We start from the raw sequence: 40,774 nt of genomic DNA, 5'->3' as shown, positions 1-40,774 counted from the left end.
TGCCCTGCTGGAAGCGCTGCGGGCGCTGGCGGCGCAGTATCCGGATGACGCGGCGGTGCGGGAACAACTGGCCAAGGGCCTCTTCAACACCCTCAACCACGCCAAGGCGGAGGACGACCTGCCGCGGCGCGATGCCCTGCTGGAAGCGCTGCGGGCGCTGGCGGCGCAATATCCGGATGACGCGGCGGTGCGGGAACCACTGGCCATGGGCCTCTTCAACACCCTCAGCGACGCCAAGGCGGAGGAAGACCTGCCGCGGCGCGATGCCCTGCTGGAAGCGCTGCGGGCGCTGGCGGCGCAGTATCCGGATGAGGCGGCGGTCCGGGAACAACTGGCTATGGGCCTCTTCAACACCCTCAGCGACGCCAAGGCGGAGGACGACCTGCCGCGGCGCGATGCCCTGCTGGAAGCGCTGCGGGCGCTGGCGGCGCAGTATCCGGATGACGCGGCGGTGCGGGAACAACTGGCCAAGGGCCTCTTCAACACCCTCAACCACGCCAAGGCGGAGGACGACCTGCCGCGGCGAGATGCTCTGCTGAGCGAATTGAATGAGCTTATCGCCCGCTTTCCCGATGAACCAATATCGAAGGAAATTATTCGCCGGCTTTTGTAGAAACTTGCCTGTGGGCCGATATTCTGGAACCAATAGGGTTGGAACCAATAGGGTCAGACTCGATTGGATCTTGAATCACCTTTCCGGGCTGTGCAGAACCAATAGGGTCAGACTCGATTGAATCTTGAATCAACTTTCCGGGCTGCGAGGACGATGTGCCTCAGCCGGCGAGTACAGCTATCCCTATCATGAGCCTGTTACCGTCGGGTTGTATAAGGAAAATGCTGCCGGCGCCCCGCCGACGAAATGGGAGACTTTGGGCGCACTGACGCCAATGTGGAAGCGTTCCACGTTCTCCTGAACGCGCTGATCTTCCCGCGTGACGCGAGTATGCTGGCGCAGGTGATCGAGCCATGAGTCATGCTGGAATAACTCGATATATCGGCCCGGTGCCGAGATGTCCTCGAAGATGCCCCAGGCAAATGCCCCATCTCGCCGGCGTACAGTACCGAGCAACCGTATCGCATTCAGAAATGCTTCGCGTTGATCCAGCGCAATCTCGTACTCTATTGTCACCAGCACGGGCCCCCGATCCTTTTCCAATTCTTCCACTGAGGAGGGATGGGGCCAGTGATTGGATGGGGAGAGATCGGGCGCTTCGTACTTCCCGAGGCTGAAGCCGCGAACAGCCAATGCGGCCAATATGGCCGCTACGGCTGAGATAGCCAGCGCGGCGGGAGTTCCGGCCTGGGCAGCAATCCACCCCCACAGCAGGCTGCCGAAAGTCATGCCGGCAGCGAATACCATGAGATAAAGGGACAACGCGCGCCCGCGAACCCAGGCGGGGACCGAGATCTGGGCAGCCAGCTGAAGCGTCGATAGAACGCTGATCCAGGCTGCACCGCAAATAGTCATCACCCCATATGCCATGATTTCGCTATTTAGCGCTGCAAGACATAAAGTCGTGGCCGCGTAGATGATGGTCGCCCCGAGTACCAGGCTATCCGGCGTGGTGTAAGCCCGTAACCGCGGCAAAAGAACCGCGGCGGCCACGGCGCCGATACCGACAAAAGTCAGCAGAAGCCCGTAAGTACCCGAATTGCCCGCAAGCTCATGTCGTGCGATCAAGGGGAGAAGCGCCCAGGTAGACATTGCGAACAGGATGAAAGCGGTCGCCCGAATCAGCACCGCGCGAAACTGCGATGCCAGCCGCGCGTAGCGCAGCCCGGCGCGCAATGCCTGCATGAAGCGCTCAGGCGGCAATACATTCTCGCTTGGTTGCCGCTGCCAGTACCATAGCATCAGGAACATGCCGAGAAACGAGACCGCATTCAGGGTATAGGCAACCCAGGCGCCAAATTGCGCCAGCAGCAGCCCGCCGAGCGCGGGACCGATCGAGCGTGCCAGGTTCATCGATAGCGAACCGAGCGAAACGGCCTGAGGCAACAACTTTCCGGGCACCAGCTCGGCAATCACCGCGCTTAGTGCCGGCATCGCCATTGCGGCACCTGAACCCAGCGCGAACGTGAGAATAAGGAGATTCCAGGCATCAAGCCTGTCGGTTGCCGCAAGGAAAGCCAACGCCGCAGCTGACAGCAGGAGCCATATTTGCGTAGCCATGAGGTAGCGGCGGCGATCAATAATATCCGCGAACGCGCCCGCCCCTAAAGCGAACAGAACAAGCGGCAACGATGCCGCTGCCTGTACCAGGGACACCATTACCGGCGAGGGGGACAGTTCGGTCATTACCCAGCCGGAGGCCGTCCCGTTGATCCAGGTACCGATGTTGGAACCAAGCGACGCAAGCCAGAAGAGCCGGAAAACCGGCAACCTGAGCGGCGCCCACGCGCCCGAGGCCGAGGCTGAGGTTTTCCCCGCGTCAGTGTCGGTAGGCGTGCTCACCGACGATCATTGGAGGCACAAGACGGACGAATGGGCGTCCCCTTCAGCATACCCGCTATCCTCCGTACCTCAGTGATATCAGAAGCATAATTCTTCCCCGACAGCCTTTGGACTATTGCCAAAACGGCTTTCCAAAGAGATGCTGCAACTGTCTCAAACCTATTCCTCAAGCCCATGCCAAGGATGACTTGACTTGCAGTGTAGTACATTTCGGTCATGTAAATATGTTTCCAATAGCACATTGAGTTTGCCGCCTACTCTATCAAATACTTGCTCACAACCAGGCAATGCGCCCCCGCGGTTTCGTTCGGATCTCCAGGAGACATCACGTCGGCAGCTTCATTCGCCGAATGGTGCAGTCCCGCTGCCCCAAGCATATCCCATGAGATCACTTTGAATGAAGCCTCTCCGGGGTCGGGCATATATAGCTACACCAACGAATTGGCTCAATGGGGTCAGACTCGATTGATATCCGATTGATATCAGATGATAGGGTGCTTTTTGAGAGCTTGAGATGGCAGAGATAGCCCAAACAACTCGCATCAATCGAGTCTGACCCCATTGATCCACTGTTTGACCCCATTGATCCACTGTTTTTGCGGTTTCCTCTGCAACCTCTATAGGCGCGGAATTGCAAGTTGAATTGAAGGCTAGTGCGCTAGTTTGAGCGTCACGACGCCCGCGATTATCAACGCGATACCCATGTATCTGGCAAAGGACGCCGGGTCGCCGTAATGCAGCACCCCAACCAGGAACGTTCCTGCAGCGCCAATACCTGTCCAGACCGCATAAGCGGTTCCAATGGGGATGTTACGCTGTGCAAGCCATAGCAAGAAACCGCTGATACACATGAACCCGATAGCTACCGCGAGTCCAGACCAGCGCGTCTCCGGCTCTTGGGCCATCTTCAGCCCCACCGGCCAGCCAATCTCGAACAGCCCGGCGAGAATGAGGTAAACCCAACTCATCTGCTTCTCCTACTGCAATAGAACCAAAACCAATAGGGTCAAACTCGATTGATCCTCGAATCAACCTTTTAACCTTGCAAAAGCGGCAGCCATCGCATTTTCTGGCTCAGCTTCCCGTTTTTGTTTTTGCTGCAGCTGGGTCCGAAGTGAAGGTTCCTTTCCCCTCGATTCGCCACGCTGCTCAGGCTTGTTCTCCCGCTGCCGCTGCTCTCGCTGTCCTGCCGCATCCGCCAACCGCATGGTGAGCGCAATACGCTTTCGCTTCTCATCAACCTCCACCACCTTGACCTTCACTACCTGCCCTACCTTGACTACGGTATGCGGGTCTTTCACGAACTTGTCGGCGAGCGCGGAGATATGCACCAGCCCATCCTGGTGAACGCCGATATCGACGAAGGCGCCGAATGCGGCGACGTTAGTCACTACCCCTTCGAGGATCATATCCGGGCGCAGGTCCTTCATCTCGTTCACGCCCTCCTTGAAGGTCGCGGTGGTGAATTCGGGGCGCGGGTCGCGCCCCGGCTTCTCCAGTTCGCCCAGGATATCGCTGATGGTGGGTATGCCGTATTTGTCGTCCGCGTACTTTGCCGGATCGAGCGACTTCAATAGCTGGCTGTTGCCGATAACCGACTTGATATCCTGCTTGAGGTCGGCGATGATTTTCTCCACGAGCGGATATGACTCGGGATGCACTGCGGAAGCATCCAGCGGATTGTCCCCGTTCATGATGCGCAGGAACCCCGCCGCCTGCTCGAATGTTTTGTCACCCAGGCGCGGCACCTGGCGCAAGGCAGCGCGGGAGGTGAATATGCCCTTCGCGTCGCGATAGGCGACGATGCTTTGCGCTACTGTGCTGTTGAGCCCGGAAACCCGCTCCAGCAAGAGCGGCGAGGCCATGTTGACATCCACGCCGACGGCGTTGACGCAATCCTCCACCACGGCATCGAGCGAGCGCGCGAGCTGGGTCTGCGCAACGTCGTGCTGGTATTGGCCGACGCCGATGGACTTGGGATCGACCTTCACCAATTCCGCCAGCGGGTCTTGCAATCGCCGTGCGATGGATACCGCACCGCGCAGCGACACGTCCATATCGGGCAATTCGCGCGAGGCGAACTCGGAGGCGGAATAGACCGAGGCACCCGCTTCCGACACCACGATCGACGTCAGCTTGAGGTCGGGGCGCGACTTGATCAAGTCTCTTGCCAGCTTGTCGGTTTCGCGCGAGGCGGTGCCGTTGCCGATGGAAATCAGCGACACACCGTGTTTCTCCGCCAGTTTTTCCAGAATACGAAGTGAACCGCTCCAATCGTTCCTGGGCTGGTGAGGATAAATAACGGCGGTTTCCATCACCTTGCCGGTCGCGTCCACCACCGCAACCTTCACACCCGTACGGAGGCCGGGATCAAGGCCCATCGTGACACGTGGACCGGCGGGAGCAGCCAGCAGCAGCGCTTTCAGGTTGCGCGCAAAAACCTTGATGGCCTCGGTTTCGGCGCGCTTGCGCAGTTCGGTCATCAATTCATTCTCCAGGTGCGGGAAACTTTTTACCCGCCAGGTCCAGCGCACAGTATCGCTGAGCCAGGCGTCAGCCGGCCTGCCCTGATCCTTGATCCGAAAGTGGGCGGCAATACGTGTCTCGCAGGGGTTGAGCGGCGCGTCCCATTTGGGTTTTTCCGCTTCGGAATCGAGCCGCAAGCCGACATGCAGGATTTCTTCGCGGCGGCCGCGCAGCATCGCCAGGGCGCGGTGCGAGGGAACAGTGCTAATCGTTTCGGCATAGTCGAAATAATCGGCAAACTTTGCCCCCGTCTCTTCCTTGCCCTTGATGATCCTTGACTCCACCGCGCCATGTGCCAGCAGGTATTCACGCAGCCACTGAAGCAGCGTCGCGTCTTCGGCAAAATGCTCCATCAGGATTTGCCGCGCGCCCTCAAGCGCGGCCTTGGCGTCTTCCACACCGGGGTTGTCGCCCTGATCGGTAGTGAAAGCAGGCCTGAGATACTTGACGGCCTCCTCCTCGGGTTGCAGCATCGGGTTGGCCAGCAGCGCATCCGCCAGGGGCTGCAACCCCGCTTCCAGCGCGACCTGCGCCTTGGTGCGGCGCTTTTTCCTGAAGGGCAGGTACAGGTCTTCCAGCCGCGTCTTGTCTTCCGCCTGCGTGATCGAAGCCAGCAGGGCTGGTGTCATTTTGCCCTGCTCTTCGATGGAGGCAATGATTGCCGCGCGCCTGTCCTCCAATTCGCGCAGATAGGTCAGCCGTTCTTCCAGTAAGCGCAGCTGAATGTCGTCCAGCCCGCCCGTCGCCTCCTTGCGGTAACGGGCGATAAACGGCACCGTCGCACCTTCATCGAGCAGGGCAATGGCGGCGGCGACCTGTGCAGGCTGGGCAGCGAGTTCAAGGGCAAGGCGTTGCGTAATGGATAGTAGTGCGTTTGATGGCAGCATAGCGGTCAGGGTATAAGGCCGGTAATATTTCGGTGGGCCGGGGTTGGAGGTGTTTAACCAGGTTAGCTCGGCATGACTTCACAACACATGCAAAGCTCAGGGACCGGATTCCTAGGCGTTTTCCTCCGGCCGGGGCATCGCTTTCTTGTCGCCATCCGCGCGCCTGCGGTATATTCCAGCCCGCATCAGCAGCATCGCTGTCACGGGAGACGTTGCCACCACAAACAGCGCGATCAGCAGCTCCTGAAACACAAGGCGGTCGGCCGCTACAGAAGCAATCACTATCGACGCCAGCAGCACGCAACCCAGGCCGAGCGTATTGCCCATCGTCGGCCCATGTAGTCGCGCAAACAAATCAGGCAGCCGCAGCAAGCCGGACGAACCGATCAGCGCCAATATGCTACCCAGCACCAGCAGCAATGACGCCAGCAGATCTGCCCAGAAGGGAATATCGACCAATGTCATGGCTCGATCACCTCTCCACGCAACAGGAATTTCGCCATTGCGGCCGAACCGACGAAACCGAACAATGCAATCAGCAGGGCAATGTCAAAATAGACTCTGGAGCCATACTGGATGCCCAGCGTCAGCGTCACTATCATGCAATTGACATATAGCGTGTCAAGTGCCAACACGCGATCTTCCGCTGCCGGTCCACGCAACAACCGGAGTGCCGCGCATAGCATGGCGATTGCGAGGGCGATCAGCGCAAAGGACACCGCCCAGGGTAACAGTGTAGTCATTCGAAAATCTCTATCAACGGATGTTCGTAGCGGTCCTTGATGGTGCGGACCCAGGTTTCCTCGTCCTGCAGATCCAGCACATGGATAGTCAGCGTGCTTCCATCAGGCGTAAGCCCGGCCCAGACCGTTCCCGGCGTCGAAGTGATTATACAGGCCAGCGCCGCGAGCCCGTACGGATCACGCAAATCAATGGGAATTTTCATGAAGCCCGAATTGAAGCGCCGTTTTGCAGGCCCCAGGATAACGTCCGCCACGGCGATATTGGAGCGGGCGATATCAAGCAGCACAACGAAAAACAGCCTGATCGCCACCGGCAGATGGTGGGGACGGGCGCGTAATGGCCGTATCGCGGCGGTGGCAAGTGCGGCCGCGACCGTCAGCACCAGGCCCAGCAGCAACTGCCCAGGCGCCAGCGTATTGTTGAGCAGGAGCCATAAGACAAACAAGGTAACGGTAAACAGCGTTACGGATGGCCAGCGCTTCATCGCTCAATTCCCCCAATTTCCCTCAATTCCGGTTGACGGAGGCGGCGAAAGCGCACTCCCCAATACCGCCTCGATGTATGTTTGTGGCGAAGACAGCGAATGCCCCGCGAGAACCAGATAATCCGCAGCCGGGCCAGCCCCTACCGCCAGCGCCACGCTCAGCAGCAGCAATACGGCGACCGGCGCCGCCTCGATAAGATGCAGCCGCGGTGTCACGATGTCCTCCGAGCTCCAGAATAATCGTCCTCCCATTTTACCCAGGGCGATGACGGCGGTCAGGCTTGATCCCAGTATCGCCGCCCACAGCATCCATACCGATATGGGCAGCGTCTCAAGCGGCGCGGTACCGAGCGATGCCGAAAGAATCATGAATTTGGCGACGAAGCCCGATAGCGGCGGCAAACCCGTCACCAGGAGGGCGCAAGCGATGAAACTCAGGCCCAGAAATGCCATGGCCGCGGGGATGACAGTTCCCACGACGTCGTCAGGAAGGCTGGGATCGAGCGGGTCTTCGAGACCAAATGATTCAAACGTGATCGCCAGCACGTTTTCGCCGAACCGCTCCGTACGCTCAATCATTTCGCTCAGCATGAAAAAAGCGCCGGTAGCCAGAACCGAGCTGACCAGGTAAAACAACGCCGCGCTCTTCATCCCGGCGCCGCCCAGCCCGAGCGCCGCCAGCAACGTACCGGATGATGCAATGACACAATACGCGGCCAGCCGTTGCGGTTGCTGCGCGCTCAGCATGCCGGCGGCACCCAGCGCAAGCGTGGCCAGGCCGATGCCGAACAGCCACCCGTCATTGAATGGAGCCGGCGCACCCGCTGCGGATGAGTCGGACAGCAGCGACCCCAGCCGCAACAGCGCATAAATTCCGACCTTGGTCATGATCGAGAATACGGCCGCCACAGGTGGAGCCGCGGCGCTATAAGCGGAGGACAACCAGAAGTTCAATGGCCACGCTCCCGCCTTGAGCAGAAACGCCACGCCCAGGATCGCGGCTCCCGTTTCGAACAGAATACGGTCGCCGTCATCCAGCGCTGGCACCCGAGCGGCGAGATCAGCCATGTTCAGCGTACCGCTCACGCCATAAATCAATGAAACTCCGATCAGGAAAACAAACGATCCCGCCAGATTGACGGCAATGTAGTGCAGCCCCGCCTTGACCCGGGGTTCGCCAAGCCCATGCAGCACGAGCCCATAGGATGCCGCGAGCAACACTTCGACAAATACGAACAGATTGAATAGATCGCCGGTCAGGAATGCGCCATTTATTCCCATGACCAGGAACTGGAATAGCGATTGAAAATGCGGCCCCATCCGTTTCCAGCGTGCCAGCGCATACACCAGCGATGTCAACGCCAGCACCGCGTTCAGCATCAGCATCACCGCCGCCAACCGGTCCACCACCAGCACGATGCCGAATGGCGCCTGCCAGCCACCCAGCAGGTAGACCGCAATCCCGCCCGGCCAGACCTCCGGCATCCCTTCGCTTGCCATATAGACCAGCGCAGCCGCTGCCGCCAGATTTGCCAGCGTGGCAAAAAGGGCAATAACGGTACGTTCCGTGCGCCGGGCGTCGGCGAACAGCAACATCGCCGCGCCCGCCACCAAAGGGATGACGACCGGGAATATGGGAAGATGTTGCAACCAGTTGCTCATGGTTCGGAATCTTCACCGTCGACATGATCGGTACCTGTCAAGCCGCGAGAAGCCAGCAGCACGACCAGAAACAGCGCGGTGGTGGCGAAGCCGATCACGATTGCCGTCAGCACCAGCGCCTGCGGTACAGGATCGTCGTAAAGAGATGGATCGGTTTGCTTGATAGCGTCGATAATGGGTGCGCTTCCAACCGTCAATCGTCCCATCCCGAAAATGAACAGATTGACCGCGTACGATAGCAGAGAGAGGCCCATGATGACCTGAAAGGTGCGTGGCCGCAGCAGCAGCCACACACCCGATCCGGTCAACACTCCAATAGCCAGTGCGTAGACAACTTCCATCAATCCCCCTTGTTGGGCTGAACCAGAGCGTAGGCCGTGGCCGGTGTGGATGGCATTTCGCCTGGCGCCACCTCGTATTTTGGTTCTACGTGGGTAGGAGCTGCCTTGCGATGTCCGCGTCGTGATTGGTGCGCCAGCGCCACCAGGATCAGCACCGCTGCGCCGACCACTAAAAGAAATACGCCCAGATCGAACAGCAGCACGGTGGAAAGGTGCAACTCGCCGATCACCGGCAGCGTCGTGTGCCACGTCAGGGCCGACAGAAACTGCCGTGGCGCCAGCCATGCCGACACGCCTGCCCCCGCCGCGCATAACAGCCCCAGGGCGATCCAGTACTGTGGATGAATGCGGGTGCGCGATTCCGCCCAGGCCGTACCGCCTACCAGGTATTGCAGGATAACCGCCGTCGTCACGATCAGCCCGGCGACAAATCCGCCTCCGGGTTCATTGTGCCCGCGCAGCAGAAAAAAGACCGCTACCATGCCCGCAACCGGCAGCAGCAGTTGCACGATCACCGCCGGCAGCATCATCGGTCCAACTGGCAGCAACGCGTGCGGGTCGGGCGGCGAGCGGCCGGTTTGCGCATCCTGCTCTTGCTGCTGGGGCGTCAATCCCATGCTCTCGGGCGCGGGGCGGAACCGTCGCAAAAGCGCGAACACGGTCAGCGCCACGATGCCCAGCACAGTAATCTCGCCCAGCGTATCGAAACCGCGAAAATCGACCAGGATCACATTGATCACATTGGCGCCGCCGGCCAACAGCAGGGAATTCTCGATGAAGAACGGCGAAATGCCCTCCCCGGCCTGCCGCGTCAGCACCGCAAAGCTGAGTATGGTCATTCCGGCGCCGGCAACAATCGCCAGCCCCAGGTCTCGCAGCCGCCGGCTTCTGGCGCGGATACGCGCCCCAAGCGAACGCGCATCGTCGTCGATAGATTTATAACGCGGTGGAAGCCAACGCAACCCAAGCAGGATCAACACGAGCGTCACCACCTCCACCACGAGTTGCGTCAGCGCAAGATCGGGCGCTGAAAACCAGACGAACGTCATGCAGGTAGCCAGTCCCGCCGCGCCCGACAGGCTCAATGCCGCCAGACGGTGATACTTGGCCTGGGCTGCGGCGGCGATCGCGCAAACCGCGCCAACCAGCCACATCATGGCGAAGGCCGGATCGATTGCCGCCACGGACATGTCGCCCTCAGGAAGCCCTCCATGCGATAACGGTATCAGCGCGCTCGCGAATGCCGCACAAATCAGAAGCAGCAACTGCACTTGCAGGCGCTCTGTCGACAGCCACTGCGTCAGCCCTCTGGCCGATACGTCAAGCTTTTCGAGAAGGAATTCAAAAATGCGCTTGCCGTCCAGATGGAACCGGTCGACCAGTGGCACCACTGCGGTGCCCTGCTGATATTTTCCAAGCGCCCGGTACAGCAGGACGCCGCCAGCCATCGCCAGCAGGCTCATGATCAGCGGCAAACTTACGCCATGCCATACCGCCAGGCTGTGGAGGGGCATGTCTGCCCCCAGCACGGACAGCGATGCCACGTCCAGATATGGCTCTATGGTTTTCGCGGGAACCATGCCAACCACCAGGCAGGCCGCCACCAGCAGCGCGCTGGGCAGCAGCATCCACCGTGGCGGCTCATGCGGATTTCTCGGCAAATCCCGGGCTGACGGCCCAAAAAATACTTGCAGGATAAAACGCAGCGAATACGCAACGCTGAATATCCCCCAGATCACAGCCATGGCGGGCAAACCGAGGCGCGTGATCAAGTTGCCGCTGATGAATATCGTCTCGGTGAAAAACATCTCTTTCGAGATGAAGCCATTGAGCAACGGCACCCCAGCCATCGCCGCGGCCCCCACGGTGGCAAGCGTGGCGGTCAGAGGCATCGCACGGTACAGGCCGCTCAGCCGCGACAGATCGCGCGTGCCGGTTTCGTGGTCGACCATGCCCGCCGCCATGAACAGCGACGCCTTGAACGTGGCGTGGTTCACAATATGAAAAATGGCGGCGATCAACGCAAGCGCGCTGTTCAGGCCAAGCAGCAGCGTAATCAGGCCCAGATGGCTGATGGTCGAGTACGCCAGCACGCCCTTCATGTCCCGCTGAAAGATTGCCATGTATGCGCCCAGGACCAGCGAGGAAAGGCCCGCGCTGCCGATGATCCAGAACCAGGCGTCGGTGCCGGCAAGCACGGGCCAGAGCCGCACCAGCAGGAACACCCCCGCCTTGACCATGGTTGCGGAATGCAGATAGACCGATACCGGCGTTGGCGCCGCCATCGCGTGCGGCAGCCAGAAATGAAATGGGAATTGGGCGCTCTTGGTCAGCGCTCCCAATGCAATCAGAATCAGCGCCGGCAGATACCAGGAATGCGCGCGGACCAGCTCACCCGACGCCAGCACGGCATCCAGGTCGTAACTGCCCACGATGCGCCCCAATATCAGCACGCCCGCGAGCAGGCATAAGCCGCCCCCGGCCGTGACTGTCAGCGCCATGCGAGCCCCGCGGCGCGCGTCGGCACGGTGATACCAGTATGCGATAAGCATGAATGAGGTCAGGCTGGTCAACTCCCAGAACACCACCAGCTGAATCAGGTTGCCCGACAGCACCACGCCGAGCATGGCGCCCATGAAGGCCAGGAAAAAAGAGAAAAAACGTGGCACCGGATCTTGCGGCGCCATGTAATACCGCGCGTACAGGATCACCAGCGCGCCCATCACGGTCACCAGCATGGCAAACAGCCATGCGAAACCATCCATGCGAAACGTGAAGTCGAGGCCCAGCGACGGCGCCCACTGGACCACGTCACGCACCACGGCGCCGCCCATCATCTGCGGGTAAAACTGGAACGTCAGGGCGACGCAGGCGAGTGCAACTCCGCCTGCCAGCCAGGCTGCGGTATTGCGCGCGTGGGATGGCAGGAATGCGGCACAGAGACTGCCCGCAAACGGCAGAATGACAATCCAGGTTAGCGACATGGTGTGCTGATATTATTCTCCTGGGCGGGCGGACGATGGCAAGCATCGCCCAGCCTTTGAATCAAAGCGCGGAAACATCAATAAATGGGATGGATAGCGTGTGGTACGTGCAGATAAAGGCGGATACAGGCAAATAGTAAAACCGTTTATTTACCCATCGAGGCGAGAAGTGTTTGCGAATACCGGTAAATGCAGGGCCTTCGTTTATCGCAAATGCCGCGCCGCAATCTTGCACGCCTCTCCCAAGTCTTGATGAGGCAGAGTTTCACGCGTGGCTAGACTTTCCCTGCATAATATCATCTGATAATATTTTTTGACCATTTATTGACGTGCGAAATGAGCTGCTCCCATGGTCGCAAAAAGCAAGTAACATAGACACATAGATTAGCGCTCTCGCCCGAATCCACGATCGGCGGGATTGATTTGTAGACGCCCTGAAATGTGCCGCGCTATCGCGCAAGGAGCATACGCAATGGAGAAAACCGTGGCAAAGAGTCAGAAAACAGATTTTATCGTCCTGGGCATGGGCTGCTTCTGGGGTGCTGAAAAACGCATGGGTGAAATTCCTGGAGTGATCGAGGTGGAAAGCGGCTATGCGGGCGGCGATCTCCCGGGCGTTGGCTACCAGGAAATCCTGAATCATGAAAGAGCGCTTCGCATCGGCAGAACCGGCGTCCGCAACCATGCGGAAGTGGTGAAGGTCACTTTCAATCCGGACCAGGTAACGCTGCAGGAGATTTTAAGCAACTTCTGGGAAAGCCATAATCCCACCCAGGGCGATCGCCAGGGTAACGATATCGGCAGCAATTACCGCAGCGCCATTTATTATCATGACCCGGCACAAAAAAGCACGGCGCTGGCAACCCAGGCAGCATACCAGGGAGCGCTTGATGCTGCCGGCTTTGGCAGGATTACCACCGAAATTTTACCGTTGAAAAATTACATCACCGCCGAGGACTATCATCAGAACTACCTGAAGAAGAATCCCGGCGGTTACTGCGGGCTTGGCGGCACCGGAGTGAAATATCCCGAATCAAGCCGGGAGGTTGCGCAGGATAGCGCTTCCGCCGATATTGCGGCCAAACCCATTAACTCCCTCGATCCCCTCAAAACCCTGGATGACAGCGAGCTCAATTTCGCTCAACAATTAATCGTGTTCGAAGTTGAGAATTGCGAATTTTGCAAACTATTCGAAAAAGACATACTGAGTCATTGGCAAGCCGAAATTCCCGTCGCCGCGACAATAAGCGCCAACCCCCCCGCTGGCTGGGAATTGGAAAAGCCCTTGGTTGCGGCGCCTACCGTAGTGCTGTTCAAGTATGGCAAAGAGGTTACCCGTTACACCGGCTATAACGGCGAGAAGTCGAATTTCTGGAAATGGCTGGGCTTCCAATTGCTGTCGCCCGAACAGCAAAAAATTGCCTTCCAGCAAGGCACCGAGCCTCCCTTCACCGCGCCCAATCTTGACGAAAAGCGCCCGGGGAGATTTGTCGACCCCATCACGGGTGCGACGCTTTTTCTCAGCAATACCAAATTCGAGAGCGGAACAGGCTGGCCCAGTTTTTTCGAATCGCCTGAAGGCGCCACGACCCTGCATCAGGACGGTTCCCATGGAATGGCGCGTGTCGAAGTGCGCAGCGCAAGCTCCGGCATTCACCTCGGGCACGTATTCAATGACGGCCCGGCTCCCGGCTTCAAGCGCTATTGCATCAACGGCAATGTCCTGAAGTTTATCCCGGACCGGTAAATCATGTCCCTCGATTTGATTTCCATAAGATAGGTAGAGCGAGCGCAGCCCATCATTGTGTTTCACTAAATTGCAGTCGCGCCAGCGGTTTTGATGGGTTACCCTGCGCTTTACCCATCTACAAAGCTTCGTCATTCCCGCGAAAGCGGGAATCCAGGCACTGACTGCAACAGTCCGTCATCTCGCGGGAGTAGGTGAATTCGTGCAACCGAAAACCCATGGATTCCCGCTTTCGCGGGAATGACAGGGTAAAGGGAAGCAGGTGTAAGGTAATGTGCCTGCATAAAGAAAAAAATATCGTTGGCAGCGAACAGAGTATCCACGTAAAGGCTTTACATGTAAGCCGATATCATGAAATTTTCTGAATAAGGAGCGCACCCATGGACCCACTCATACGCAAGATCATCCTGGCTACCGATTTCTCAGAAGCCTCCCAGGACGCGGTTCGCTATGCCGTATGGATGGCTCAGTCACTCAAAGTGGAACTCAAGCTCCTGCATGTGTTTGAACCGAGCGGGTGGATGGTTCCCTCGCCCTACTATTACACGCCCGGCTTCGAAGAATGGGTGGACGCCAGCCTCGAAAAGACCCGCCAGAGAGGAAAAGAATCGCTTGATGAGCTGGCAGAGTCGCTGGGCATGCAGGTCGAGACGATTTTCGTCGAAGGCCGCACCGGGAAAGTCATTGTCAGCGTCGCCGCCGAACACAACGCCGATCTGCTCATTCTCGGCACGCATGGCTATACCGGGTGGAATCATTTAACGTTGGGGAGCATCGCGGAATATGTCGTCAGGCACGCTTCCTGCCCGGTCCTTACCGTCAAACCCCGCCAACCCTCCTGACCCAAGCAAGAAATAATCGACCGCCCCCCGACAAACGCATCCGGAGACGAGTCAGCCTACCGCTGTTTTGCGTCCCTATCTTTCGCGTCTTTCGCGTTGCCTTTAAGAACAAGCACCATTGCTTCTGTTCTTGCGTTTTCCACTATCGTGTCCACATATGACCTTGCGAAAAGAGGGTCTGTTTTATCGACAACCAATGCCAGCTGTAATCGCTGAACGCCCTTTTTGCATGAACTCACCGCGGTATCCACAACCAGGCGGGAATCAGCCGAACCCGCCCTCATCTTTTCGGCGTTCGACCAGACGCAGGCCGAGTACTCCTTCGCCGTCTTTTTGGTGATTTCTCCCACCTCCGTTTTTAATGGAGCCGCGAAAGTTTGCGGTACCGGTATGGAGGTGGGGGTGCCCTGGCATCCTGCCAGCATAAAAAGAGTCATTCCGACTATGTTAATGACATGTTGCGTCCGCATTACTTGTGATTCTCCCCCAGAGTCAGATAACCAAGCTGTACATTGTATCAAGCAACTTGTATGCCATTCACTAAGAATCTTATTTGTTACGCCAAAACAACTCCTTATCCGAGTCTGGCAAAACGGGTAATGCAAAAGTGTAATAATTCCCGGCAGGCCGCGGAAATAGCGCATCGAGCATATTTGCAAGATCAATTGGGAAGTGTTAACAAGCGTGGCATACCTGGAGCATCCAGCCAGCTATCAGGATAAAGCGGCAGGGGGCGTCATTTACGAAGGCACATCGACTTCCAGTCTTTTTGCCTTCCAATACGCGGACTTCCAGTAGTTCTCGTCCAATCCGGAAATCATGACGCCCTGGCTGGTGGACGCATGCAGGAACTTGCCGTCCTCCAGATAAACCCCAACATGCCGCCCAGATCCCCCAGTCTTGAAAAAAACGAGGTCGCCCGCCCGTAACTGGCTTTTGCCGATGCTCTCGCCCAGCTCCGCCTGGAACTCCGTCGATCTTGGCAGCACCACGCCCAGCTTCGATTTGAATGTCACGTAAACAAAACCGGAGCAATCAATGCCGTTCCTGCTTAAGCCGCCCATCCGGTACCTGGTATTTTTCCAGTCACTGTATTGCGCATACAGGTTTTCCTTCACCAGCGCGGTATTGCCAAGGTCTACCTTCGCGCCGGGGACGGATGTGATCCTTGGCGCCCCCCTTTCCGGCACGCTGCTGCAGCCGGCAAGCGCAACAATGCCGAGCAAGCCCGCAATCCACAGGCTATTTTTCATAAAGATTTCCAATCGGAACACATTGTTTTCCTGAAACGCGGCAATACATCCAGGTATTCCACACACCGTATCGTGCGCGCAGCGACACGGGTGTCATGGCGCAATACACCCCCGCACTCTTCCCGTATTGGTTCGAGATTCTCGGATTTGCTGGAGATGAACCTTATACGAAAGCGAACTCCCTGTCGAGATTACTGCTGGATGAGATGGAATAAGATTGGATGAGGCATAAATCCAGATAATCCATTAGTCGGCTCTGCGAGCCTACCCGCCCTAATGGATTATCTGGTTAAAAAAAAGCGCCCATGCACCGGATGGCGGATGCAAGGGCGCACTGCCACAAAACCGGTTATTGAATTGCCACGAATATGAATGACTGCGTCACTCTGTTAGCACTCCGGTATGTTGTGCATCGGTATGCTGTGATCCGGTATGCTGCGCATTTTTTTCATGCGCCGATTTCGGGGGGCACTCCCCACTCGGCATTGCCGCCGAATTGCCGCCCGTATGACTCTTATCGATTTTACCTTTAGAGTGCTCATTTCCAAAAACTGCGACATTAGGCTCTCCGGCTCCCGCGGGGGAAGAGAAACTGGCAGCAATCAGTAAGGAAAGAAGCACTGGATGTATGGCTTTCATATGAACCTCCTCGGTCATGCGCAAAGTGGAATACGCGCAACCAGCGTCGTCCGTAGCTCGGCAGCCTTGCATTATGCTTTACAGCCCCGGCTGCCGCAGATATGCAAACTTTCGCGGGCTGACACGATTATTTCTAGCACGAAAACCACTTTTTGTAAATGGTTATAGGCTCACGAAGTAACAGCGGATTTATGAAATGAAGCAAGGACGAAGGGCAGATTGCACTTGGCGCCACTCATCGTACTGCCGCTACTGTATGAGTACTAACTGTTGTCCGAACGTCAGCTGATATATCGTTCAGGGCATCTTATAGTCAACGGTCAGCATTTCCAGGAGATGGCCGCCGGGATCGCGGAAATAGACGCCCCGCCCGCCGTCGTTATGATTGATACGCATATTCTCCGGTTCGAAGGGACCGCTGCCATACTTGATATTCTCCGCTTTCAAGCGCTCGAAAATCTCATCGAACTCCTGTTCCGGCACTTTAAACGCGTAGTGATGGGTCTCGTATTTGTCGTTGGTATCGAAATCCAGAGAAAGCGTATCGTTTACTTTCACTACAATAAATCGGGAAAACTCGCCGACATATTTGAAACCGAATATCCTTGAATAAAACCTGGCCGATTCGACCTTGTCGTGCGCAGGCACAATAGTATGATTAAGCGTGATCGTCATAAAATGTCTCCCTGGTTAAGCCGACCTGAAGAACTCTACCTTACCCAACCCAAGTGTAGGGCGACAATAAGCGAAGCGCATTGCGCCGCATGGCGTTATCAATCCCATCAGCCGATAAAAGTCGAATACAACCGCTCGCCCCTGCTTACGGCATCCCCGCGGTTACGGCGTTACACCCGGATCAATCTGGCCACATTATCATAGAGCCATGCGAGCAATGCCTGGGCGCTGGCACCATAATGTATTTCCCGATGGCAATTAGGGCACAGGGCAACCGCATTGGACACCGTGTCAGGCCCGCCCTCCGCCAATTGCCGGACATAATGCAATTCAAGATAAGGTGTGCCATCTGCGCCGTTAAAGGGTGCGGGCTTCTCGCAGCTTTCGCAAATTCCGGCGGCTTGCTGTAAAACCCATGCCTTTACTGCGGCGTTTCGTCGAAATTGCGTAACCGGCACACGCCTCGATTTGGGATAGGGATTCCCGCCCGGCACGGCAAGGTTTTCTTCCTTGGCTTTCTCACGCACCGCAATCTCGAAAGCGGCAATGGGCAACGTCCTTTGTCGCTCAATCTCCCCCACTAATTTCTCGATCCTGCCTGCAACACCGGCATCAATCGCTTTTTCCGGCTTGAGACCCGTCAGCCAGCTTCGCCCCATGAGCGAGAGCACATACGAAATATTCCGCATGCTATTTTCATATATCTTTTCGCTTCGGCCAAACGTCTGCGCCAGATTCTTGTAGTACGGATTTTTTGTGAAAATCTGGCCTGCCCGCTCGTTGCGTTGCATCTCGATATAAGCTTCGACCAAAGCTTTCAGCTCTTCGTCACTCCAGTCATCATTCATTCTGGTAATGCCCTTAACATAATAAGCCATGCGATCACACGAATATCTTACAAGACGCCCGCTGAAAATACCAGCCGGAATACCTGTCTGCGCATCATGGAACCAACCCTATAAAAATTATCGGTGCAGCCGTTGTTCAGCGGGCCGTAAACGCCAGATGTCCCAATTCTATTAGAACCCCGCGAGGTGTATCCCTGAAGCCTGTCCTCCCGATCCTCCCTGGCAAAATACATGACGTCTTCATATCAACGGGCTTGCGTGAGTGTTGGTCCCGACAATATAGTCAAACTCTTCATTAGTGTGACACCGCACAGACCACTAGTTCTCAGTCACTAAAATAAAATCATGCACGAAGAACAAGAGGGTGTTCGTGCAGAAGGATGAGATATCTAATCCCCTTTTCTTTCCTTATCCACTGGAGTTACATATGAAACCTTATTCGATTTTAGGGGCGGTTGCGCACTTTGCGGCGCTCTTTATCTTAACCGCTGGCTTGACAGCTGGCGTTCATGCCCAGACCACATACAAGTCAGACCGCCCCTGCGGCGGGCCCAATATGCTGACGTGTCCCGGCGGGACAATATGCGTGGATGATCCTTCAGACCAGTGTGATCCCACGAAGGATGGTGCCAAGTGCATGGGAGTTTGCGTAGCCGGCACGACAACGGGCGACGTCAAACAGCCCTGCGCCGGACCCAACGGGCTGCTATGTCCTGGCGGCATGAACTGTGTGGATGACACCTCGGACAAGTGCGATCCCACCAAGGATGGCGCCAAGTGCCCTGGATTTTGCGTAGCCGGAGCTGAAACAGGTGTCAAACGGCCGTGTGCCGGACCTAACGGTCTCACATGCCCCGGCGGCATGATTTGCGTGGATGACCCCAAGGACAAATGCGATCCCCAGGAAGAAGGCGCCAAGTGTCCGGGATTTTGCGAAGCCTCTACCAAATAAGGTAACGATTCTTGCTGGATTCAATGAGGAAAAGCGGGTTCAACGCCGACGCTTGCGTCCGCCCGCTGGAACCTGCGCGGGCAGACCTTCGCAGTTCCATGAAAAACTGGTGGCGGATGGCTGTGTTTCCGCCCAGTCGCTGGTTGAAGTCCGGCCGGAAGCAGGCTAAGGTAGCGCCTCCACATAAATTCGATCACAAGTGAGATCACCATGGCACTCGATTTTGATTCAGAGCCGCTCATGATCAGGTGTCCTTTTTGCGGCAACAAGTTTGAAGAGACGATTTCCAGGCTGAAGTATTGCCCGAAGCTCTCCTGCCCTTCGTGTGCCAGGCACGTCGGTGTAAATCTGCTTGAGCTGCATGCCATGCTGGAGTCCGCCCGGAAATCCATGGATGAACTTCTCGAAAAATTGCTCAAATTCGATAGGGGAATCGGACGCCATTCGGGTGCGTCACATCTGGTCGAGAGAAGGCAAATCAGACGTTTCGATCAACGGCCGAGCCGGGGCACCCCTAACCCTGACGAGGGCTAACGGGCCGCAGATTCGTGCTACATCGGGGAGCTAGGGAAGGAAAGAGCAATAATTCATCCTTTCGGCATCTTCCGGGCTTCACTCTGAAGCCGCTCATTTGCCCGTTAACCTCCGGCAGGTTATTGGTCCCGGTTTCCTAACCTCATTGCCGGTAGCAATGCTGCTCTTTGAGGCTGACACCGAAACAAGCGCTCCTCCGGCATCGCAATCCGAGAGTTGAAGAGGAAAGCCATGAAACGCTATTTGTCATTGATCTGCCTGCTATTGGGCGCTTGCTCCGGGTTGCCCGAGAGAGTCAAAGATGTGCCCGTGACAGACATTTCTTATACCCTGGCAAGCCGGAACCTGAACACTTACGAGGGAACGTCTGTTCGATGGGGCGGCGTCATTGTCGATGTAAAAAATGAAGAAAACTTCACTCTATTGCAGGTACTGTCCTATCCCCTCACCTTTTATCACCGTCCAGACCTGCGTGAGCGGAGCGAAGGGCGTTTTGTCATTAAAAGCCCTAAATTTCTTGATCCAGCCATTTATGTGGAAGGCAGGGAAATCACGGTTGCGGGAACAATCAAGGGCGATATCGAACGCACGATAGATGAGGATACGGTCCGGTTGCCTTTGCTTTTTTCCGAAACGATTTACTTATGGCCAGTCGCCGACGGCTACTATGGCAGTCCGTATCACTGGAGAAGGGGGTACCATATGCAGTATTGGTTTTGACGGGCATGCCTGGCGGGTCCGCCGGGCTTGAAGAGCGGGAGGGAAAAAGTGAACAGTGCCTTTGGCACCTACTGTCAGATTAAATCGCAACTGCTACATACTGTTTAACCGCCGCCCTCCAAAATAGAAGCCGAGTTTGACACAGATTTGGTAATCCACTTTCGGCGGGTTTTTGTTTTGTACCCCGCTCCAGCTAATTTCCCATCAGGAAAACTCCCAAAAAGCTGAATATGAGAGTCCAAATCAGTAATCTGATTGCAAGCATCCCGGGCCAATTCCCGCCTTCTGGCTGCTTTTTCTCTTCGTCTGTCATCTCTCAATCTCCTCAGGAGGTGAGTGTCGTACCCTCTTGAAGGTGTGACTTGCGGATCCTCACACAGTTCCTCCGCGTGGACGCTCCCCCTTCCCTACCCATACGCGGGCTACGGCATGCGGGCCACGCTCTTGAAAGCGTCGTTACTTAATCAGGGGATATCGGTAGCGCAGGTGGCGTTTGCCACTTCCAGGGTCGCATGCGCGATTCGACCTTCTCTTTTGCGGCTACTGCCAAGGGCAACCTCGCGCCGTCCTTCCAGCCCTTAATGCCCCAGCCGCCGCCGAAGCCAATAACCGCGGCGACGGCAATTCTATACCCAGGAACATTTAGTGCGCCACCGGGCCAATCAACGCTACGGCGAGCATCGTGGTGTATGCGAGAGCGAAAGCCAGAGCTAATACGAGCGCCCATAAAAAAGCCCACCGAAATTGGCAGGCCAGAAAAAGCAAAAACCCACCGGATAGGGTGGGTGGGGAATTGCAATGATCTCTTATCGAAATCGCTTATTCAAGGTCCGCTATATGAAGGGTTGGGCCACCCCAGTCTCTAGTAAGCCTTATCCCCTCTCGAGGGCATTTTTCCGAACTCAGCGCCTGTGCCAACCGATCCTGATCCTCCGGATCATAACGAGCGCACATATCTGCGAGCATTACCCGTAGCTTCGACGGATCAAGAGTGGCCCGCACGTCCTCGGCGCCACGGTCTTCATGAAACGATAGGATATAAACCTTCAATGCCTTCAGTGTCACCTTTAGCACGTTCATATCTTGAGCCAGCATCTGCAATATTTAGCGATTCAGACCACTTTCGATAATCCCTATCCGTTAAGCCCTCCATGCGGATTTCCTCTCCTCTTCCAATCGTTCCGCTATCCATAACGCATATATGTGCTCAATGTCCTCGTCCGATAACTGAGCATCCGAGTGGGTGATTGGATGAGCACGATGTCGTTGGAACTCTTGATCGAGCTTTACGGATTTAGCACGAGCTAGCCTGTCCGCTTCTTTCCGGTCCTTAGCTTCAAGGCTGAAAATCACCTGTCTTGAAGGGTAAAGGCTTAGGAGGTCTTTAGGGACGCCCTCATGGAAACAGTATGTTCCGTTGCGTTAAATACATAAATTTGTGAAGGCAAGTCCATGCTCCCAAGTGTAACAGTTAAGCGATACGCTTGAAAATTGAACCTATTGATTTGCCTGAATATATTTTCTTATCAAGCAGTTGAGTCTGAACTGGCGTCCCCAGGGGGATTCGAACCCCCGTACTCACCGTGAAAGGGTGATGTCCTAGGCCTCTAGACGATGGGGACTAAAGGACTTTTTTGAAACGGATTTACAGCTATTTGCGGCTTCATTGCAACGACTATTGCCGGAATCTGGTGGAGGTAAGCGGGATCGAACCGCTGACCTCTTGCATGCCATGCAAGCGCTCTCCCAGCTGAGCTATACCCCCGGCATACCCCGACAAAAAGAAGGCGAATTATACTGAGCCCCCCTGCTCCAGTCAACGTAAAGCGGTCGCGGCGGCCTTTGAAGGTCAACAAGGACCAACAAAGTTAACGATGAACCGGGTCAGGCGGGAAAACCGGCAAGCCGGTCATTCATGCGCTTGATCGTTTCTTCCCTGCCGAGCAACTCCAGCACCGCGTTTATCGCCGGCGTCTGTGCTTCGCCTGTCACCATCACCCGCAGCGGCATCGCCACTTTAGGCAGCTTCATGCCGTGAGCCTTAGCGGCGGTTTTAATGGCGTCATGGATGGCGTGACTCTCCCATTCGATAACGGCGAACCGTTCCACCAGATTGACCAGCACGGGTTTCGCCTCGGCATTGAAATACTGCCCCTTAAGCTCTTCGGAAGGTTCCAGCGTACGAAAAAAATATACCGCAGCATCAGCCAGCTCCGCCACTGTGTTAACCCGCTCCTTCAGGAGATTCACTACCGCCGGCAGATCCGGCAGACTTGGCCCGGCCGTCGTATTGCAGCCATCCGCTTCAAGAAAAGGTGCTGCCAGTTCCGCCAGTCGCGCGTTATCTGCGGTCTTGAGATACTGCTGGTTGATCCATTGCAGCTTCTCCGGGTTGAACTTCGCTGGCGAACAGTTAATAGAAGCCAAGTCAAACCACTCGACCAGCTGTTCACGACTGAATATTTCGTCGTCGCCATGCGACCAGCCAAGCCGCGCCAGGTAATTCACCAGCGCCTCGGGCAGATAGCCATCATCACGGTACTGCACCACGGAAACCGCGCCATGGCGCTTGGAAAGCCGCTCGCCATCCGCCCCAAGAATCATCGGCACATGGCCGTATTGCGGCAATGGAGCGCCGAGCGCCTTGAGGATATTGATTTGGCGCGGCGTGTTGTTGACGTGATCGTCACCCCGGATCACGTGGGTGATGTTCATATCCAGATCATCGATCACCACGCCGAAGTTGTAAGTTGGAACCCCATCGGCGCGCAGCAGCACCAGGTCGTCGAGTTCGCTGTTGGCGACGGTAATCTCGCCCTTGACCAGGTCATTGAACGTGACCGCTCCCTCCAGAGGATTCTTCAGGCGCACCACAGGTTTCACCCCGGTAGGCGGCGTTTGTTTGGAATCACGCCAGCGCCCGTCGTATCGTGGCTTCAGTCCCGCCGCGCGCTGCTGTTCGCGCATGGTATCCAGCTCGTCCCTGCTGGCGTAGCAATAATATGCGCGGCCCGCGCGCAACAACTGCTCCGCCGCCTCGTGATAACGCGCCAGCCGCTGCATCTGGTAAAACGGCCCCTCGTCATAATCCAGCCCCAGCCAGGCCATGCCGTCGAGTATCGCCTGCGTGGATTGTGCGGTGGAACGTTCAAGGTCAGTGTCCTCGATTCGCAGAATGAATTTGCCGCCATGCCTGCGGGCATAAGCCCAGGAAAACAGCGCGGTGCGTGCCCCGCCAATGTGGAGATAACCGGTGGGGCTGGGAGCAAAACGGGTGCGGATCATGAGCGATGCCGATGTTGGCGATTGCGAAAGCGTGCTATTTTACGCGAGCCAACGGGATAATGCTGAGTCATTGGCGACTTAACATTGCTATGTGCTTTCTAAGGATGCCCGCGCGTTGACCGAAAGCGCGGATTCATGCTCTAATTGCGCCTCCCCGAGCGTTACCCTCAACCAGCTCAGCGGGCGGTTAACTCAGCGGTAGAGTGCCACCTTCACACGGTGGAAGCCACTGGTTCGATCCCAGTACCGCCCACCATGCTTACAATGCCTAAACCCCGCATCGCGCCCAGTTTTTCCTTGGATTGGAGGTAGTCCTGTAGCAGAGATTAACAACTCTGAAATTTGATACTGCCTCCAGAGCCAGAAGCATGTTCGAACACCTTCGGTTTTCGGAAAATATCTCTTTGCGCTTGTATGCTCATGGACGGCTTCTGGAAAATAGTTTAATTTATCAAAATTGCTGCCGAGGTCATTAGATTTATATTGGTCCATTCTAGATCCAAAAACCGGGCGTCATAAGACACTTAAATCCTGTGACTATTTGCCGAAGATTTGATGCATACCGATAGCGTATATTTCTATACAAATTCGAACTTAACAAGGAGATACGTATGCTGCGCAATATCTTGCTCTTAGTCGTTATCTTTCTAACTTCTGTCGGCTCTGTAACTGCCTTTGCTCAGAAAAAGAGTTCAGCCCAAAAGGAGCGTTCGATACAGAAGGAGCGTTTGATACTGTGGAAATCGATCGAATGCGACGTTGCATGGAACGCCGGTTCCTGCACGGCAACAAAAGATCTCGACGCGCCGCCAGGTTGGCAGGCATGCAAGGTAGTGTACAACCTCGCGCATGAAGGAGGGTTTGCGACCAGCAAGAAATTCACGCCGGACAACTGGTACACAAATGATCCTGAGTCGCCTGACCGATATCGTCGCTATAAGGTTTACATCTCAGCAAGTGGAAGCGACTCCATCTTCAATCAGGTAGGGGCACGAATACGCTTGGAAAATGTCGGAATCGACATTATTCCCGCTACCGCTGATAATGCCGCCCGTTATGCTGCCGGCTGCGACATGCCCGATCACGATTAATGTCTGCCTAATTTAACGGCTTGCGTTTGAAACCGATTGTGCTCGCATTTCCACCCATTTTCGGGCTCAGAATAACTGCAACTCACAGAGCACGCTAGCTTACATTATCCGCAAATGGGGTTGCATTCGCTGTGGAAATACTATCACGTATCCGATGAGGCCGAAATGGATACGACTGGAAAAAGAGATTTCGCCGGAAAGGTCGCGTTCGTGACTGGTGCAGCGAACGGCATCGGCCGCGCGGCGGCGCTGGCATTTGCCCGCGAGGGCGCAAGCGTGGTCGTGGCCGACGTTTCCGAACAGAACAATCAAGACACAGCGCGCATGATCCAGGAACTCGGCGGGCATGCACTCGCCGTTACGTGCGACGTGAGGCGGAACGAGGACATACAGCGGGCGCTGAACGCAACCATCGAAACCTTCGGACGACTGGACTTCGCGTTCAACAATGCCGGTATCGAATACACCATCAAGCCCGCGGCGGACATCACCGAGGAGGAATGGGACCGAATCATCGATATCGACCTGCGTGGCGTGTTTCTGTGCATGAAGCACGAAATTCGGCTGATGCTCGAGCAAGGGGGTGGCGCAATCGTCAACACCTCTTCGGGCGCCGGGATTAGAGGTTTCAAAGGGGGCGCCGCCTACGTCGCTGCGAAGCACGGCGTGGTTGGTTTGACCAAGGCGGCGGCTCTCGACTACGCGCAGTCGAACATCCGTATCAACGCCGTGTGCCCGGGGATCATCGACACGCCGATGATGGATCGCTTCAGTGGGGCGACCCCTGAGGGGCGGCAGGCGGTAATTGCGCAGGAACCAGTCGGGAGAATGGGAAGGCCTGAGGAGATTGCCGCGACGGTTGTATGGTTGTGTTCGGATGCAGCCAGCTTCGTCGTCGGGAGCGCTATCGTTGTCGACGGTGGCCAGACAGTATAGCGACGGTCGAGCCAGAGGGCCTGCGCGGCGAAGCTGCAAGGCGCTGTTGTGCCCATGAGCATGTCGACCGCTGCCCGGCAGCACTACGCCGCGTGCTCAGCGTCTTCCGCCCGGATCACGTTTGTCGCCTCGGCCTGCTCGCCGGTGTTTGTCTTTGCAGCGGCGGCGCCCCGATTCCCGCTCTTCAACGTCTACTGGGTCGAGTAGCCCAAAGGAATCCCATCTTCAGCTCTCGCAACGGTAGATAAATGGCTGTTTGGATTATCAGCGCATGTCGCCATGTCTTGTGACCGGCAAGGAATCCTTACACACTTCCGTACCTCTGGATTGAATCGTATGGGTATAGTTTGGATACTATGAATACTCCTCACACTCGCGAAATCCCGAGAATCGCAGCCGCATCCCGGACGCTTGGCGCCTTGGCGGTGGGTGCAGTCGCCATCGGCGCATTGGCTATCGGTGCGATAGCCGTCGGCAAGCTGGCAATCCGGCGCGCCCGGATCAGACGGCTGGAGATTGACGAGCTTGTTGTTCGGCGCTTGCGCGTGACGCAAAACCTTCAGGTCCCGCCAATATCCAGTCCCGAAAACTAGAAATCGGCGTGCTGGGGACCAAAGTCACCCTGCCATGCAATTTCAGGAAATTACAGGGACCGATGGCACGAGCGATAACATTACCGTCTTCCTGACTCGTATCAAATGCTATCCGGCAAACGCCCGCTTTAGCCCGGCAATGTCGATTTTCTTCATTTGAAGCATTGCGCTCATGGCCCTTTGAGATTTCTCGGAATCGGGGTTATCAACCATCTCAGGCAAGACCGTTGGAACTACTTGCCATGAAACGCCATACTTGTCCTTCAGCCAGCCGCACTGCTGCGCCTTTTCATCTCCGCCCTCGGATAATTTCTCCCAGTAATAGTCCACTTCTTCCTGGGTCTCGCAATTGATCTGCAACGAGATGGCCTCGTTGAATTTGAACGTCGGGCCGCCGTTGAGCGCGGTAAATGACTGGCCATCAAGTTCAAACGCCACGACCATTATCGATCCCGCCGGTTTTCCATGGACCTCACGTCCCGCTTCTCCGTAACGCGCGATGCTCGTGATCTTTGAATTCTTAAAGACCGCGGTATAAAACTTGGCTGCCTCTTCGGCTTGGTCATCGAACCACAAACACGGGGTGATCTTTTGAACAATTTGCATGATGTTTTCTCCGAGTAGAATCTGATAATGGATAGGGGATGAATATCATCATCCTGATAGCGATCTGAGCCGTGCCCGGACGCAATACCAAAAGTGGAAAATTACTGCCCCACAAGCCTGCCAGGACAAGCCTTTTTCCTTGCCTGGCTGTGCCAGTTCCGCGTGTTGCTCAACGGAGAGCGGGACGAATTTCGTTATAGTACTGCCACACGTCAATCTTGCATCTGGCGTCCTCTGAAGACAAGAACCAGTGTGCGTTGAAACACTTTGCTTGCTCCCACCCATTGAAGCTTTCCACGTTGGTGTTGTCGGCGGTTTGCCCGGATGACTGAAGTCCAGTTTGATGCCGCGCTCATAACCCATTTGTTATCCAGGTTTGCGAGTGCGTCGCGAAGCGACAATCCGCTACTCAAGCAGCGCCACCACACCGCTCATGCCGTCAACCTCCACCACGTCCCCATCCTTGATTCTCGCCAGTATCCCCGGCACGTTAACTACCGCCGGAATAGCAAATTCACGGGCAACGATCGCGCCGTGCGACATATAACCCCCGGTCTCTACAACCAATCCGCCCGCCCTGAGGAAAAGCGGTGTCCAGCCGGGATCGGTGGAGGGGGCGATGAGAATATCGCCTGGCTGCAACTTGTATCCATCGGACGGGTGGCGCAAAAGACACGCTTTGCCCGTGGCGCGGCCTGTACCGGTTGGGATACCTTGATAGCGTCGCGAATTATCCATTGGCGCAACCATATCGAGCGCGTGCCAGTCCACTGTTGAATGCTGGGAGGCCTCAACCAGGACATCCGGTGGTATTTCCCTCGACCATTGCTCGAATAGCCTGTTCCGGTCGGCCACGCGCGCTCTTACGCCAGCCGCCGGAATGTCGCCGTCAAGCGCACGCAATATTTCAGAGAGCATGAGCTGAAAGATATCCGTTTCCTGGGCCAGCGCTCCCCGTGCGACGAGGTAGCGCCCGGCTGCCAGCAAAATCCGGCGCCCTGGTTCCACGTGGGCAATCAGTGCGCTGCGTGCGGCTTCGCGCTGGTTGCATTCCAGGTGCGCCGCTTTTGCCAATCGCCGGATAAATACGTGTTTCCAGAACGGGGCGCCAGCCTTGATGCGCGCCAGCGCATCAGCCACCGCCGCCTGTTGGCGAGCCCGCAAAGCCGCTTCATCGACCTCGGCCAGTTGGGCCAATGTTGACAGCAAGTATTCCGGCGCCTCCCGCCACCGGGGATTCCGGAAATAGCTTTCGTACAATCCACGGTGGCCGTAATGATCGAGAAACGCATCGAACGCATGCTGGAATTTTGGATTTTCCGGATACTGACCGCAACCGGACCCGCCATCGCTTTCCCCCTGGACGCTTTCTTGCAACAAGCGCCCCAGCGCCATCAAATCATAACTTTGACGGGCCGTAATGCTCGGTTCACCGCCGGCGAGCAAGGCCGTGGCCAGCGCATACCCTTCACCCGGAAAACATTTGTTCAACTGCTCAACGAGCATTGCCAGGCTTCCACCGCCAGACCCCTGCAAGAAAAATAAATCGACCGCACCCCGTACCACATGAAACTGGCGAAGAATTTCCGTGCGCAGTCCTGATGCGTCCTCGGGGAGCGTTTGTTTCCGCCACTCGCTTGCCTCGGTCATCGCCTGCGTAATGGCACGCATGCCCCGGCGGCGGCGGGCTGGGGCCCGCAGCATATAACGCACCGCTCTTTGCAAACGCGCAAGGTGGCCGACAAAGCTGGTTGGAGGCACCGCGATTTCCGGCTGGCGGCCGCCGATGAGCGCATTCGTTGCGCTGGGAATCATGCCAAAAGCATCAAAAACCTCCCACTGCAATAAAGAAAGCTCGAGATAAAGCCGGCCGTGGAAGAGTGCGACGCGTTGCGCCCCTGGCAGCAGGGGATAGCCAGCCAGGAGGTAGCTCTGCACGAGTAGTGCATTAACCATCTTGCGTGCACTGCTCCAGTCGATGGGCGACATCGGCTCGGGCACTACCTCGCAGGTATTACCGCGCGTCCAGTAGGTAGCCTGGGTTTGCAATGCGCTATAGGTGTAATGGGGCCTTGCGGTAACCGGCCGAGCCTGAGTCACCCAAAACCAGTTGCCGTCCCACACCCATTCCAGATCATGAAAGGAATGGGTGAAATCCAACGCCACAGCCGCGTCGTGCAGCAATTCCGCGAGTTGCGATGCTTGATCGGAAGAAAGCACGAATGCTCCGGCTTGCGCCGCCGGTGTAGGCACCATGTCTGTTCCGCCGCCCGGCCGGACGACCGCTTTGGCTGTTTTGCTGCCCAACTGCTGGTGAAGCAGTGTCCAGTGATCATCGAGCGGATCTTCGGCAAAAATGTATTCATCGCCATTTGCCTTCCCACCGACCAGCGATTCGCCAAAGCCCCATTGTGCGTGAATGACCAGCCGGTCATCACGGCCGCTGATGGGGTCGCAGGTAAAAGCGATGCCGGAGGCGACGGCGGGCAGCAAGGGCATGACGATCACTGCCATGGCTGGAACCGTATCGCCCGCCGTACCGCCTTCCGCCAGTCCCAGCTTTTGACGATAAGCGATAGCAGCCGGGGACCACAACGAGGCCCAGACCTCGCGAAGCGCCGACTGTACCTGTTCGATGCCGCGCACGTTCAGGCAGGAGCGGTAAATGCCGGCAAAGGAGGCCTTGGCCGAATCCTCCCCGGCGGCCGAAGAGCGTATAGCCAGTGGCCTATTCAACCAATCATGAGCGGCCAGGGCCTCCTGCAGCGCGCCTGACAATTCAGGGGAAAGCACCGCCGCCCCGTCTTGCAGGGCACACCACCCAGCGGGAATCACCAGGCCATCCGGCACCGGCAGGCCAAATTGCTTTAGCCGCGCCAATTGCCAGGCTTTGCCTCCTACCGTCGCCCTATCAGCGGCCAGAACGCTTTGCCAGTCGAGGATTGCCAATTGCGTTGTCATCCCGTGACCTCTCTTTCCGCGCAGGCCAATCCTTTGTGACAACCCTTCATCGGCTTCGTTACCCATAAAATGGCACGCAATATGAGAAACCGCGGAATACGATATCGATAGCAACCCTCGGTTGTTGCGCTACTTCAATCTAGCGCTTTCGACGCGGTTTAACCGGCGATTCAATACGTGGACGCGGATCAGACCGCCAGGACGAGGAAGATTTTTCATATCCATTGTTTTTGTTCGTCTTTGTTTTAATGATAGTGGATTAAACCGGAATTGCTTGCGGTATTTGCCGTGATGGTACTTAAATCAAGTTCTGGCCTCGGGTGAAAGCAAGACAACTAGGGATGGTTCAGAAACGATATGCGTGACGCAGGGTATACTTTCACCGTCATATTGCCGGAAGAAGGAGAAATCCGTCGTGGGTATTTCCCTCCCAAGAACTCTACAATATCTATTGGTCATGTTCAGCGGCATTCTCGCCGGTGCTTTCCCGCTCGCGCCCGCATTTGCCCAAAATGATATCAACATAGAATTCAGAGGCGCGGGCGAAAGCATCAAGGTTCTCTCCCTGGACGAACTTCGCGCTATCACGCCGGCGGTCTCCCTGAAAGTTTTCGAAATACACGAAAACGTGGAACGTACCTATCGGGCTTTTCCGGCTCGCCCTGTACTTGATTACGTGTTCGGTAAAGATTGGAAAAAGGTGCGGGAGATCGTATTCACTTCCATCGACGGGTACCGGCCGAGCATCCCCGTCGCCAAGTTCCTCGCGCACGACGCCTACCTCGCCTTCGCGTATGAAGATGGCACGCCGTTTACGCTGACCAACACGCTCCAGAACAACGAAACCGTGCAGCTGGGGCCGCTCTACCTGGTCTGGGACAACATCGATTCAAAAGCGCTGCTAGCGGCCGGTGCATCGGACATGTCTTATCAGATCAAGCGCGTCGCGCTTGAATCCACGTCCGACCTTTCAAACATGTCGCCTCCGTCAGGCTCCTCGGCAGAGGCGCAAAGCGGATTTATGCATTTCCGCAAACACTGCATGGCATGCCATACGATCAACGGCGAAGGCGGGGGCAAAGCGCCGGAACTCAATTATCCGGCAAGCGTAGTGGAATACATCAAGCCCGAATACCTGAAGCGCTGGATCGAGAATCCCATAAGCATCCGGTACAACACCACAATGCCGGGACTTGCAAAAGAGATCCCCAACCGGCGGAAGATCACGGAAGAGCTGATCGCCTATCTCAAGGCGATCAGCTCGAGCAAGCGAGCGCCCCCCGAAACCAACTGAAGATAGCCCTGAGCGATTGGAATTGGGCCCCCATAACAAAAACCGCCAGAACCGCCAAAACCGACTTCCCTCGAATGACGTTCCCCAGCCGGTCGACTTCTATCCTCCTGCGAGATGCGTCATGATAGCCAGTGTAGTGAGTCAGGCTTTTCATTCGAAAGCATGCCTGACGCTTCCAAACACCATTCCACTATTTAGAGGATATGACTTATGGACGAACAGTTGCTCCCCTCGCGGGAAGATATCGCAAACCAACGCCAGGTGCTCCTCCGGCAACTCCAAGACTGGCTGGAGATGCCCATGCTGGTGCTGGCTTTCATTTGGCTCGCATTGCTGGTGGTCGAGATAGTATGGGGGTTGAGTCCTTTGCTGGAATCGACGGGCTACGTTATCTGGATAGTATTTATTCTTGATTTCGGCCTGGAATTATGGCTGGCTCCGCGCAAACTGGAATATCTTAGACAGAATTGGCTCAGCGGCATTTCGCTCCTGGCTCCCGCGCTGCGCGTTTTTAGGATCGTTAACCTCCTGCGCTTGACGCGCCTGTCGAGGATAGGCGGCCTGACGCGGGGCTTGCGCCTCCTGCGGGTGCTGAGCAGTGTCAACCGCGGCATGCACGCCCTTGGCGCGAGCATGAGCCGCCGGGGTTTCGGCTACGTCGTATTGTTGACGCTGATCGTCACCCTGGCTGGCGCGGCGGGGATGTACGGCTTCGAAAACAGCAATGCCGGGGGCCGCAGCCTGACCAGCTACAGCGACGCTCTGTGGTGGACCGCCATGATCATGACAACAATGGGCTCGGAGTATTGGCCGCAGACGGCTGAGGGCAGGGTGCTGGGCTTCTTCCTGGCGCTGTATAGTTTCGCGGTGTTCGGTTACGTGACCGCGACGCTGGCGACTTTCTTCATTGGCCGCGATGCGGAAAACGAAGAGGCCGAGTTGGCGGGAGCAGCATCGATCGCCGCGCTTCAGGCGGAGATTGCGGCGCTGCGCGATGACATCCGGGGGCTGAGAGGATGACCGACGTTCCCTTCCCCGTGCTGGCGGGTGCCGCTCCCGAATATCCTCACTTGCCGTAAGTAAAGCGCGCCTGTTTGGCGCGAAGCACGGCAGCGCCGTGCCGCGTTCTTCTTTTATCGACTACATCAGCCTCCGGCGCCACGCAATAACACCCTCCTCCGCTGGCGGATTTCTCCACGCCGGCGGCCGACGAATTCAATCATCTGCGCGTCCGGCCGCGGCAGTTGCTGAATTCCATCGCTGATCCTGCGCACGGCTTCAAGCGGCCGGCCATCGGCGTACGTCTCCAGTTCATCCAGGCCGGTTGTGGTCACGGTCACCGTGCTATCGCCGACATCAACTTTCATCGTGGTGCGCGAAATACCCGCAAGAAGTCCGCTGCAAAACCTGATCAGGTCCTGGTTTTCGTGGAGCAGATCGTCGAGGGTCATCTCGTACGGGATTCCCGGAATGCCCAAATCCTCTATCGGCAGACCATCGGCAGCGCCGCTGCGGAGTGCACGGCGAATCGCAATTGTATAGCCGGCGTCAGCGGGCAGTTCCCCAAGTGCAAAAGGCGTATCCACCAGGGCTTCGCGAAGATCGTAGTGCGTCCAGACGTTGGCCCCGCCCGCGCCGCTTGCCTCCCCCACGCATACCAGCGTGCCTATCTCGTTGTCGACAAAACCAGCGGCGAATAGATCCCCCGCCGAATAGGTATTGGGGTCGGTCACGCACACGACCGGCCCGCTATATCGCTGACCGGTATCGTTGCACCAGGCCGGGTCGGTCAACGGCAATGGTTGCGAATAAGGCTCGCCGGTGGCAATCGCAGCCTCAAGAGACGGCAACCAGGCTTCGAACTCCATCCGGTTGAAGGGGCTGCGGGCCATGGCGCGGGTCAGTGGAGTAGCGAGCAAGCTGAACCGTGCAGGGGTGATCGCATTCGGCGTGAACAGTTGCAGCAACCGTTCCGCCGCCCAGATCAATCCCCCCGGGTTGCCGCGCAGATCGAGGATCAAGCCGGTGTCCGGCAAAAGATCCAGCAGCCGGATCACCTCGGCGATAAAAGCATCATCGTCATCGACGTCGAAGCTCCAGATGCGCAGGTACGCCAGATCGCCCGCAGTATGGGTTTTGACCGTTCGGGCGGCGAGCGTGTCCTGAAACCGGGTCTCGATCCACCCTTTCTCGCGCGCAACAGCTGCGGCGCCACTGCGCTCGGCCTGCCACACGTTGCCTGAAAACATCAATTTCTTCCCGCGCCGCACCGCTTCCGCCGCCGGGTTCGCGGCGATGTAGCGCGAGGCACGCGATCCGGGACGCTGGCTGGTCTCCGCCTTGGCGGGACAGACGACACGCCAGGGAATGCGAACTTCCCGCAATGCGCTTCCGGGCGAGGTTCGGTAGCCGATATCCACCATCATCTCGTCGGGGGGCGGCCCGCACTCAAGCGCCCGGAACGTGAGGGACTCCAGTGCCCTGGCACGGCGCGCGTCGGGACGCCCGCCCGTTTCCCGGTCCGAGTACAAATCCACCGCCCGGGCAAAAGGGATGCTATTCCAGCTCTCAAGCACAACTCCCGCCACAAATTTAGTATCGCGTATCAGCGCCGGCGCCGACACTTTCGAAACGACGAAAGTGGGATTGCCATGTGGGCCATACTGCTCGACCAGGAACGGCAGGGTTGCCACCGCTCCTTGCCCCGCCCTTGGTCCGGTGTAGCGGGTATGCGCATCGCGCAGGCCCGCGACAATCGAAGTCAGCGCCAAGTGAAATTCCCCCTCTGACAATCCCGCCACGCGGCTGCGCAACAGCTGCAACGCCTGCACCGGATCAAGCGCATAGGCGGCCCGCTTCTGGATGAGATGGCAATATGCGCCGCCGATAACGGTCATCAGGGCATCGATGATTTGCAAACGCTCGCCGCCATCCAGCACGTATGCGTGCTCGGCTAGGGCGGCAGCCGCGCCTTTGGCCGCAGTTTTCGCGCCGGCCTGTTTCGTCCGCCGCCCCGGTTGCGGCACGCGCAGCAGGAATTCGCTGAGAAGCTGCCCGGTCTGGGCTTCCAGGAGCTTGGCGCTGGCGCCCCTGGCGGTCATATCGGCCATCGGTAACGAGAATTTCTATGCATAAAAATCCGCCAATCCGTCAAGCAGCCCGCCGTGGAACCCCCGTCCGGGAATCGAGGAAAAAAAAGCGCGCTCGTGCATGAGTGGCTGGATCGGCGGGACAACAATCGTTCCCAGATTTTTTGGCAGGCCGCCCACCGGCACCCGGCCGGTAGGCATGTCCAGAGCCAAGCGCAGCGGTGGCGCGCCGCCGGCGCGAACCGCCGCAAATGCGCGGCGGCGTGAATTCTCGATTGCCGTCTTTGGGTCGTCCCGGACTTCTTCGAGCCGCTTGAGAATATCTTTAAAGGACCAGGGCTGCCTGGCGGCATCGAACCTGGTGAGGGCGAGCCGGCATGGCTGTCCACCAAGGCTGATCTCGCTGGTTCGCGTCGCGCCGGCCTGCTCCATGAGTTCTTTGGTCCCGTACAGCGGCCGCCCGTCCACCACCACCAGCCGCACGTCGGCTTCGGTAGCATGGAGAATTGTCTTGAAGGGGTCACCTCTGGCCCCGCCTTTTGCACCGGCCGCGATCACGGCGACATCCCCCAGCGCGCCGGGTTGCAGGCGGCCGGCTTGGCGCTGCCACGCCCGGGCAAGTACATCGCCCGGATTGGCGGTAATCATTTTAACGAGATCGAGGGGCGCAAGTCCCCATCCCTTCGCTTCACTCACCAGGGAAGCAACCTTCAGTTCGCCGAGCACGTTTCGCGTTCCGGACGGCCCCCAGTCGGAGCCCACGCACAGCGTGATCCCACGCGCCAGCGCCGCTGGGACATCGGTCGTTGTGCCGTACAGCCACAGGTTCGAAAAAGGCGACCAGACAATCGCGCCCGGTTCCTGCCACGTACCATAGGCTGCGGGATCGACGGCATTGGTGTGAATTGCGACCAGCTCGCGCTGCAAGCATCCGGCGGTACGGGTCGCGAGATACTCCCGCTGAGCGATCGAGCCCGGACGGCCCTCGGCACAATGGTAAATGAACGTCGCACCCTGGCGCATGCGGGTTGCCCGCTCGCCGAGCTGCTCCGATTTGAGCGTGAGTGTCGACGCCAGTATCTGGTGGCGTCCGACCTCACCCCGCAAGGTTTCATCCTCTATATTGCGCACCAGCCAGCCATCAAGCGGACGATTGCTGGGCGGCGAGCCCTGGATGCTGGTGGTGCCGCCAATCAGCGCACGGATCTCGGCATAAGCCAGCAGTTCCGCCGGCGCCGCCTCGATAAATGCGTACGCGGGCCACGTTATGCTTTCGGGATAGGTCGGGCGCGTGGGCCAGGTATTGTGATGGAGGAATGGCTCAGTGCGGCCGGGCTCGACCCAGAGGGGAAGCGTCGCATAGGCGAGATGGCTATGCAAATCGATAAATCCGGGAACGACAAGATCGTTGCCGGCATCAACCACCGGTGCGGTTTCGAACCCGGCAGGATCTTGCCTGGAACCCCTTGTACCTTTCGTCACGGCGGCAATGCGCCCGTCATCGCCAATCCATACCTTGCCCTGGAAACTCGCAGTCTCGCTGCGCGCCACTTTCGTGTCACGGCTTAGCGGAACAATTCGACCGGCAAGGACCAGGCTCATAGGCCAACCAATATACGCTCTATACGTTTTTCGTGGATACTCTGTTCACTGTCAACAATATTTTTGATTTTTTTCTTTATGCAGGCACATTCCCTACACCTACTTCCCCCCTTTACCCTGTCATTCCCGCGAAAGCGGGAATCATGGGTTTCGGTTGCCCGAATTCACCCACTGCAGGATGCCGGCCTGTTCCCGTCAGCGGCTAGATTCCTGCTTTCGCGGGAATGACGAAGCTTTGTAGGATGGTGTGGGGCAAAGCGCAACCCATCGCAAAAACGCTGCGTTGATGCTGCCGGCGACCAGCAATGAATATTGCGCGCTTGATGGGTTACGCTATGCTTTACCCATCCTACATAATCCTCGAACCGGGAATGATTCATGGATATACAAGAATGAAATATATGCTAACGCGTTAATCTGGAAGCACGCCCTTGGGCACACGCACGACGATGGTTCTGCGTTTCTCCAGTAACGTTTCGCCTTTTCGGTCCGCCCAGCCTTCCTCGGTGCGCATCCATGCCGGCAGGCCTGGCGGCAAATCATCCGGAAGGATGTCCGGCAGATCGCCGGGGACAAAAGCTGTTCCATACAATTCAAGCGCACCTGCCACATCCGGCTGCTGAATGACGGGTTTGAGCGCTCGCAGTCCATCGTTCCAGTTCTCAAGCAGTTTCGTCACCGCTGCCTGCCGCTCCGCATTGGTGCGGGCGGAACTTTCCGGCCAGGTCGGGTGCGTCAGGTGACGGAATGGCAATGGAGCATGCCCCGCAGCGGCGGAAGATGCTAGCCAATCCTGCCACGCCGTATTGGCGAGTCCGCCGAAGGCCACTACCGCTTCGATGGAGCCGCGCTTCAGAATCGCCGCAATCCAGCGGTTGCGGTAGGCCGCAATCGCAGCGTTTGCAATATGCCTGTTCCCGCCGCCCTGGCCATACACGCTGTAGAGGAACGTGTTGATGAAAACGTAGCTTCGCGTAATACTCAGGCGCTTCAGGAGACCTTGGGCGCGTTTGCCCGCCGTGCCGACGAGAACTCGCCGTGCGATGGCCTCGTGCTGCGCGGGGTCCTGGCCAATGATGAGAACACGGGCGCTTCCATCCAACCGCCCACGATGAAAAACCGGCCCCCATTCCACCCGAAAGTCAGCGCTGGGATACACGTCTTCCGCCGGGTACTCGGCGACCAGCCTGGCGAACGGCTGCTTGTAATAACCGCGATCAAACGCAATAGCCATGAATTGCCTCGAAGTTAACCCGCAACGCCGTATTGCTGCGCCCGGAATACATATTGCTGTGCTCTTAATACTTCCATCAGCGGCACGGTAGCATTTTAACGAACAGACCTTGCAGGCCTCATTGCATGCGGCAGTTCTCGCCAAAAATTTACGCTCACCATATTAATGTGTCAACACGATACTCTCGCGGCACTGGCTCCTCGACTCACGAATACTGATAAGTGAGCGAAGCGGCCCCGGCAATTCCGTTCCCAGCATCGCCGTGATACCCTTACCTTGCGATGCTCCATTGTTTCACTTGAGCTCCCTTCGGCATTCTGAGACCTTCTCTCTACAACAGCATATGCGAACACATCATGTCTGAAGATAATTCCGATATAGAGCGGGAAGCGCGGCCGCCATTTGTGCAGCCGCCTCTGAAAGCGCAAAAAGGGCGGGGCGCGGTGTCAAATCTGCAAGGCCGCTATGAAGTGCTGGCACGAGAGGATATCGACGATGGCTGGTCGCACAATAGCGGAGAAGCAGATACCGAGGCGGATGCCAATGCGGATGAAAATATGGAAGCGGATAATGCCCCCGCCTTGAAAACGCAGGTAATCGAAGAGCGCGCCAAATCCATTTTAAGCCGCAATCAATCTCCCGATGTGCCGTTCAGCGTGTCGCTCAATCCCTATCGTGGCTGCGAGCACGGCTGTATCTATTGCTTCGCCCGCCCCACTCACAGTTATCTTGGCCTGTCGCCGGGGCTGGATTTCGAGAGCAAAATCTTTGCCAAGGTGAATGCGCCGGAATTACTGCGGCATGAACTGGCGAAAAAATCCCATGTGCCGGAGCCGATTGCGCTCGGCGTCAACACCGATGCCTACCAGCCGTGCGAGCGCGGATTGCGGTTGACGCGCCGCGTGCTGGAAGTGCTGCATGCGTGCGAGCACCCGGTGGTACTGATTACCAAGTCTTCCCTGATCGAGCGCGACATCGATCTGCTGGCGGAGATGGCGTCCAAGCGGCAGACCGCGGTTGCCGTAACGCTCACCACGCTCGACCACACAGTAGCACGCACCTTGGAGCCGCGCGCAGCAGCCCCGGCGCGCCGCTTGCGCACGATCCGCACTTTGACTGACGCCGGCATTCCGGTCGGAGTCAGCATAGCGCCGGTGATTCCTTTCGTTACCGAGCCCGATCTGGAGCGGGTGATGGCGGCAGCGGCGGAAGCCGGGGCCATCAATGCGAGCTATGTGGTGCTGCGCCTGCCCTGGGAAGTGAGCCCGCTGTTCCGGCAGTGGCTGGAAGCGCACTTCCCTGATCGGGCACAGCGCGTCATGAACCGGGTGCGAGATATGCGCGGCGGCAAGGACTATGACGCTACCTTCGGCAAGCGCATGCATGGCGAAGGGGTATGGGCCGATATGATCCGCCAGCGCTTTGAAAAAGCAGTCGCGCGTCTCGGCATGGAAGTGCGCTCGGGCCGCTTCAGGGCGCTGGATACGTCGCGTTTCCGTCCGCCTTCAGTTGCCCCGAGGATAACGCCTTCAGCGATAACACCGGCGGCAATATCGACGTCTGCCCCTACGGGGAGGCGAAAAAAAACCGGCAAGGTAGGGAATCCGGACGGACAGTTCGAGCTGTTTTAGCGGCCTGCGCTCGCGCTTGTCGGCCCGCCCAACGCTTCACCGGGCTGCCGTACCGGCTCATCAATTGTGATCTTGGCGTTCTCCACGAACTCCACGATCACGGCGCCGTCCATAACCGCCTCTGCCATTGTTTCCGCTTCCAGCCGCTTCCATAAGCACTTGCCCTTGCTTTCGCGTTCGATCATTTCCAGCTGCTGCGTGTGGGCTGCAAGTTCATCATCGCTGGCAGGCAATACGACCAGTTGCAAGTCACCCAGGCTGGCCACCGTATCCAGCGCGGGCCAGGCTTCCAGTTCAATCAGGAGGCTGTCCTGGCCCCGCGTCATGGCGAGATAGACTTCCGCCAGCAGTTCCGCGTCCAGTAACGCGCCGTGCAAGGTACGCCTGGAGTTATCCACCTCATAACGTTCACACAGGGTGTCCAGATTATTCCTTTTGCCGGGATGCAAATCCTTGGCCATTTTTAAGGTATCGGTGACCGAGTGGCAATATTCGCTCAATGGCTGCAACTCGGCCAATCCCAACTCATGATCGAGAAACGCCACGTCAAAAGCGGCGTTGTGCATGATGAGCTCCGCCCCCTCAACAAAGTCCAGTAATTCAGTCACGACGTCGCGGAATTTCGGCTTATCCTGGAGAAATTCCGTGGTCAACCCGTGAACCTGCAACGCGCCATCCTCGCTCTCCCGCTCCGGATTCAGATAGCGATGAAAGCGGCGGCCCGTCAGCCTTCGGCTCAGCATTTCCACCGCTGCAATTTCAATAATGCGATGGCCGAGCCTGGGTTCCAGACCCGTAGTTTCTGTGTCAATAAAAATCTGGCGCATGGATTGATATCCTATTCGTTTCACAACATGCTTCTGTCGCTAAAGCGATCCAATTTCGCCTATGTTCTTCTAATTTCTCGCTTTCTATCCCTTCGCCAGCACGGAAGCCTCCAACACGGATTGCACGCCGCGATTTGCCAACTTATCTGCCTGTTCGTTGCCGTCGTGGCCGGAATGACCGCGCACCCAGAACCATTCTATCCGGTGGCGTTGTGTCAACAGATCGAGTTCCTTCCATAGATCATCATTTTTTACGGGTTTCTTACCGGCGGTGCGCCAATCGCGTTTTTTCCAGGAATGAATCCATTCGCTGATGCCCTTTTGCACATATTGGGAGTCGGTGTGCAGCCGCACGTCGCATGGCTTTGTCAGTGCTTCCAGCGCGCGGATCACCGCAAGCAGCTCCATGCGGTTATTGGTCGTCAGTTTCTCGCCGCCCCACAATTCCCGCGTATGCCCGTTGTATTGCAGCAGCGCGCCCCAGCCGCCAATGCCCGGATTACCCTTGCATGCTCCATCGGTAAATATTTCCACAGGCCCACGCTTTGCTTTCACCTTTACTTTCGGCCCTGCGCTACGGTTTTCACGGTGGTCTCGCTGCGCGCTGCCTGCCGCTGTTCTTTCCCCGACGCGTTGCCGCCGAGCTTTTGCGCAACCGGCGCCATGCCTTTCCTGGCTGCGCGCACCTTTTTCCATTCGGGCTTGATGACACGCATTCCATGCACGCGCTTGACAGCCGTCAGGAAATAGATGCCGCCGGAAAACGGCCACCACCGATCACCGGCAGCTTCCATGAAGTTAAACCGCTTCAGCCATTTTTCCTGACTGAATGGGGGCGCGTAGCAGCATAACTGGTCTTTGGTAATTTCGAAGTCCAGCAACGTCAGCCAATCCTTGAGCCGCGGCAGCGAAATGAAATTACCTCGCCAGGGAAATTTGTCCTCCGTCGAACCGAAAAATCCCCGCACGCCCCAAAGGCTGCGGGGATTAAAGCCGCAGACAATGACGTGGCCCTCGGGCATCAGCACCCGCTGCACCTCGCGCAGAATCTGATGTGGATTGGTACTGAATTCGAGGACGTGAGGCAGCAGCACCAGGTCGATACTGTTCGTTTCAATCGGCAGAAAGTCAGGGGCCGCTCGCACCGCCGCCCCTTCCTCGATTGCCGCGCAAAACTGCAACGGCATGCGATTGGCACGCAAAAAATCATATTGGGGAAACCCGACCTGCATGGCATTGTAGCCGAACACATCGCCCACGGCTTGATCGAAATGGCTTTGCTCCCGCTCCAGCAAATACTGGCCCAGGCAAGTATCAAACCATTCCGGCTTA

At 57.2% G+C, this 40,774-nt stretch carries 36 protein-coding genes, 3 tRNA genes and 2 pseudogenes (1 of these 41 cut by a window edge); 13 read left to right on the top strand and 28 right to left on the bottom strand.

What is annotated here, in order from left to right; genetic code table 11:
- On the top strand, positions 1 to 613 hold a 613-nt coding region (locus tag BLP45_RS14535; protein WP_218117924.1), incomplete at its 5' end, for a hypothetical protein.
- A 186-nt stretch (positions 614 to 799) separates the two neighbouring features.
- Here the strand turns inward: BLP45_RS14535 and BLP45_RS02340 are convergent.
- From BLP45_RS02340 to BLP45_RS02295, 10 genes are all read right to left on the bottom strand, one after another.
- The gene (locus BLP45_RS02340) at positions 800 to 2,455 is read right to left on the bottom strand and encodes an MFS transporter (RefSeq protein ID WP_090369364.1); all 1,656 of its coding nucleotides are present in this window, start codon (positions 2,453 to 2,455) and stop codon (positions 800 to 802) included.
- 254 nt (positions 2,456 to 2,709) lie between these two features.
- Entirely contained in the window at positions 2,710 to 2,877 is a 168-nt protein-coding gene (locus tag BLP45_RS14530) for a hypothetical protein (RefSeq protein ID WP_176754630.1), read from the bottom strand.
- A gap of 228 nt (positions 2,878 to 3,105) precedes the next feature.
- Positions 3,106 to 3,423, bottom strand: coding sequence for a DMT family transporter (locus BLP45_RS02330; RefSeq protein ID WP_090369360.1), 318 nt, complete (start codon positions 3,421 to 3,423; stop codon positions 3,106 to 3,108).
- A gap of 60 nt (positions 3,424 to 3,483) precedes the next feature.
- Positions 3,484 to 5,868 (bottom strand): Tex family protein, encoded by a 2,385-nt coding sequence (locus BLP45_RS02325; protein ID WP_090369358.1) that lies wholly within the window; start codon positions 5,866 to 5,868, stop codon positions 3,484 to 3,486.
- Positions 5,869 to 5,979: 111 nt separating this feature from the next.
- Positions 5,980 to 6,333: a monovalent cation/H(+) antiporter subunit G gene (gene mnhG / locus BLP45_RS02320; RefSeq protein WP_090369356.1), complete on the bottom strand. Its 354-nt coding sequence runs from the start codon at positions 6,331 to 6,333 to the stop codon at positions 5,980 to 5,982.
- Entirely contained in the window at positions 6,330 to 6,611 is a 282-nt protein-coding gene (locus BLP45_RS02315; protein WP_090369354.1) for a K+/H+ antiporter subunit F, read from the bottom strand. The genes mnhG and BLP45_RS02315 overlap by 4 nt, the downstream gene beginning before the upstream one ends.
- Positions 6,608 to 7,096 carry a Na+/H+ antiporter subunit E gene (locus BLP45_RS02310; protein WP_090369352.1) on the bottom strand — a complete coding sequence of 163 codons (489 nt, stop codon included), beginning with the start codon at positions 7,094 to 7,096 and terminating at the stop codon, positions 6,608 to 6,610. Before BLP45_RS02310 ends, BLP45_RS02315 begins: the two co-directional genes overlap by 4 nt.
- Positions 7,097 to 7,099: 3 nt before the next feature.
- Positions 7,100 to 8,758 carry a monovalent cation/H+ antiporter subunit D gene (locus BLP45_RS02305; protein ID WP_090369350.1) on the bottom strand — a complete coding sequence of 553 codons (1,659 nt, stop codon included), beginning with the start codon at positions 8,756 to 8,758 and terminating at the stop codon, positions 7,100 to 7,102.
- Positions 8,755 to 9,099: a Na+/H+ antiporter subunit C gene (locus BLP45_RS02300; RefSeq protein WP_090369349.1), complete on the bottom strand. Its 345-nt coding sequence runs from the start codon at positions 9,097 to 9,099 to the stop codon at positions 8,755 to 8,757. The genes BLP45_RS02305 and BLP45_RS02300 overlap by 4 nt, the downstream gene beginning before the upstream one ends.
- Positions 9,099 to 12,083 (bottom strand): monovalent cation/H+ antiporter subunit A, encoded by a 2,985-nt coding sequence (locus BLP45_RS02295; protein ID WP_090369347.1) that lies wholly within the window; start codon positions 12,081 to 12,083, stop codon positions 9,099 to 9,101. Before BLP45_RS02295 ends, BLP45_RS02300 begins: the two co-directional genes overlap by 1 nt.
- Positions 12,084 to 12,522: 439 nt before the next feature.
- Here BLP45_RS02295 and msrA point away from each other — a divergent pair, with 439 nt between their 5' ends.
- The gene (gene msrA, locus BLP45_RS02290; RefSeq protein WP_090369345.1) at positions 12,523 to 13,830 is read left to right on the top strand and encodes a peptide-methionine (S)-S-oxide reductase MsrA; all 1,308 of its coding nucleotides are present in this window, start codon (positions 12,523 to 12,525) and stop codon (positions 13,828 to 13,830) included.
- Between the two features lie 380 nt (positions 13,831 to 14,210).
- Positions 14,211 to 14,672 (top strand): universal stress protein, encoded by a 462-nt coding sequence (locus BLP45_RS02285; protein ID WP_090369344.1) that lies wholly within the window; start codon positions 14,211 to 14,213, stop codon positions 14,670 to 14,672.
- A 56-nt stretch (positions 14,673 to 14,728) separates the two neighbouring features.
- Here BLP45_RS02285 and BLP45_RS02280 read toward each other — a convergent pair whose 3' ends face one another.
- The 4 genes from BLP45_RS02280 to BLP45_RS02260 all read right to left on the bottom strand — a co-directional run bounded on the left by BLP45_RS02280 (position 14,729) and on the right by BLP45_RS02260 (position 18,117).
- Positions 14,729 to 15,097 carry a hypothetical protein gene (locus BLP45_RS02280; RefSeq protein ID WP_143002373.1) on the bottom strand — a complete coding sequence of 123 codons (369 nt, stop codon included), beginning with the start codon at positions 15,095 to 15,097 and terminating at the stop codon, positions 14,729 to 14,731.
- A gap of 315 nt (positions 15,098 to 15,412) precedes the next feature.
- Entirely contained in the window at positions 15,413 to 15,925 is a 513-nt protein-coding gene (locus BLP45_RS02275; protein WP_090369438.1) for an NlpC/P60 family protein, read from the bottom strand.
- Between the two features lie 936 nt (positions 15,926 to 16,861).
- On the bottom strand, positions 16,862 to 17,239 hold the full coding sequence (locus tag BLP45_RS02265; protein ID WP_090369339.1) for a VOC family protein: 378 nt from the start codon (positions 17,237 to 17,239) through the stop codon (positions 16,862 to 16,864).
- A 170-nt stretch (positions 17,240 to 17,409) separates the two neighbouring features.
- Positions 17,410 to 18,117 (bottom strand): HNH endonuclease, encoded by a 708-nt coding sequence (locus BLP45_RS02260; RefSeq protein ID WP_256327634.1) that lies wholly within the window; start codon positions 18,115 to 18,117, stop codon positions 17,410 to 17,412.
- A 397-nt stretch (positions 18,118 to 18,514) separates the two neighbouring features.
- On the opposite strand from BLP45_RS02260, the gene BLP45_RS02250 reads away from it, so the two are divergent.
- The 3 genes from BLP45_RS02250 (at position 18,515) to BLP45_RS02240 (ending at position 20,293) form a co-directional block, all read left to right on the top strand.
- Positions 18,515 to 19,039 (top strand): hypothetical protein, encoded by a 525-nt coding sequence (locus tag BLP45_RS02250; RefSeq protein ID WP_090369336.1) that lies wholly within the window; start codon positions 18,515 to 18,517, stop codon positions 19,037 to 19,039.
- A 210-nt stretch (positions 19,040 to 19,249) separates the two neighbouring features.
- Positions 19,250 to 19,573, top strand: a complete 324-nt coding sequence (locus BLP45_RS02245; RefSeq protein WP_090369334.1) for a hypothetical protein — start codon at positions 19,250 to 19,252, stop codon at positions 19,571 to 19,573.
- Positions 19,574 to 19,804: 231 nt separating this feature from the next.
- Positions 19,805 to 20,293: a Slp family lipoprotein gene (locus tag BLP45_RS02240; protein ID WP_090369332.1), complete on the top strand. Its 489-nt coding sequence runs from the start codon at positions 19,805 to 19,807 to the stop codon at positions 20,291 to 20,293.
- 819 nt (positions 20,294 to 21,112) lie between these two features.
- Here BLP45_RS02240 and BLP45_RS02235 read toward each other — a convergent pair.
- The 5 genes and pseudogenes from BLP45_RS02235 to gltX form a co-directional block, all read right to left on the bottom strand.
- A complete protein-coding gene (locus tag BLP45_RS02235) occupies positions 21,113 to 21,373 on the bottom strand; it encodes a hypothetical protein (RefSeq protein ID WP_143002372.1) in 261 nt (86 codons plus the stop codon).
- A gap of 60 nt (positions 21,374 to 21,433) precedes the next feature.
- Positions 21,434 to 21,703, bottom strand: a pseudogene (locus BLP45_RS15055) (DUF6538 domain-containing protein); the annotation flags it as partial.
- 136 nt (positions 21,704 to 21,839) lie between these two features.
- Positions 21,840 to 21,915 (bottom strand) — tRNA-Glu (locus BLP45_RS02225).
- Positions 21,916 to 21,982: 67 nt separating this feature from the next.
- Positions 21,983 to 22,058 (bottom strand) — tRNA-Ala (locus BLP45_RS02220).
- Positions 22,059 to 22,177: 119 nt separating this feature from the next.
- A complete protein-coding gene (gene gltX, locus BLP45_RS02215; RefSeq protein WP_090369327.1) occupies positions 22,178 to 23,578 on the bottom strand; it encodes a glutamate--tRNA ligase in 1,401 nt (466 codons plus the stop codon).
- 181 nt (positions 23,579 to 23,759) lie between these two features.
- Here gltX and BLP45_RS02210 point away from each other — a divergent pair.
- The 4 genes from BLP45_RS02210 (at position 23,760) to BLP45_RS02195 (ending at position 26,198) form a co-directional block, all read left to right on the top strand.
- Positions 23,760 to 23,834: transfer RNA gene (locus BLP45_RS02210), tRNA-Val, on the top strand.
- A 472-nt stretch (positions 23,835 to 24,306) separates the two neighbouring features.
- Positions 24,307 to 24,669: a hypothetical protein gene (locus BLP45_RS02205; RefSeq protein ID WP_176754629.1), complete on the top strand. Its 363-nt coding sequence runs from the start codon at positions 24,307 to 24,309 to the stop codon at positions 24,667 to 24,669.
- A gap of 165 nt (positions 24,670 to 24,834) precedes the next feature.
- Positions 24,835 to 25,605 carry an SDR family oxidoreductase gene (locus BLP45_RS02200; RefSeq protein WP_090369434.1) on the top strand — a complete coding sequence of 257 codons (771 nt, stop codon included), beginning with the start codon at positions 24,835 to 24,837 and terminating at the stop codon, positions 25,603 to 25,605.
- Positions 25,606 to 25,961: 356 nt separating this feature from the next.
- Positions 25,962 to 26,198 carry a hypothetical protein gene (locus tag BLP45_RS02195; RefSeq protein ID WP_090369323.1) on the top strand — a complete coding sequence of 79 codons (237 nt, stop codon included), beginning with the start codon at positions 25,962 to 25,964 and terminating at the stop codon, positions 26,196 to 26,198.
- Between the two features lie 108 nt (positions 26,199 to 26,306).
- Here BLP45_RS02195 and BLP45_RS02190 read toward each other — a convergent pair whose 3' ends face one another.
- From BLP45_RS02190 to BLP45_RS02180, 3 genes and pseudogenes are all read right to left on the bottom strand, one after another.
- On the bottom strand, positions 26,307 to 26,804 hold the full coding sequence (locus BLP45_RS02190; protein ID WP_090369321.1) for a VOC family protein: 498 nt from the start codon (positions 26,802 to 26,804) through the stop codon (positions 26,307 to 26,309).
- A 181-nt stretch (positions 26,805 to 26,985) separates the two neighbouring features.
- Positions 26,986 to 27,161: pseudogene (locus tag BLP45_RS02185) on the bottom strand (transposase); the annotation flags it as partial.
- A 48-nt stretch (positions 27,162 to 27,209) separates the two neighbouring features.
- Complete coding sequence (locus BLP45_RS02180; RefSeq protein ID WP_090369317.1) at positions 27,210 to 29,765, bottom strand: PEP/pyruvate-binding domain-containing protein; 2,556 nt, start codon at positions 29,763 to 29,765, stop codon at positions 27,210 to 27,212.
- 415 nt (positions 29,766 to 30,180) lie between these two features.
- Here BLP45_RS02180 and BLP45_RS02175 point away from each other — a divergent pair, with 415 nt between their 5' ends.
- Positions 30,181 to 31,059 (top strand): c-type cytochrome, encoded by an 879-nt coding sequence (locus tag BLP45_RS02175; protein WP_090369315.1) that lies wholly within the window; start codon positions 30,181 to 30,183, stop codon positions 31,057 to 31,059.
- 210 nt (positions 31,060 to 31,269) lie between these two features.
- Positions 31,270 to 32,079 (top strand): ion transporter, encoded by an 810-nt coding sequence (locus BLP45_RS02170; protein ID WP_090369313.1) that lies wholly within the window; start codon positions 31,270 to 31,272, stop codon positions 32,077 to 32,079.
- 125 nt (positions 32,080 to 32,204) lie between these two features.
- Here the strand turns inward: BLP45_RS02170 and BLP45_RS02165 are convergent, their stop codons facing one another.
- The 3 genes from BLP45_RS02165 to BLP45_RS02155 all read right to left on the bottom strand — a co-directional run bounded on the left by BLP45_RS02165 (position 32,205) and on the right by BLP45_RS02155 (position 36,984).
- On the bottom strand, positions 32,205 to 34,169 hold the full coding sequence (locus BLP45_RS02165; RefSeq protein ID WP_256327633.1) for a S41 family peptidase: 1,965 nt from the start codon (positions 34,167 to 34,169) through the stop codon (positions 32,205 to 32,207).
- A 15-nt stretch (positions 34,170 to 34,184) separates the two neighbouring features.
- Positions 34,185 to 35,750: an amidohydrolase family protein gene (locus tag BLP45_RS02160; protein ID WP_090369311.1), complete on the bottom strand. Its 1,566-nt coding sequence runs from the start codon at positions 35,748 to 35,750 to the stop codon at positions 34,185 to 34,187.
- Positions 35,751 to 36,162: 412 nt separating this feature from the next.
- Positions 36,163 to 36,984, bottom strand: a complete 822-nt coding sequence (locus BLP45_RS02155; RefSeq protein WP_090369309.1) for a uracil-DNA glycosylase family protein — start codon at positions 36,982 to 36,984, stop codon at positions 36,163 to 36,165.
- A gap of 356 nt (positions 36,985 to 37,340) precedes the next feature.
- Between BLP45_RS02155 and BLP45_RS02150 the strand changes: the two genes are divergently transcribed.
- Positions 37,341 to 38,615: a PA0069 family radical SAM protein gene (locus BLP45_RS02150; RefSeq protein WP_090369307.1), complete on the top strand. Its 1,275-nt coding sequence runs from the start codon at positions 37,341 to 37,343 to the stop codon at positions 38,613 to 38,615.
- Here the strand turns inward: BLP45_RS02150 and dnaQ are convergent.
- The 3 genes from dnaQ to BLP45_RS02135 all read right to left on the bottom strand — a co-directional run.
- Positions 38,612 to 39,442 (bottom strand): DNA polymerase III subunit epsilon, encoded by an 831-nt coding sequence (gene dnaQ / locus BLP45_RS02145; protein ID WP_090369305.1) that lies wholly within the window; start codon positions 39,440 to 39,442, stop codon positions 38,612 to 38,614. The genes BLP45_RS02150 and dnaQ overlap by 4 nt on opposite strands.
- Before the next feature lie 84 nt (positions 39,443 to 39,526).
- Entirely contained in the window at positions 39,527 to 39,997 is a 471-nt protein-coding gene (gene rnhA / locus BLP45_RS02140) for a ribonuclease HI (protein ID WP_090369304.1), read from the bottom strand.
- A gap of 2 nt (positions 39,998 to 39,999) precedes the next feature.
- Positions 40,000 to 40,774, bottom strand: partial view of a class I SAM-dependent methyltransferase gene (locus BLP45_RS02135; RefSeq protein ID WP_090369302.1) — the 3' portion only. The gene runs 14 nt beyond the window's last position; 775 of the gene's 789 nt are visible here — the last part of the coding sequence; its start codon lies beyond the right edge, outside the window; it ends in the stop codon at positions 40,000 to 40,002.

The organism is Nitrosospira sp. Nl5 (genome assembly GCF_900102495.1).
Lineage (GTDB): Bacteria > Pseudomonadota > Gammaproteobacteria > Burkholderiales > Nitrosomonadaceae > Nitrosospira.
Note: the sequence above shows the minus strand (reverse complement) of the source record. Positions and strands in the feature narration are given on the sequence as shown.

What these genes read in the sequence shown, in the direction of transcription:
- BLP45_RS02160 (WP_090369311.1), bottom strand. Translation starts at nt 35,750, where the DNA reads ATGAGCCTGGTCCTTGCCGGTCGAATTGTTCCGCTAAGCCGTGACACG.
- BLP45_RS02315 (WP_090369354.1), bottom strand. Translation starts at nt 6,611, where the DNA reads ATGACTACACTGTTACCCTGGGCGGTGTCCTTTGCGCTGATCGCCCTC.
- BLP45_RS02200 (WP_090369434.1), top strand. Translation starts at nt 24,835, where the DNA reads ATGGATACGACTGGAAAAAGAGATTTCGCCGGAAAGGTCGCGTTCGTG.
- BLP45_RS02150 (WP_090369307.1), top strand. Translation starts at nt 37,341, where the DNA reads ATGTCTGAAGATAATTCCGATATAGAGCGGGAAGCGCGGCCGCCATTT.
- BLP45_RS02305 (WP_090369350.1), bottom strand. Translation starts at nt 8,758, where the DNA reads ATGAGCAACTGGTTGCAACATCTTCCCATATTCCCGGTCGTCATCCCT.
- gltX (WP_090369327.1), bottom strand. Translation starts at nt 23,578, where the DNA reads ATGATCCGCACCCGTTTTGCTCCCAGCCCCACCGGTTATCTCCACATT.
- BLP45_RS02245 (WP_090369334.1), top strand. Translation starts at nt 19,250, where the DNA reads ATGGCACTCGATTTTGATTCAGAGCCGCTCATGATCAGGTGTCCTTTT.
- BLP45_RS02330 (WP_090369360.1), bottom strand. Translation starts at nt 3,423, where the DNA reads ATGAGTTGGGTTTACCTCATTCTCGCCGGGCTGTTCGAGATTGGCTGG.
- mnhG (WP_090369356.1), bottom strand. Translation starts at nt 6,333, where the DNA reads ATGACATTGGTCGATATTCCCTTCTGGGCAGATCTGCTGGCGTCATTG.
- BLP45_RS02265 (WP_090369339.1), bottom strand. Translation starts at nt 17,239, where the DNA reads ATGACGATCACGCTTAATCATACTATTGTGCCTGCGCACGACAAGGTC.
- BLP45_RS02155 (WP_090369309.1), bottom strand. Translation starts at nt 36,984, where the DNA reads ATGGCTATTGCGTTTGATCGCGGTTATTACAAGCAGCCGTTCGCCAGG.
- BLP45_RS02190 (WP_090369321.1), bottom strand. Translation starts at nt 26,804, where the DNA reads ATGCAAATTGTTCAAAAGATCACCCCGTGTTTGTGGTTCGATGACCAA.
- dnaQ (WP_090369305.1), bottom strand. Translation starts at nt 39,442, where the DNA reads ATGCGCCAGATTTTTATTGACACAGAAACTACGGGTCTGGAACCCAGG.
- BLP45_RS02295 (WP_090369347.1), bottom strand. Translation starts at nt 12,083, where the DNA reads ATGTCGCTAACCTGGATTGTCATTCTGCCGTTTGCGGGCAGTCTCTGT.
- BLP45_RS02310 (WP_090369352.1), bottom strand. Translation starts at nt 7,096, where the DNA reads ATGAAGCGCTGGCCATCCGTAACGCTGTTTACCGTTACCTTGTTTGTC.
- BLP45_RS02325 (WP_090369358.1), bottom strand. Translation starts at nt 5,868, where the DNA reads ATGCTGCCATCAAACGCACTACTATCCATTACGCAACGCCTTGCCCTT.
- BLP45_RS02285 (WP_090369344.1), top strand. Translation starts at nt 14,211, where the DNA reads ATGGACCCACTCATACGCAAGATCATCCTGGCTACCGATTTCTCAGAA.
- BLP45_RS02240 (WP_090369332.1), top strand. Translation starts at nt 19,805, where the DNA reads ATGAAACGCTATTTGTCATTGATCTGCCTGCTATTGGGCGCTTGCTCC.
- BLP45_RS14530 (WP_176754630.1), bottom strand. Translation starts at nt 2,877, where the DNA reads ATGCCCGACCCCGGAGAGGCTTCATTCAAAGTGATCTCATGGGATATG.
- BLP45_RS02165 (WP_256327633.1), bottom strand. Translation starts at nt 34,169, where the DNA reads ATGGCCGATATGACCGCCAGGGGCGCCAGCGCCAAGCTCCTGGAAGCC.
- BLP45_RS02280 (WP_143002373.1), bottom strand. Translation starts at nt 15,097, where the DNA reads ATGCTGGCAGGATGCCAGGGCACCCCCACCTCCATACCGGTACCGCAA.
- msrA (WP_090369345.1), top strand. Translation starts at nt 12,523, where the DNA reads ATGTGCCGCGCTATCGCGCAAGGAGCATACGCAATGGAGAAAACCGTG.
- BLP45_RS02180 (WP_090369317.1), bottom strand. Translation starts at nt 29,765, where the DNA reads ATGACAACGCAATTGGCAATCCTCGACTGGCAAAGCGTTCTGGCCGCT.
- BLP45_RS02195 (WP_090369323.1), top strand. Translation starts at nt 25,962, where the DNA reads ATGAATACTCCTCACACTCGCGAAATCCCGAGAATCGCAGCCGCATCC.
- BLP45_RS02235 (WP_143002372.1), bottom strand. Translation starts at nt 21,373, where the DNA reads ATGAACGTGCTAAAGGTGACACTGAAGGCATTGAAGGTTTATATCCTA.
- BLP45_RS02250 (WP_090369336.1), top strand. Translation starts at nt 18,515, where the DNA reads ATGAAACCTTATTCGATTTTAGGGGCGGTTGCGCACTTTGCGGCGCTC.
- BLP45_RS02260 (WP_256327634.1), bottom strand. Translation starts at nt 18,117, where the DNA reads ATGGCTTATTATGTTAAGGGCATTACCAGAATGAATGATGACTGGAGT.
- BLP45_RS02275 (WP_090369438.1), bottom strand. Translation starts at nt 15,925, where the DNA reads ATGAAAAATAGCCTGTGGATTGCGGGCTTGCTCGGCATTGTTGCGCTT.
- BLP45_RS02170 (WP_090369313.1), top strand. Translation starts at nt 31,270, where the DNA reads ATGGACGAACAGTTGCTCCCCTCGCGGGAAGATATCGCAAACCAACGC.
- BLP45_RS02300 (WP_090369349.1), bottom strand. Translation starts at nt 9,099, where the DNA reads ATGGAAGTTGTCTACGCACTGGCTATTGGAGTGTTGACCGGATCGGGT.